The sequence below is a fragment of the Pseudarthrobacter sulfonivorans genome, assembly GCF_014712225.1.
GTDB classification, from domain to species: Bacteria; Actinomycetota; Actinomycetes; order Actinomycetales; family Micrococcaceae; genus Arthrobacter; species Arthrobacter sulfonivorans.
In genome coordinates, this window is the sequence record NZ_JACXBW010000015.1 from 1 (window position 1) to 54,566 (window position 54,566).

The window sequence follows — 54,566 nt, forward strand, 5'->3', positions numbered from 1 at the left end:
GAAAATCCCGAATCCTCTATCACTTTCTTGAGGAGAGTGAGAGAGCGTCTGGAAGAAACCCGCATTAAGTGAGAGAGCGTCTGAAGGGGCTTGGGGCGGGTGAGGGTGAGGGTGGGGGGTTAGGAGCGGGGACCGAAGCCGCCACCACCGCCGCCGGGGCCCTGGGCTGCGGTGTATTCGCCGGCCGTCACGGTGCCCACCTGGTCGGCGCCGTCGAGGGAGCCTTCGCCCAGACCGGCGCTGACCGTTGCCGTGCCGCCGGTGTAGACGGTGTACTCCGCGCCGTCGGTGATTGCGGCCGAGGAGAACACCAGCGACGCCGTCGCCTTGGTGGTCACAAAGGCGCCCACCACAGTGCCGCTCGAGTCAGCGATCTGCACCACCGTGCCGGCCGGGACCGGCGATCCGAGCGTCACCTGCACGCCGGACTGCGTGGATGAGGTGCCCGGGGTGACCACCATTCCCACGCTGCCGCCCGCCGCCACGGTGCCGCCGGTGACGGTCAGCTCGCCGTTGACGTCCAGGGCGCCGTTGCCGGAGTTGGTGGGGCCGTTCACCACCACGGTGCCGCCGGAGATGCTGGCGTTGCCGTTGGAGTCCAGGCCGTCGCCCTGGGCGTTGATGGTCAGGGAGCCGCCGGTGACGTCCACCGTGTAGTCGCCCACGGTTTCGCCGCCGCCGCCCATGCCGCCCCCCATGCCGCCACCGGAAGCGGAGGCGGAGGACCCGCCCGAGGCGTTGACGCCGTCGTCATTGGCGGTGACGTTGGCCGTGCCGCCGGAGACCACGATGTGCTGGGCCTCGAGTCCCTCCTCGGACTTGGCCACCGTTGTTGCGCCTGCGGCAATGGTGAGCGTGTTGAAGGCCTTGACGCCGTCATCGGCCGCGCTGACGTTCAGGGTGCCGCCGTTGATGAGGATCCAGCCGCGGCCTTCGTCCTCGTCGTTGTCGGACTTGAAGCCGTCGTCGCCGGCGGTGACCTGGTAGGCGCCGTCGAGGAGGACCGCGTAGTCCTTGCCGACGATGCCGTCGTCGGTGGCGTCCACAGTCACGTTGCCGGCGGCCAGTACCAGGCCGTCCTTGGAGGAGATGCCGTCGTTGAAGTTGCCCTTCACGCTCAGGGAGCCGGTGCCGGCAACCGTGAGGTCGGCCTTGGAGTACAGCGCCGCGTTCGGGGCGTCCTCGGCGGTGTCCGCATAAGTGGACGCGTCGCTCAGGGAGTTGGACGTGCCGTCCTCCAAGTAGACGATGGCTTCGTTGGCGCTCTGCACCACAAACGGCGAACCGGTGGAACTGGTGACGTCGGCGCCGTCCAAAATGATGCGAACCACGTCTTCCTCGCCGGCGGCCACCACCACCTTGCCGTCTGACAGCGACCCGCTCAGGCGGTAGGTGCCGGCCGCGCTGATGGTGACGGTATCGCCGTCGACCTTGACCGCGTCCGGCGGCGTTCCGGAGGCCACGGAGCTGGCGCCGTCCGCCAGGGTCACGGCTACTTCGGAGGCCGCATCCCAGGTGAGGTCGTCGGCGTCGTAATGCGTATCAGCGGCAAGGGTGTCCAAGGACACGGCGGCCTGGGCGGTGCCGGACGTGGTGGATGAGTTCGAGGAGCCGGCGGAGGTGGTTCCGGTGATGGACGTGCCGGTGCCGGCGGTTCCGGCCGAGGCACAGCCGGCCAGGCCAACCGTGAAGGCGAGGGCGGTGACGGACAGGGCGGTGCGGAAGCGGTTCATGGTGTGTTCCTTGGGTGTGGGGGAGAAATGGGTGGGGAGTGGTCAGGCCGCGCGGCGGAGGTTCATGGTCCGGCGGAGCGTGCGGTTCCAGCGGTTGGCCGGCAGTTCGGGGCAGAGGGCCGCCATGCCGATGGCGAACTTGGAGATCCTGGAGGGCCGCACGCCGTGGGCCCAGAGGTGCCGGTCCAGCGGGCCGGATGCCGAACCGGACTTGGTTTCCAGGATCACCGCACCATCGAGCACCCAGGCCTGCTCGCCGGGACGCTGCCAGGTGACATCGGTATCGATCGTGGCGCGGCTGCCGGATTCCGGCAGGTAGAGCGTGGTCCGGTGGTAGCGGGTCTCGAGGACCGGCCCAAGGGGTCCGGCGGGTGTCCCGCCCACGGCGGCGGCGAGGGTTTCGTGGACGTAGTCCATGCCTGCCGCCGTCAGCCGGGCGCGGTCCCTGAGGTCGTAGGGGATGCGTTCCTTTACGGTGGCTTCGCGGGCGCCTTCAGTCTTCACTTCTAGGAAGCTGGTGGCGCTGTCCACGTAAGTCCGGGTGCGGACCTTGTAGCGGCGCCGCCGGCCGTGGGCGGCCAGCAGGTAGCTGTCCAGCCGGTCGGTGTCGAAGTACACGGAGTCGTAGGCAAAGCAGCGTGAGCCGTCCATCTCCAGGACCCGGACCTCGGCGTCGAATGCGGCCAGGAGCTCCTGGGCCAGGTCCTCGGGAACCACGTATTTGCGGTCCACGCGCGTCTGCATTGCGGCTTCAGTGTTCAGTTCCTCCAGTCCCACGGCCGGCAGTCCGCGGAGGCTGCCGACGACGCCGGCGCCTGCGCGGGCGTTCATGCCGCACCTGCCGAGGCGTGGAGGGTGTCGGACGCACGGTCGGGGGCATGGACCGGTTCGTTCTCGCGGTCGGGGGCGGACGACGCCGGCGCTGTTGCCTCTGTCGGGGGCATCACCGGAGGTGCCGCTACCGCGTGCCGGGGTGCCGCCGTCGTCGTGGCCGGAAGGTAGGTCACAGCGGCAGTGGCAGGGGCGGGGCTGTAGGCGTAGCGGACGTCCACGATGGTTTTGTCGTTGACCAGGTCAAGTTCCTGGACCGTGGCGGAGTGGACCTTGCCGTGGAGGACTTCCTCGAGCCGGGCGAAGAGTTCGCCGTCTTCGGCCAGCGCCCGGTCCAGGATGACGGTCTGGTGCCGGTGGGCGGGCAGCACGCGGGGGTGGTCACCCACGAACATCACCAGCAGGATCAGGCCCATCAGGGAGGCGGTCAGCCAGACGGGTTCGATGCCGAGGCCCGCGATCAGTCCGAGTGCCAGCGCCGAGAAGTAGTAGGCCACCTCATGCTGGGACAGCTCGGTGGAACGGAGCCGGATGATGGACAGGACGCCGAAGAGGCCAAGTCCCAGGCCCAGGCCGGCTGCGGAGCCGGACAGTGCGGTGGCCACTGCCAGGACGCCCACGTTCATGCCCAGGTAGGACACCACCAGGTCGCGGCGCCGGTGGCGGCGAAGGTAGAGGACGAACGTGAGGATACTGATGGCCGCAAGGTCTGCAGCGATGAAAATGAGCGAAGTCATCGGATTCTCCGGAATCTGTTGGTGGGCTGGTCTCTACGATCCGCGGCCAGACTGTGCAGGTGCTGTGACGGAACCTAGGCCCGAATATGAGTGTTGGCAGGGCGTTCACCTGCTGCTACCGGGACGGCCGGCGTTCCGGGCGGTCTTCGCTCGATAGGATCAAACCCGTGCTCCGACTAAAACGCCTCTTCGTTTTCTGCGTGTTCGCGATTTTCGTGATCACCGCGTTGTCCTTCTGGGCACTCCGGCAGCCCGGCGCGGGCACGGCTCTTCCGCCGCCGCCACGGGCGGAGGCGAAACTCGAAACGCTCTCCGCCGGCATCAGCCCCGCCGTGAATGTCACCCGGAACGCGGACGCCGAGTGGCTCATCCAGGCTGCCGCGCAGACCGGTATCCCCGCCCGTGCGCTTCGCGCTTACGTGGCGGCGGCCGGCGCGGCGAACGGCTCGACTCCGGGGTGTGGGATCGGCTGGAATACGGTGGCGGCGATCGGCTTCGCCGAATCCGCCCACGGGGCCTACGGCGGCGGAAGCCTGTCTCCCGCAGGGCAGGCGAGCGGGCCCATTGTCGGCCCGAGCCTGGACGGCAACGGATTTGCCGCCATCGCTGATACCGACGCCGGCGTCCTGGATGGCGACGCCCGCTGGGACCGGGCTGTCGGACCCATGCAGTTCATTCCCACCACGTGGGAGCTTGCGGGACGGGACGGCAACGGTGATGGAAGGGCGGATCCGTTCAACATCGACGACGCCGCCCTCAGCGCTGCAGGCTACTTGTGCGCCCATGGCCGCGACCTCACCACCGCAAACGGGTGGACTGAGGCCATCTACTCCTACAACCAGTCCGATTCCTACGTCCGCCAGGTGCGCGGGCACGCCACTTCCTACGCGGAGACGACGGGCACCATCGGGTAAGACCAGGGTTCTACTGACCCCTCCCGCGGTCCGAGGAATGGAGCTAGTCTGACGCGCATGGTTAAGGCAGCCTCGCCCGCGCGCGCGTGGATCGGGACGATCGTTTTTCTCGCCCTCGCGCCCGGCGTCGTGGCCGGCCTTATCCCGTGGCTCATCTCCGGCTGGCGGTGGCATGACTGGGGCGGCGCGGCCTGGGTGGTCGTGCCGGTCGCCTGGCTCGCGATCGCTGCCGGGGTGGCTTTCCTCCTGCACGCCTTTACACTGTTCGCCCTGCACCGCGGCACGCCCGCTCCCGTCGCGCCGACGGAAACGCTTGTGGTGACGGGGGTCTACCGGCACGTGCGCAATCCGATGTACCTCGCGGTGCTGTCCATCATCTTCGGCCAGGCGCTGGTGTTCGGCAGTTGGGGGCTCGTGATCTACGCCGTGACCGTCCTCGCCGCGGTCGTCGTGTTCGTGAAGGGCTACGAGGAACCGACACTCACCCGTACCTACGGCGGGCAGTACCTCGACTACCGGCGCAACGTCCCGGGATGGTGGCCGCGGCTCAGGTCCAGGGTCTGATTGTCCGCCTCGCCTGCGGCGGTGCCGGCGGTGCGTCGGGAAAAGAGAAACCGCTGCTGCACCACGTAGCTGACGGTCAGGAGCGCGATTTCGGCGAGGATCTTTGCCGGAAGGGCTGCCATGGACAGCGCGTCCAGGATAGAGATGAGACCGCAGTTGGCGGCGAGCAGGACGATCGCCAGGCTGAAGTAGCGCACCCCGGTTGCGGTCGCTGTTTTGTCCCTGCCGTGCTCGAACACCATCCGGCGGTTGACCAGGAAGTTCACGGCCGAGCTCACCGCGCGGGCACCCACCACGGCGACAAGCAGCGAATCGGTGATGAGCGTCAGCAGCAGGAAGACCGCCGTGTCCACGAGAAACGCGGCGAACGAGGACGCCAGGAACTTCAGCAGCGGCCCGTAGATACGGATCGAGTCGGCCAGCGGCCGGAAATGCGATCCGGAGTTGTGGTCCAGGTAGACGGTGGCGATGTCGACACTGCCGATCGCATACCCGGACTGTTTGGCTTCCAGCAGCAGGTTCAGTTCGTACTCGTAGCGCTCGCCGCGGACAGAGCGCAGCCACGGCAGCATGGCGGCCGGGTAGCCGCGGAGGCCGGTCTGTGTGTCGGAGATGCGCTCGCCGGTGGCCAGCGTGAACAGCAGCCTGGTGGCCGTGTTGCCGAGTTTGCTGCGGGCCGGGACGGTGCCGGTAAAGTTCCGGGTTCCCAGCACCATGGCCGGTAAGCCGGGCTGCACCGCGGCCGCCACGCGCAGGATGTCCACGATGGTGTGCTGGCCGTCGCTGTCCGCACAGACCACGTTCCGGCCCGGGAGATGGTCCGCGATGAACCCGAAGCCGGTCTTCAGCGCGAAGCCTTTTCCCCGGTTGCGCGCGTACCCGATGACATGGCACCCAAGCGCATTGACGCCGTCGAACACGTCCTTGTACTCCGGACCGCTCCCGTCATCGACCACCACCACGGTGGCCCACGGCTCGGCGTCGCGGATGGAACGGATCAGGGCGGGCAACTGCTGGTCGGGCTCGTAGGCCGGGATCAGGATGATCATGACCGTCACCTACTCCGCGATGTAGAGGATGTCGGAGGTGCCGCGTTCCTTGTTCTCACCGAGCGGGTTGTTCGCCAGCGAACCGTTGAAGTACATGGTGGAGGAACCGCCGCCGTCGATGTTGTACGCGGTGGTGGCGCCGAGGCCCTGCATGATGCCGGCGAGGCCGGTCATGGTGACGCCGGCACTGTAGCCGGGACTGCGGCCGTCCACCACCACAAACACCAGGTGGTTTTCGTCGATGATGCCGACGGCGGTGCGGGGCTGTTCGCCCTGGATGGAGTGGTTGCCGAAGTTGGTGTCCACCTCCACGTCCTCGATGCCCTGGGCAACCTCGCCGTTGTCCAGCAGGGACGGGCCGAAGGAGAGCGTGTTCCAGACTCCGCCGGCGATCAGCTGCTCGGCGGTGGTGGCGGTTTCGTCGTAAACCTTGACGGTGCCGTCGCGGTAGAAGGCCAGACCCTGCCGGGCGCCCTCGTCGCGGAACACGACGCCGTTGCGGATGACGATGCCGGTGTCCCGGAAGCCGTAGTAGTCGCCGTTGATGGCGAAGACGGCGTTGTTGGCCTCGGCGATGGACGAGGTTGTTTCGGTGATGTTTTCGCCGAAACTGTTGTTGGCAAAGGCGGACTGCAGGGTGGTGGCGTCGTCAAGGACGACGTCGGCGACGTAGTAGGTCACGGTGCTGTCGCCGCTGCCGGTGGTCACCGTGGAAATGGTGATGTTCGAGCTGTCGGACGTGTAGGAGGTATCGGTGGTGACCGCGGCGGTGCCACTGGAATCGGTGGCGGTGTCCGCCGTCGTGCCGGTGGACGTTCCCGCCTGGCTGGCTTCATAGGCGGAGACATCGGAGATTTCCACGTGCTGGACCACGAAGCGGTCCAGTGCCCAGGCCGTGGCACCTCCAGCAGAAAGCGTGAGGGCAACTGCCCCGGCGACGACGGCCCGCCGTATGCGGCTGCCTTTGCGTTGAGTGCTGTTGAGAGGAGTCATTCCCCAGTTCTAGGCAGCCAAGCTGGCGCCGGGGTTTGCCGGAGATGTGTCCCGCCTGTGAAAGCCTGATTCTGGCCAGGCCGCCGGGCCGACTAGTGGGGCTGGCAGGCGGCGGGGTCCTGGCTGGTGCCGTCCCCGCTGGCGGCAGTAACGGGACAGAGCCGCAAGGCCGCGTCCCGCAGTTCCTTGGGGTGGAACGGCTTGGTCAGGTAATCGGCAGCCCCCGAGGCCATGCCGGCCAGGATGTCATCCTGTTCGGACCGGGCCGTCAGGAACAGCAGGGGAGCGGTGCTCAGGGCGCGGATGGCCCGGGCAACCATGTGGCCGTCCATGTCCGGCAGGCCAAGATCCAGGGTGACGAGGGAAATACCGGGGTCCGCTGCGGCCGCGATGCCCTCGGCGCCGGTGGCTGCTTCGCGCACGGCAAAGCCCGCACGGGTCAGTATGACGGTGATCAGCCCGCGGATGTCGAGGTCGTCCTCGATGACGAGGCAGACGTGTTGAGTTTCCATAAAAGCCCCTAGAGCCAGCTTCCCACCAGTGTACGGGCTGCGTCGGGGGACAATCGCTACTATGACGCCTTCCGCACAACACCCGCAGCTTCTGACCGTGGGCCACGGAACCGCCAGCCAGGAGGACTTCAAGGAGCTGCTTGGCACAGCTGGAGTCCAGTCCCTGGTTGATGTCCGCATCGCCCCCGGCAGCCGCAAGTTTCCGCATTTCGGCAAGGACCTGCTCGCGCAGTGGCTGCCCGCGGCCGGGGTGTCCTACCGCTGGGAGAAGAGGCTCGGCGGATTCCGCAAGCTTCTGCCGGACTCCCCGGACGTGGCATTGCGCAACGACTCGTTCAGGGCCTACGCGGCGTACATGCGGTCTCCGGAGTTCTCGCTGGCCCTCGGTGACGTGCTTGGCCTGGCGGCAGAACAGGCGGTGGCCATCATGTGCAGCGAGACCGTGTGGTGGCGGTGCCATCGCCGGCTGATCTCCGACCATGCAGTGCTACTCGACCACGTGAACGTGCTGCACCTGATGCCAGGTGGAAAACTGACGCCCCACCAGCCCACCTCCGGTGTGAGGGTCAACGGGACCGAACTGGTTTACGACGCCGGGGCGTAGCGCTGCAAGCGCCCTCTACTCGTCGTAGTGGGTCTCCGCCGGGCCGTGTCCGAGGGCGTGAACCACGGCCGCGGCCACGGCATGCAGTTTGGAATTGCGGGTGCTGGAGGCGGCCTTGAGCAGACCGAAGGCCTCCTGCTGGCTGCACCGGTTTTGGGCCATGATGATGCCCACTGCCATATCGATGACCGTGCGGCTCTCAAGGGTGGCACGGAGGTGGGCGGCGGTCTCGCTGTAATGGGCGAAACGCACGGCAAGCCGCAGGGCCAGGGACGTTTGGCGGGCAAAGTCCTCGGCCATTTCACGGATGCGGCCCTCAAAGCGGCGGGTGCGGTGCGAATACAGGAGCAGGGTGGCTTTGGTTTCCCCTTCCAGCTGGAACGGAATGGCCAGGACGGACTGGATGCTGTGCCCCAGAACGGCTTCGACATAATCGGGCCAGCGGTCCTCCTGTTCCAGATCGGGGACGTGGACAGTCAGTTGGCTCTCGGCGGCGGTTATGCCGGGACTGTCGCTTGACTCGTATTCGATCTGGCTGATCACCTGGGCAGCATCGCCGCTGCTGGCCACGGTGGCGGCCTTCCTCTGGCGCAGAAGCGTGATGCCGCACAGCACTTCGTCACCGGGCTCGCACAGGTTGCGCGCTGACGCGCGCGCGAGCTCGGCCAAAAACTCCTCAACATCGGAGCTGTTGAGGAGTTCCTCATGCAGGTGATTAGTGATTGATGTAGCTGTATTTGCTGTCGACTCGCCGGCCACGGTTCTTGATGCCATTCGCTCAGGTCAAGTCGATCCGGCAACACCGCCGCTCTTCCTGCCGTGTCGGCCTGAGGGTCGCGGGGGTCGCTGGAACGACGAACTGTCTAACGGCCTGCTGCTAAACCTAACCAGAAGTATATACAGCTCTGGCCACGGCAAACGTCACGGTCGGGCCGTCTGCCGGGCGCTGCAAACTACTTGGTTTTGGTCTTCGGTGGCACCGGTCAAACCTGAGTAGTCCGGCCCCAATCCAAGAAGTGCTTTCCGCGGCGGCGACAGAAAGTCCAGTACTGCTACGCGTTGTTTGGGGATTGAGCACCGGGAAGTATGGGCGTCAGCGATCAGCCGGAACCAAGTTCCCAAGCGGTTCCCGATGGCTGCGCGTCGCAAGCACTCTCTCACCCCCAGCCAAAGGAGTCTCACTCATGCGCCAAATGACGAAGAAGAACAAAGTACTGGCAGCCGCCGGAGCACTCGCCCTGGTAGCCGGCGGCGGCAGCGCTGCCTACGCCTACTGGACCACCACGGGTGCGGGCTCAGGTACGGCCACGAACTCGGCAGGCGGCGGCACCGTCACGCTGCACGCCATCTTCACCGGCGGGCTGGCCCCTGGATCCTCCAAAGCGGTGGCCTACACGGCCGACAACGCCAGCACCACCACGAGCACAAAGGTGGGGGCACTGACTGCCAGCGTGACCACGGATCAAACCGGTTGCCTGCCCGAATGGTTCGACGTCACTGCTAATACCAGCAACACAACCGTCGCGAAGGGTGATGTGGGCACGGTGGTCGGCAGCGGAACCCTGACGTTCAATGACAGCCCGACCGTCAACCAGGACGCCTGCAAGGGTGCCGTCGTCACCATCACCGTCGGCAGCGTCTAAACAGGCTTCGCCGGCGGGAAGGCGTCAGAGTCTTCCCGCCGGCGAATTCCACGTCCTCCCGCTTACCAAGAACCCGGCCAGAAGGGCTGAACGTGCAGAACGAATCTCGGTACTTCCGCACCGTTAAGCGAAGAACCACCACGGCAGCGAAGGTGCTGCTGGTGGGTCTTGTGGTGATGCTGGCTTCGGCGGGCACCATCTTCGCGGCCAGCCAGAGCGGGAGCCAGGGCAACACATCAGGCAGCGTCACGATTCAGGTGAATCCCGCCAGCCGGTCGGTTGACCAGGGCGATTCCGTCACCTACACGCTGTCGCTGACCTCCAGCAACGGGTTCAGCGGCAGTGTCACTCCGACAATTTCGGGCCTCCCGGGCAGCACGACGGCGGCCTTCGCGCCGACGTCGGTGACGCTCGCTTCCGGCAAGGCAGCCACCGTCGCCCTGACGGTGGCAACGTCCGCCACCACCCCGGACGGCAAGGCGGACCTCACCATCGGGGCCACCGTTCCGGCCACGACCGGCGTCAGCCAGCCCGCCGCCGTCGTGGTTCAACTCCAGGTCAAAGCATCCAACAAGACGTTCAGCATTTCCGGAAACCTCGGCACCCAGCTCACACCGGGAGCAACTGTCCCGCTGAATCTTGCCATAGCGAATCCCAACAACAAGGGCCTGGCCCTCAACAGCCTGGCTGTCTCGATCGCAACCATCACCAGGACTCCCGCTGCGGTGGCCGCGGGGCTGCCATGCACGGCCGCAGACTACGTGGTGACGAACTACTCGGGCCAGTATCCCCTCAACGTTCCCGTTGGCTCCAGCTCGCTCCAATCGATCGGCATTGCCCCGGCGCTGTGGCCCCGAATCGCCATGCTGGACACCACAAAAAACCAGGACGGCTGCAAGGGCGCCACCCTCCAGTTCGCTTACTCCGGAGCAGGGCAGGGAAGCTGACATGACGCCCAAGCACAAGAAACCAACGCCCCGACGGCTGGCTGCCAAGACTGCGGCAGCAACCATCACCCTATGCCTGGCAACGGGAGTCGGCGGTGCCTACGCCTACTGGGCCACAGTGGGCGCCGGATCCGGTGCCGCCACGAACGGCACCATGGCCACCGTCACCGTGGAAGCTTTGGTTGCCGGCGACAGCCCGGCAAACACCCTTGTCCCGGGCGGCACCGCCGCCGTTGCCGTCCGGGCGCTCAACCCCAACAGCTTTCCGGTTCAGGTCTACGCCATCCGCGGCAATGGCGCTGCGACGGCCGACGCTAACCACCCAGCCTGCACCACCACCGGCGTCACGTTCGTTGACCCGGCGGCCCCGCTCGCGCCGGCGCTCAGCATTCCGGCGAACTCGTCCATCCTGATCACACTGCCGAACGCTGCCGCCATGTCCACGTCCTCATCGTCGGGCTGCCAGGGCGCCACCTTCAGCCTGCCTGTCACCTTGGAGGCACGCAAATGAGCCGCATCACCCGGACCCGCATTGCAGCCGCCGCCACGGCAGCCCTCGCCATATCGTTCGGAGGTCCCGCGGCCAGCGCTTACTGGCAGACCCTCGGAAGCAACCCGGGCACTGCCAACGCGGATGCCATCCCTGCACTTGCGGCCGCACCCACGGCAACTGCGTCGGCAGGTGGGGCCGCGGTAAGTTGGGCCTCAGGCACAACGGCGGGAGGCCGGGCAGTCTCCGGCTACACCGTTGCCCGCTACTCATCGCCGACAGGGGCTATGGTTGCCGCTGGCGGCGGCTGCGGGGGCACTGTTACCGCGACGAGCTGCACCGAGGCCGCTTTGCCATCCGGGACCTGGTACTACACCGTGACGCCGGTGCTCGCGACGTGGTCGGGCGGGGAGTCCGCCCGCAGCACCGTGGTGACCGCGGGCGATACGACTCCACCAGGCGCGCCGACCATCAGTGCGGCTGGGATCGTGAACAAGGCGAAAGTAACCGGCGCTCCGGTCAGCGGCACAGCTGAGCCGAGCTCAACTGTGGTGGTCACGGCCACCGACAAGGCCGGCCTGCAAAGGTCTTCGCAACCCGCCAGTGTCGATACCGCCGGTCAATGGTCGGTCAGCAGCTTCGATCTCACGGACCTCAGCGACGGTGCTGTCAACTACACCGCGGTGGCGACCGACGCCGCCGGCAACGCCAGCGGACCAAGCACGGCGAAGACAACCACCAAAGACACGGTGGCGCCGACTGCCAGCATCAAGTTCCAAACCGGACCTGCAAATCAGAAAAACGTCACGGGCCGGGCAGATCAGGATGACCAGATCGTCATCACTTTCTCTGAGCCCATGAATCCGGCGTCAATCTGCAATTCATGGAGCGCAGCGTCGCAGGCAACTCTGAAGAACGCCGGCATTCAGGTAAGGATCGACCCGAGTAAGACGATGAGGGTGGTTGTCCCGGCGACGGTGTGCCCGATTTTTACATTAGGGACCGGCATGACGGGCGGAGCGTTCTCCAGCGGCAGCAGTGACCTCGTTTTTGCAGGAGGCGGCAATAACGCGACCGCGATAGCGTGGAGCACCACTGCAACGTCCAGTACGGTGACAATCACGCTTGGCCCGGTCGACACCGGAACGAGGGCGACAGTGTCTGGGACAGTCCAGCCCACCTTCACCGCCGCATCAGGACCTCAAGACGCCAGCGGAAATCCGATCTCACTTGCGGAGACACCGGGAGTGGCCTCCAACTTCTAAAACTCAACTCACAACGCCAGCCTCCCGAAGCACCTCCGGGAGGCTGGCGTTGTGCTGCCGCTTGTGGGCAGAATGTAGCTCACGTTGGCGCTGCCGGCGGGTGGACCCGAAACCAGGCCGGCGTTGGCGCCGCGGAGGGACAGGCTATGACCAGACTGCTCATCATCGGGCCGCCCGGCTCCGGCAAGGGCACCCAGGCGGTTCACATCGCCAAGCATTTCAGCATCCCGACCGTGTCCACGGGAGAAATCTTCAGGACCAATGCCAGCGAGGAAACACCGCTGGGCCTCGAGGCGGCCAAGTACCTGGACGACGGCGCTTTTGTGCCCGACGATCTCACCAACGCGCTGGTCAAGGACCGTCTCCGGGACGTCGATGTCCAGCCCGGGTTTCTGCTGGACGGGTACCCCCGCACCGCGCCCCAGGTAATGGAACTGGACAACATGCTCGCTTCGCTGGGCCACCGGCTCGACGCCGTTGTTGAGCTCCGCGCCCCGGATTCCGAACTCGAACGGCGGATGATCCAGCGGGCCAAGGAACAGGGACGCAAGGATGACACGGTGGAGGTCTTCCGGCGCCGGCTGGATCTCTACCACCGCGAAACGCACGAAGTGGTGGCCGTCTATGCCGGCCGCGGCATCGTGGTCTCGGTGGATGGCAGCGGCGAGCCCCGCGCCATCACCGAACGTGCGATCGCCGCCGTCGAAAAGTTCCTTAAAGCAGGAGTAACACCATGAGAATTGCAGTGACCGGCGGAAGCGGAAAACTGGGGCGGCACGTGGTCCGCAGGCTCAACGCCGACGGCCATCAGGTGCTCAACCTTGACCGCACCGGGGAGAGGAACCCGGGCCTGGCCATCGTGGACCTGCGCAACTACGGCCAGGTCCTGGATGTGCTGCTCGGCCTGGACGACAGGCACACCGGGTTCGACGCCGTCGTCCACCTGGGCGCCATCCCTGCCCCCGGCATCATCCCCGACGCCGCCACGTTCGAGAACAACATGCTCTCCACCTACAACGTGTTCCAGGCGGCCCGGCGGGCCGGGATCAAGAAGGTGGTGTACGCCTCCAGCGAGACGGTGCTGGGACTGCCGTTCGACGCCGACCCGCCCTACATTCCGGTGGATGAGGAATACCCGGCCCGGCCGGAAAGCACCTACTCGCTGGTGAAGCACCTCGAAGAACAGATGGCCATTCAGCTGACGCGTTGGGACCCCGACCTGAGCATCACCGGCCTGCGGTTTTCGAACGTGATGGACATCGAGGACTATGATCGCTTCCCGGCGTTCGACGCCGATGCCACTGCGCGCAAGTGGAACCTGTGGGGTTACATCGACGGCCGCGACGGGGCGCAGGCGGTAGCCCGGGCCCTTGAACACGGAAAGCCGGGGTTCGAGGCGTTCATCGTCGCGAACTCAGACACCGTGATGTCCCGCTCCAGCGCCAGCCTCGCCGCGGAGGTGTTCCCCAACGTCCGGGTGACCAAGGAACTGGGCGAACACGAGACCCTGCTGTCCATCGACAAGGCCAGGCGGCTGCTCGGATTCGAACCCGAACATTCGTGGCGTTCCTACCACTCGAACCGCACCACGCCCACGGAGGACTGAAGGGCGAAAGCGGCGGATCGCAGGGGATACCACGGAATTCCGCAGCCGCCGAAGGGTTGGCGCAGGATCGGCTGAGTTCGCTCCTAGAGCATGTCACGGGCTCCTACTCTGGTGAGGGGGCGGGGATTTTCCGCCCGCCAACCAGTCCGCACCGCCACCCTAGGAATCCATGCGCATTCTCCGTTTTGTGCTGCCCGCCGCCACGATGCTGATCACCGCCGCTTTCCTTGCGGTCCCCGCGCTGCCGGCGACGGCCGCGGACGGGGCCGGAACCGGCAATGGCAACGGCAACGGGGCGAGCGTCCGCTACCTGGTCCGCTACGCTCCGGGAACTGATGTCCCCGCGGAGGCTGCGCGCCTGAAGTCCCAGGGCATCGGCGTCGGACGTTCCTTTTCCCATGCCCTCCGCGGCGCCGTGGTGACCGCAACACCGGCGCAGGCCGCGGCGCTGTCACGCTCTGCAGGCGTCGCCGCCGTGGAGGTGGACGCCCCCGTCACCGTTTCCGAAATTCAGCAGACCCCGCCGTGGGGACTGGACCGCTCCGACCAGCGGGCACTGCCCCTGTCCGGGTCCTACGGCTGGACCGCATCCGGCGCCGGAGTCAGCGCGTACGTGGTGGACACCGGAGTGCTCGCCTCCCACGCCGAGTTTTCGGGGCGCATCGCCGCAGGCTGGAGCGCGGTGGCCGATGGCCGCGGGTCCGGTGACTGCAACGGCCACGGCACACACGTCGCGGGAACAGTGGCCGGGTCAACCTACGGCATGGCAAAGGGCGCAACCATCGTTCCGGTCCGCGTCCTCGACTGCTCCGGCTCCGGCTTCAACTCCGACGTTGTGGCCGGCCTGGATTGGATCGTCGCCAACCACGCCGCCGGGACGCCGGCCGTGGCCAACCTCAGCGTGGGCGGCCCGGCCAGCGCGGCCGTGGACTCCGCGCTCCAGGCTGTCATCAACGACGGCGTCACTGCAGTGGTTGCCGCCGGCAACTCCGCCACGGACGCCTGCGGCAGTTCGCCCGCACGGCTTGCCGCTGCGGTGACCGTGGCGGCGAGCGATTCCGCCGACCGCCAGGCATCCTTCTCCAACTACGGCTCTTGCGTTGACCTCTACGCGCCCGGCGTTGGCATCACCTCCGCCACCTACACGTCCAACACTGCCACCGCGTCCATGTCCGGCACCTCCATGGCCTCGCCCCACACGGCCGGCGCCGCGGCCGTGCTGCTGTCCCAAAACCCCGGCCTCACCCCTGCCCAGGTGGCCTCCGCGCTGGCGTCGAACGCTACCGCCGGGGTCATCACCGGAGCCGGGCCCGGCACGCCGAACCGCCTGCTGTACACCGCGGCCGCCGCTGCGGCTCCCGCTCCTGCCCCGGTTGCCCCGGCGCCCACGGTTACTGCCAAAACACCGGCCGCAGGCACGACGGCGGTGCCACCGGGAAGCAACGTGACGGCGAGGTTCAGCGCAGCCGTCCAAGGCGTAAGTGCCGGGACCTTTGTGCTCCGGAGTGCCGCCGGCACGGTCATCCCGGCAACGGTCACCTACAACGCGACCACCAAAACGGCCACCCTGGACCCTTCAGCAAACCTGGCGGCTGACGGGAAGTTCACGGCAACCCTGACGGGCGGTGCCACCGCGATCCGGGACGCCGCGGGAACGCCCCTGGCCAGCACCAGCTGGACGTTTGTCACCGGTCCGGCGCCGGTGATCACCAGTTACACGCCCGGCAGCAACGCCCTCCTGGTCCGGCGGAGCAGCAACATCACGGTCACTTTCAATGAGGCAGTCCAAGGCGTCAGCGCTGCGACGTTCACCGTGAAGAACGCCGCCACAGGGGCGGTGGTCCCGGCAGCCGTGGTCCGCAACGGCACCAGCAACCAGTGGATCCTTGATCCGCAACTGGCCCTGTCCGGCAAGACAAAATACACCGTCACGGTCACCGGCGGCGGAAGTTCCATCCGCGACCTTGCCGGCAATCAGCTGGCCACGAAGTCCTGGCAGTTCACTACGGGTTCGCTTTAGCGGTTCCCCGCCGGGAACGGGAGTCCGACGGCGGCCGCTGGGGGGCGTCGTCGGGCTTTCCCGGCTGCCGGGATGAGTCCTGTGCAGGGTCAGGGTGGTGCTCCGACCAGATATGGCCCACCTCTTCGGCGAACTGCTGCACGATCCTGCTCATGGCGGCGTGTGCTGCGCCTCCCTCGCCGCGCTGGATGGCACTGGCCACGTCAACGTGCAGCTGCAGTGCTTCATGATCCGGAAGGTGCGGCATCAGGCCGTGCTCGGCCCTGCCGGTGAGGACCTCGGCCACAAGGTTATGCAGTTGGGAAAACATGGCGTTTCCTGAGGCCTTGAGCACAGCGGCGTGGAATTCAACGTCCAGGCGCAGGAATTCCACCTGGTCCCCGCGCTGGCCGGCGGCCCACAGCCGCGCCGCCAGATGGACCAGATCACTGCCGGCGTCCCAGGAGGCGCGTTCGGCCGCCAGCCGGGCGGCCTGCGGCTCAATGGCGCCGCGGAGTTCGTTAAGGGCCTGAAGCTGCTCGAGCCGCCGGGATGAGGCGAGCCGCCAGCGGATCACCTGCGGGTCATAGAGGTTCCACTCGTGTTCGGGCTGCACCACTGTGCCGAACCGCCTGCGCGAGGCCAGCATGCCTTTGGAGGATAGAACCCGGGAGGCCTCCCGGACCACCGAACGGGACACTTTGTGCTGTGCCTCCAACTCGTCCAGCCGCACCACCGAGTTGGGTGCCAGGGACCCCTCCGCAATGGCGAGTCCCAGGCTCTGAACCAACGATGCATGCCGGTCGATAGGAGACTCCGCCTTTGGGGTTTTCATGGCTAAATCATACTGGTTCACCACAGGGCTTGTTTAAGTCTGCCTTATTTACCTATGATCTTCCCCAGAGCAGATGTAAAGATGCATTTGTGACCGGCTGCACACAGACGTCAGCCACAAAGCAAAGGGAGTCGTCATGAAGCGACGTTCAGTAATGAAGTACGCGGCAGTCGCTGCGGCACTTTCCATGGGCCTGACGGCCTGCGGCGGCAGCGGCAGCAGCGACGCCAAGGAATCGGGCGTGGTCCGGGTGACGCTGGCCAACCACGTCTGGACCGAAGGCATCAAGGCAGCCATCCCCGAATTTGAGAAGTCCAGCGGCCTCAAGGTCGAGCTGACCCAGCTCGGCGAAGACCAGCTCTCAGATCAGTACAACGTCAAGCTCAACGCCGGCAGCGACGAGATCGACGTGATGATGTACCGCCCGCTCCAGGAAGGCAAGGCGTTCGCAAAGAACGGCTACCTCGCGGACCTGACCAGCAAGGTGTCCTCGGATTCCGGCTGGGACTGGAAGGACTACCAGGAGGGCCCGGTCAAGGCCACCACCGCTGACGGCAAGGTGGTGGGTGTCCCCATCATCACCGAACGTGAGGTCCTCTACTACCGCAAGGACCTGCTGAAGGCCGCCGGCCTTGAGGTTCCCAAGACCATGGACGAACTGGAAGCCGCTGCCAAGGCCATCAAGGCAGCCAACCCGGACACCGCCGGCTTCGTGGCCCGCACCGGCAAGTCCGCGGCCGTCACCCAGTTCTCCAGCTTCCTCTACAGCTTCGGTGGCGATTTCACCGATTCCAGCGGCAAGTCCACCATCAACTCGGATGCTGCCAAAAAGGCCTACAGCTTCTACGGCGGCCTGATCAAGAACTACGGCCCGGCCAACGTCAGCACCGACATGAGCTGGCCCGAGGCAATGGCCATCTTCACGCAGGGCAAGGCCGCCTTCTACACCGAGGCTGACTCGCTCTACAAGAACGCCACGGACCCGGCCAAGTCCAAGGTTGCCGACACTGTCGGGTTCGCTGCCCTGCCCGCTGGCCCCGCCGGTTCCAAGCCGTACAACATCCCGTCCTGGGGCCTCGCCGTGAACCAGGCGTCGGGCAACCAGGACAACGCCTGGAAGTTCATCCAGTGGGCCACGAGCAAGGAACGCACGCTGGCGGCACAGAAGGCCGGCGTCCCCGGACCCCGCGCCTCCGTCTGGGCCAACTCAGAAGGCACGTCCACGTACCCGAAGGACCTCGCAGAAGCGATCGCGGTCAGCGCCGAGAACGGCATCGGCCACGACCGTCCTGAGGTAGTTACCGTAGGCAAGGCACGCGAAATCGTGGGTGAGCCGATCGTTGCCAGCATCACCGGCGCCGACGCTGCCGCTGCGGCCGACTCGGCCCACGATGCCTTCCAGAAGTTCCTGGACAGCGAAAAGAAATAGCGCACCCCGTGCACCAGGGCCGGCACCCTCAAGCCCGGTGCACCACATAGCAGGGGCGGGAGGGCAGCGACGCTGCCCTCCCGCCCCGGCCACACTTCACCCCCCAACTCTTTAGGTGAACCATGTCTGTAATGACTTCTCCCCGCAGCGCAGCCCGGAAATCAGGGCGTGCCCCCAGCGGCCGCGACAAATTCTCTGACTGGGCCAACAAACTGGGCCAACAAACACCGCAAGTGGCTGTTCGCGGCTCCGGCGATGGCCTTCGTCGGCATCCTGATTATTTTCCCGCTGGCCTGGACCCTGTACCTGAGCCTCACCGATTCGCAGGGCTCCGTCCGGGCCGCCACCGACTTCATCGGCCTCGAAAACTACATGACGGTCCTGTCCGACGTCGAACGCTTCTGGCCTGCGGTGGGCCGCACCCTGACGTTCACCGGCATTGCCCTGGTTTGTGAAGTGGTCCTCGGCATGGGCATCGCGTTGCTGCTCTGGCGTCCGTTCCGCGGCGAAAAGTGGGTGCGCGTGGCCATCCTGCTGCCGCTCGTGGCAACCCCGGTGGCCGTGGGCATGATGTGGCGGCTGATCTTCGACCCCAACATCGGGTTCGCGAACCAGCTCCTCGGCGCTGTGGGCATCCCCGCCCAGCCCTGGCTGTCAGGCCAGGACACCGCGCTCGGCACCACCATCTTCATGGACGTCTGGCAGTGGACCCCCATGGTTGTCCTGATCCTGCTGGCCGGCCTGACGTCCCTTTCCGAGGAGCCCGATGAGGCAGCCCGGATGGACGGCGCCAACGCCTTCCAACGCTTCTTCTTCATTACCCTCCCGCTGATGATGCCCACGGTGATCGTGGCCATCCTGCTCCGGGGCATCGACGCCCTGAAGACCTTCGACATCCTGTACGCCACCAAGGGCAAGGGCGGCGGGTCCTTCCACGAGGTGGAGACGCTGAACGTCTACGCCTACGGCCTGAGCTTCGACTACAACCAGTACGGGCTGTCCTCCGCGGTGCTGATCCTGTTCTTCATGATCATCATCGGCTCCATGTGGCTGCTGACCATGCGCAAGAAAGCGGGAAGCAAATGACCGTACTGACCGAAAACCCATCCTCGGCCGGGCAGCCGCAGCCGCTCCGCCGCCCCAGGAAGCCCCTCGGGACCCGCGCCTACAAGGTCTTCCGCGTGGTAGCCCTGATCGCCGTGGTGCTGTTCCTGATCGCGCCCCTGATCTGGATGCTGCTCGCTTCGCTGAAGACCAATGTGGACATCTACGACACCGCGAAGTCGTTCATCTTCAGCCCGACGTTCGAGAACTACGCGAACGTCCTCCAGCGCAACAACTACTTCGTCTTCATCTTCAACAGCTTCTGGGTGGCGTTCGTCTCCACCGCCCTCTCGCTGGTGCTGGGCGTCCCGGCCGCGTACGCCATGAGCCGGTTCACCATGCACCGTTCAGCCCTGGTGGTCCTGATGGCCCGCGTCATCCCCGGCGTTTCGCTGCTGGTGCCCTGGTACTACGTGTTCTCCAACCTGAAAATGGTGGGCGGCTTCGAGGTGCTGATCCTCAGCCACATGTTCGTCGCGCTGCCGCTGATCGTATACATCATGATGAGCTACTTCGACTCCCTCCCGCTGGAACTGGAGGAATCGGCCCAGGTGGACGGGCTCACCCCTATCGGCGCGTTCCAGCGCATCACGCTGCCGCTTTCGGTAGCGGGCATGGCCACTGCCGGCATCCTGTCGTTCATCTTCTCGTGGAACAACTTCATGTTCGCCCTGGTGCTGTCCGGGTCGAAAACGAAGACGCTGCCCGTGGCGATCTTCGACTTCGTCTCCTACGCCAGCATCGACTGGGGCGGACTCATGGCAGCGGCCACCGTGGTGACCATCCCCATCATGATCATTGCGCTCTTCACGCAGAAATACATCGTGTCCGGCATGACCGCCGGCGCTACTAAGGGCTAGGCCGCATGACAATCATCAGCAGAATCGAAACCTTCCTGGTCGCGCCGCGGTGGCTGTTTGTCCGGATCGAGACCGAGAGCGGCATCGTCGGCTGGGGCGAGGCAACCTGCGAGGGGCGCAGCGAAACGGTGCGCACCGCCGTCGAACAGCTCTCCGAGCTGCTCATCGGCAATGACGCCCTCCGCATCGAGGACCACTGGCAGGTCATGACCAAGGGCTCCTTCTACCGCGGCGGACCCATCCTGGCCAGCGCGGTTTCCGGGCTGGACCAGGCCCTCTGGGACATCGCCGGCAAACACTTCAACACCCCCGTGCACCAGCTCCTGGGCGGCCATGTCCGTGACAGGATCCGGATGTACGGCTGGGTGGGCGGGGACGAGCCCAACGAGGTTGCCGACCAGATCAGCGCCCAGCTGGAAGTGGGCCTCACCGCCGTCAAGATGAACGCCAGCGGCCGGATGAGCCCGGTCGCCTCGGTTGCGGAGATCGACGGCGTGGTGCAGCGTGTTGCCGCAGCCCGCGAAGTGCTGGGTGACCACCGCGACGTCGCCGTGGACTTCCACGGCCGCTTCAGCCTGGCCAACGCCCGGCGGGTGGCACCGCTGCTGGAACCTTACCGGCCATTCTTCCTCGAGGAGCCGGTGGTGCCGGAAAACACGCACCTGCTGCGCGAATTCACATCATCCACCACCACGCCGGTGTCCACCGGCGAGCGGCTCTACAGCCGGCAGGAATTCCTGCCGGCGCTGCAGGCCGGCATCGCTGTGGCCCAGCCGGACCTCTCCCACGCCGGCGGCATCACCGAGGTACGGAAGATCGCCTCGCTGGCGGAAATCTACGACGTCCAGCTCGCCCCGCACTGCCCGCTTGGCCCGCTCGCCCTGGCAGCTTGCCTGCAGGTTGGCTTCGCAACACCCAACTTCCTCATCCAGGAACAGAGCATCGGCATCCACTACAACAAGGGCGCCGAAGTCCTGGACTACGTGGTGGACAAAACCCCGCTCAAGTTCGTGGACGGCCACATTGAACGGCTGACCGGACCCGGCCTCGGCATCGAAATCGACGAAGCGGTGGTCCGTGCCGCCGACAAGCGCGGCCACACCTGGCGCGGGCCCGTCTGGCGCCACGCGGACGGAGCCTTCGCAGAATGGTGAACAACATGACTGACAGCAGCAGCACACCCGAAACCCTGCTGGCCGGCATCAAGGCGGCCAGGCTGGTGGCGATCGTACGCGGTACCGACGGCGGGGCCGCCGCCAAAGCGGCGCTCGCTGCGATGGAGGAGGGCTTCCGGTTCGTCGAAATCGCCCTGACCACTCCCGGTGCCCTCGAAGCGATCCGCGAGGTCCGCGCCGCGGCTCCGGCCGGCTGCTACGTCGGCGGGGGAACCGTGCTGACAGTGCAGGACGTGGACAACGTGGCCGAAGCGGGCGGCCAGTTCATGGTGACGCCGGCCCTGGCCGCATCAATCGCGGAGTCCGCCCGGCAAGGGGTTCCTGTCCTGGCCGGTGCCCTCACCCCGAGTGAGGCGTATGAGGCCATGAACCGCGGCGCCACCGCGGTCAAGCTCTTCCCCGCGTCCATCGGCGGCCCCGGCTACCTCAAGGCGTTGCGCGATCCGTTCCCCGAAATCCCCTTCATCCCGGTGGGCGGAGTGGGGCTTGACGAAGCGGCCGGCTACTGGGAAACCGGGGCGATCGCCGTCGGGCTCGGGGGACCCCTGTTCGGAAACGCCGGTTCCGGCGGCGACCTGGCGCCCATGCGCGAACGGGCCCGGGCGTTTGTGGACCTGGCGGGAGCTTTCACCCGCCGGACCGCCGCAGCGGGCGTGCGGTGAGCGCCGCCGTCGACCTTTTGACGTTCGGCGAGTCCATGGTCTCGCTGCGCTCGGCCGGGCCGCTGTCCGCCGGCGGCGCCCTGGCCATGCACGTGGCCGGTGCTGAATCGAACGTTGCCGTGGGGGTTGCCCGCCTGGGCCACAGCGTCAGCTGGGCCGGTGTTGTTGGTGCGGATCCGCACGGCGAATACATCCTGCGGCAGCTCCGCGCCGAGGGAATCCAGGTCTCGCACCGGGTGGACGCCGGGCGAAGCACCGGCGTGATGTTCCTGGAACAGCGGACAGCCGACTTAACCCGCGCGTTCTACTACCGCGCCGGTTCCGCGGGCTCCACCATCAAACGCGAAGACATTGACCATGCCCTGAACGCGGGCCCGCGCGTCCTGCACCTGACGGGCATCACCGCCGCGCTCAGCGCGGAAGCCCGTGGGGCGCTGGAGTACGCTGCAGAGCGCGCCGCCGCCGAGGGCGTGGTGGTCTCACTCGACGTCAATTACCGCAGCAAGCTCTGGACCCGGGAGGAGGCGCGCGCCGTGCTGGCCCCCCTCGCCCGGCACGCGGACATCCTGATAGCGTCCGACGACGAACTTGACCTTGTCGCGTCCGCCGCCTCGGGTGGTGCCAGGTCCGACAACGCCGAAACGGCTCTCGCTGATGAGCTCCTCGGCCGCGGGGTCACCGAGGTGGTGGTCAAGCGGGGTGCCGCCGGCGCCGGCGTCCACACCGCCGCCGGACGGTTCGAGGCAGCAGCCGTCGCCGTGACCAGCATCGACACTGTCGGCGCCGGGGACGCGTTCACAGCCGGCTACCTCTCCGCACTGCTCGACGGCGGCGACGTACCCGCGCGGCTGGAGCGCGGCACGGTGATGGGGGCTTTCGCCGTCAGCACTGCCGGCGACTGGGAGGGACTTCCCAGCCGGGACGAGCTGCCGATGCTGGCAGCCACCCAGAGCGGCGCCACCGTCCGCTGACTGCCATCCGGGCGTGAGGCCGGGACTCCCTTAGAGGTCGGTGCTGAGGCTGAGGTCCCGCCACGCGTCCAGTTCGGCGCGTTCTGCCTCGGCAACGGCGGCAAACGCGCCGAAAGCGTCGTTGCCGAGCACCAACAGCGACGGCGGGTTCGGGCTTTCAGCGACCGCGAGGATGGCTTCGGCGGCTTTGGCCGGATCGCCCGGCTGGGTGCCGTGCATCGTGTCGTTCTCCTTGCGGCGCTTGCCCGCCGTCTCCGCGTAGTCCTCGATCGGCTTCGCCGACTGGGTCAGGGAGCGGCCGGCGAAGTCGGTTCGGAACGCGCCGGGCTCCACAACGGTGACGCTGATTCCGAGTGGCTGCAGCTCTTTGTGGAGGGAACCGGACAGGCCCTCCAGAGCCGCCTTGGTTGCGGAGTAGTATCCGGATCCGGCCGGTTTGATGCGGGCTCCGATGGACGAGATGTTCACGATGGACCCGGACCTTTGCGCGCGCATGTCCGGCAGGACTGCCTTGATCATGTCCACAGTGCCGAAAACGTTCGTGTCGAACAATTGCCGGATGTCGGCGTCGTCCGCTTCTTCAACCGCGGCACGGTAGCCGTAGCCCGCATTGTTGACCAGAACGTCGATCCCGCCGAAACGGGCCTTGGCCTGGTCCACGGCCAAGGTGATCTGCGCCCGATCGGTGACGTCCAGAGGGAGGGCCAATGCCTTGTCCGGGTGGGCCGCTGTGATGTCTTCCACCGTGGTGACGTCGCGGGCGGTGACGACGGCGTTGTGGCCGCGGGCGAGGACTGCTTGGGCAAGTGCGCGGCCGAGTCCGGTCGAGCAGCCTGTGATGAGCCAGGTAGCCATGGTTGTTTCCTTTCGGGAATGACGCTAGGGGCGGACGAGGACTTTCAGGGCTTCACGGGAATCCATGGCGCGGTAGCCGTCAGGGACCTCGTCCAGGCCGATGGTGCGGTCGAACACCTTGCCCGGGTTCACGGTGCCGTCCAGGACGCCGGGCAGCAGCGTCTCGATGTAGGCACGGACCGGGGCGGGGCCGCCCGTCAGCGTGATGTTCGGGCCGAACATGGAGCCGAATCCGATGGGTGCGTCCTCGTACTGGGGCACACCCACGCGGCTGATGACACCGCCGGGGCGGATAACGCCGAGGGCCTGGTCGTAGGCTGGCCGGTGTCCGACGCACTCGAGGACGGTATGGGTGCCGTCGCCGCCGCTGAGCTCGCGGACCTTCTCGATGCCGGCCTCGCCGCGCTCCGCGACGACGTCGGTGGCGCCGTATTCGATGCCCAGGTCGGTGCGGGCCCCGTGCCGGCCCATCAGGATGATTTGCTCGGCACCGAGTTGCTTGGCGGACAAGACCGCCATCAGCCCGACGGCACCGTCACCGATCACGGTTACGGTGGTCCGGGCGTTGACACCTGCCTTGAGGGCGGCGTGGTAGCCGGTGCCGTAGACATCAGAGAGGGTCAGCAGCGAGGGCAGCAGTTCGCTGTCCTCAGCCACCGGGGCCTTGACCAGGGTGCCATCGGCGAAGGGAACGCGGATGGCCTCTGCCTGAGCGCCGCCGATTCCGTTGCCTGCCCAAAACCCGCCGTGCCGGCAGGAGGTCTGCAGGCCTTCGCGGCAGAAATCGCAGGTCCCGTCGGACCACGCAAACGGGGCGATGACGAAGTCTCCCTTCTTCAGGGTGGCCACGTCCTTTCCGGTTTCCTCCACGACGCCGACGAACTCGTGGCCCATGGGGGATCCCTCGCTGGTGGCTTCCATGCCGTGATAGGGGTGCAGGTCAGAGCCGCAGATGCAGGAGTTGACGATCCGCACGATGGCGTCGGTGGGGTCCTGGAGGACGGGATCGGGCACATTCTCGACGCGCACGTCACCGGCGCCGTACATGATGGTTGCTCGCATGTTGTTTCCTCTCACTTCCTGGGGGCTGGGAGCCGTGAGGTTCCTTCCACCAGCCAACCGCATATTCCCCATCTGGGGGAGTACCTGTTGAGACAGGTACTGGCAGTTCCCCCCACCTGCAGCCTGATCCTGGCCTCGCCCGGTTCAGGTCCGGACTTCGAACTCCGTATGACTGTGCCTGACGCCGTTGACCTGGAGTTCCAGGGCGTGCAGCCCGGAGTGGTGTACCCGGGTTGTCATTGGTTTGAAGGCGTGGCGCTTGGCCAGCTTTCTGGTCTCGCCGGCAGCAAGCGTCAGTGCCGTCAGCTTAAAGATCTTCACGGACTGGCTGCCGTTGGCCTTCTGGTAGTGGACCGCGTAATCCACCGCCAGCCGGGCGTCCGCGGTGCCGGTGTTGGAGATCTCGAATTCGAACCCGAGGTCTTCCGGTATCGCCACCACCTGCCGGTCCAGCCGGAGTGCCGTGACAGCCACCGACGCCGGCGCGAACCCCTGGAGTGCCAGCGCACCCGGATGGCCTTTTTTGATCAGCGTCCGGAGCCCATGCCTTACCACCCAGGCAGTATTGGCATCCGGGGCAGCCAGCCAGCCTGCCGCCGTCGCCACCACCGTCTCCGGTGAATGGCGGGCCAGGTCGTTGAGGTGGTTGGCAACGGACCTGCGCACGTACTCGGAAGGGTTCCGGGCGATAAGTCGCCGGATAGCAAACTCGCCGGTGAGCCGGGGTGTCAGCTCGGCCAGGAGCGCCAGGCAGTCTGTGAAGTCTGCCGGGTCGTCCGATTCCAGGGCCAGGGTCACAGCTGCCTCGGAGACGGGCCACAGGATCCAGCCCGCAAAACCCGGATGGTCCAGGGCGCGGCGGAAGGCGCCGGCCGCCGTCGAATAGTCAGTACCCGGGACCTGCCGAAAAGCGGCCAGGAGTGCGCCGCAGACCTGGTCGGTCCTTCCGCGCAGACTGAGTTCGTCGAGCGTTGTTGCTGCCGCTGCCACACTGGACCAGCGGATGCCAGGTGCCACGCTACCCAGGATGCCGGCGAGCGCTTCAACATTCCGGCGGTTGATCAGTTCGTTCATCGCACCCATCCGGTCAGGCTACAGGGATAGTCTTCATCTCAAGGAAATCCAACGGAGCAGGGACGGAAGTCGGACGTGGCAGAGCAGGCAGGGTCAGGACAAGCAGGAAAAGGCCCGAACTGGTGGCGCATCTTCCACGACAAGTTCGTGGTGGAAGAACGCTTCATGGAGCCGGAGGCGCGCAGGGGGCTTTACCGCGCCGCGGTGATCCTGATGGGAGTGGGCACCCTGGTATTTATCGTCACGCTGGTGGGGGTGGTGCAAAGCGGCACCGGACCGTGGGGACCGGACGAACCGATCCGGGAATGGCTGCTCGGCACCCGTTCAGGGACGCTTACCGGCGTGATGATCTTCCTCGCCGTGATCTTCGGGCCGGTAGCCTTGCCCATCATCGTGCTGGTGGTCACGGTGGCGTGGGGGTTCGCGGCGAAGCACGCCTGGCGGCCCATTGTCCTGGCTGCCGCGATGCTCACGGGCGTGATCGTTTCTCAGATCATCCTGCAGATCGTGGAACGGTCCCGGCCGCCGGTGGAGCTGATGCTTTTTGGCGCCGACCATACGTTCTCGTTTCCTTCCGGCCACGTCCTGGGGGCCTGTGACTTCCTGCTGGTGGGAACGTTCCTGATCTTCTCGCGGCGGGAGAACCCACGGTCTGCCGTTCTGGGCTTTGTGGGCGCGGGAATCGGCATTGTGCTGGCCATCATGAGCCGGCTGTACCTCGGCTACCACTGGTTCAGCGATGCTCTCTCTTCCCTGTCCCTGGCGCTCGTCATCCTGGGCGCCTACATCGCCCTGGACACCTGGCGGACCGCCCGGATCCCCGGCGAACGGATCACGGGCGAGCTCTCCAAAGCCGACGCGCCGGGCGAATAGCTGCCATGGTTACCGAGCAGGACGTCCGCGGCATGTGCCTCGCGCTGCCCGGCGTCACCGAACGCAGCAGCTGGGGGCAGCCTGCCTGGTTCGCCAAGACACTCATGGCGCGCATGTGGGAGGACGGCGTGCTGACCGTCAAGACCGCGGAGCGGGAAGCGCTGGCAGGCACGGAGCCCGGAACGTATTTCTGGACCCCGCACCACGAGCGGTCACCGCAGTTGGTGCTGGTCCGGCTGGCACGGATAAACAGCGATGAACTGGGCGAACTGCTCGAAGATTCCTACCGGCTGGCGGGTGGCCGCGGGGCGTAACGGAACGGCCGACGTCGGGCGGTTCGGCGAAGCGCTACGGCTCGGGGAGTGAGCGCGCGCGTTTGAGCGCCCGGTGCAACTTGGCGTTGGCCGCCTCAAGTTCCAGGACCTTCGAGACCCCCGCCAGATTGAGGCCTTGGGCCAGCAACTCTCCGATGTGCAGGAGGACCGCGATGTCGGCGTCACTGTACTGGCGTGTGCCGCCGGATGTCCGTGCGGGTGTGAGGAGGCCGCGGGTCTCGTAGAGGCGGATGTTCTGCTGGCCTGTGCTGGCCAGCTGGGCCGCCACGGAAATGGCGTAGAGCGCCCGGCCGTCCCGGGGCTGGGGTGCACGTCCGGTGTCCGGCCCGCTCATAGTTGCTCCCAAAAATTCCTGTGAAAAGTGGCTTGCTTCAGTGTCGCACAGGTGCTATAAAAAATCTATATCCACCACCATAGATACGTGGATGGTGGGTAGCACAGAATCATTCAACTGCAAATGCTGAAGGAGTGGGAAATGATGTTGATGCGTACGGACCCGTTCCGTGAGCTGGACCGCCTCACCCAGCAGGTTTTCGGAACCGCGGCCCGGCCGGCGGCCATGCCGATGGACGCCTGGCAGGAAGACGGTCAGTTTGTGGTGGCGTTCGATCTGCCCGGGGTCAAAATCGACTCCGTGGACCTGAACGTGGAGCGGAACGTCCTGACGGTGCGGGCGGAGCGCCTTGATCCGACCCAGCCCAATGTTGAGCTGGTGGCATCGGAGCGTCCGCGCGGCGTGTTCAGCCGCCAGCTGATCCTCGGCGACACGCTGGACACGGACCGCATCAAGGCCAGCTACGACCAGGGCGTGCTGACCCTGCGGATCCCGGTGGCCGAACAGGCAAAGCCGCGCAAGATCGAGATCGAAACAAAGGGCCAGATGCACGAGATCGGGAACTAATTCCTTCCCGGGGCGCCGGCAGCCTGCAGCCGGCGCCCCGGCCCCATGCCCCTGCGAATTCTCCGGAAACCGCCATGACCAGCCAGCCGGACTACTACAACGTCCTGCGGGTGACGCCCGCTGCCAGCCAGCAGGAGATCTCCCGCGCCTACCGCGCCCTGATGCGCACCCACCATCCGGACCTCGACGGCGCCCCCGCGGATGGCGGCGAGCTACGCCGTGGCGAGCTGCTGCAGATCATGCAGGCCTTTGCGGTCCTGCGCGACCCGGAGCGGCGCGCAGCCTACGACAGGAGCCGCGCCGGCACCAGCGCGGAGGCTGCCGCGCCCACCAGCACGCGGGCTGCCGCGCCGGTGGTCATTCCGGTCCGAAAGGTCCACAAACCCGCAGGCGGCTCCGCGCACGGCCCAACCAACCCCATCAGAATCACCCCGGTCCACTGGGAAAGCGGGCCCTGGGCATAAACCGCAAGCACACCCAAGGAGCACACATGAGCGAGTGGCGTCGCTACGATTCCCATCTGATCCCCGCCTTCCATGAGCGCTTCGAAACGCGCTGGGGGAAGGGCACCGCCCCGTTCCTGGATCCCGAGGCGCACGAGGAACCGGTTCCGCGCGCGCAGTGGATCAACCCCGCAACAGGTGCGGCGCTCGCAGTGGTGCCGGTGTGGACCGCGGACGAGCGCCAGCAGCGCTCATTCGGGGTGTTCTATCTCCCGCCCGCCGGCGACATCTGGGTACTCCGGCCCGGCTACACGGGCTACCTCGAACCGGCCGACGGCGACAGCGAACACCTCGTCACCCTCCGGAACGACGCCTACCGCAAGGCCGTGGCCCACGCCAAGGAATTTCTGTTCGGTTCACAATAGGGGCTCACATTTTTCCGGGCGCAGGGAAGCCGGCACCAAGGTAGCCGGGGCCGGGACCATGCCCGGCCGCCGAATCCAAACCGCTTCCCAGCAGGCTGCGGGTGAGGGTTTCGGCGTCGGCCATCAGCTCCTCGACGGCGGCACTGAGGTGGGAGTCGGACACCGGCGCGTCTTCAAGCGCGGCCGCCACCACCGCGCGGCGGACCAGTTCGCGCGCAAAGGACGCAGTGGTTCCTTCGGTCTGTTCCGCGGCGGCAGCGAGTGCCTCAGGGCTGAAAGCCACCCGGCGGCCGTACAGTTCCAGCAGCCGGACCCGCTCGGCGTGGGCCGGCAGCGGAATTTCGACCGCGAGGTCCACCCTTCCCGGCCGCTGCGCCAGCGCCCGCTCCAGCATGTCCGGCCGGTTCGTGGTGAGCACAAACGCCACGTCGGCATCCCTGTCCAGCCCGTCCATGGCATCCAGCACCTCAAACAGCAGCGGCTGCGGCCCGTGGCCGAAGCTGCGGTCCTCGGCGATCAGGTCGCAGTCCTCCAGCACCACAATGGACGGCTGCAGCGCGCGGGCCATGCGGGCAGCCTCCGCGATCCGGGCGAGCGAACCGCCCGAGAGGAGGATCGCCGTCGAGCCTTCACTCAGGCTGAGGAGGTGGCGCACGGTGTGCGTCTTGCCCGTGCCCGGCCGGCCGTAGAGCAGGATGCCGCGTTTGAGATGCTGCCCGTGGTCCCGGAGGGACGCCCGGTGGGTGGCAATGCCTACGGTGTGGTCGGCCACCTTCTGCAGCAGCCCCTCTGGCAGGATGACGTCCGACGCCGGCAGGCCGGGGCGGTGATGGAACGTCACCCCAGCCGTGCTGGGGCCGTACTCGGACATCACCAGGGAAATGACCTGGCCCTTGAGGACGCTGTTGTTGTCCATCCGGCGGCGGAACTCGGCCAGGAACTCCGTGGCCGTGTCCGGGCTGCCGGCCATCACCTCCAGGGAAGCTGCCTGGCGTCCGGAGCGCGGTTCGGCGTTGCGCTGCAGGACTGCCAGCGGGCTCCCGCCAAACGAGAAAAGCCAGAGGCCCAGCGCCACCGCCTGCCGCTGCGTGTCCGGCCCCACCGCCAGGTTGGCGTAGTCGGGCTGGGCGAGCGGAAACTGGGGAAAGAGCTGGGACTGCTGCACCATGTCGCTGAAGGACTGGTGGTGACGCTGGCCGCCGCCGCCAATGCCCACCAGCCGGCTGGCAGGGTCCCGGGCGGCGAGTTCCGCCATCACGATGTCGGCGTCCACAAACCGGTGCGGCGGAATCACCTCCTCCACCACGGACAGCCCCTCAGCGGGCGCCCTGAGGTGCGCAGTCAATGCGGGAAGCAGCTGCAGGCCTTTCTGCTGCCGGTAGCTTCCGGCCTGCGCCAGCTGGACCAATGCGCCAAAGTCGTCGATGAACTTCCCCAGTTTTTCATCCATGCCCAGACCCTAGCAGCCCACCTCGCGAGGGGGTGCCCGGGTATAGCATTCTGAGTTGTATCCGTTCCGCGTATTCTCATCACAAAGGGCTGACGCCATGCATATTTCCGCCAAAGACCTGGCAGCCCTTATCCCCACCGACTTCACGTTGGGCGTGGCCACCGCGGCGTTCCAGATTGAAGGCGCGCTCACGGAAGACGGGCGTGGCCCCGCGGGCTGGGACATGTTTTCCGCCAAGGACGGCGCCATTGTGGAGAACCACAGCCCCGCCGTTGCCTGCGACCACTATCACCGCATGCCGGATGATGTGGCACTGATGAAGCAGCTCGGCGTCGACTCCTACAGGTTCTCGCTGTCCTGGTCCCGGATCCAGCCCAACGGGAGCGGCCCGGTGAACCCTGCCGGCCTGGCCTTCTACGACCGCCTCCTGGACGAGCTGCTGGCCAACGGGATTTCCCCGATGCTGACCCTCTATCACTGGGACACTCCGCTGGCATTGGACGACGCCGGCGGCTGGATGAACCGGGACACCGCCTACCGCCTGGCCGAGTTCGCCGCGATCGCCGCTGCCGCGTACGGTGACCGCGTAGCCCGGTGGTGCACCATCAACGAGCCCGCCACCGTCACTACCAACGGATATACGCTAGGCCTGCATTCGCCGGGCGAAGCCCTCATGCTCAACGCACTGCCCACCGTGCACCACCAGCTTCTTGGCCACGGGCTGGCAATGCAGGCATTGCGGGCGGCAGGGGTCCCTGGCGAGGTCGGGATGACCAACGTGTACTCGCCGATGGTCCCCAACTCGATCAACCCGCTGGACAAGATCAGTGCGGGTCTGATGGACCTCGCCCAGAACCGGCTGTATGCCGATCCGGTCCTCACGGGCAAGTATCCGGACCTCATCCGGGCGGCGAAATTCTTCGGCTCCTTCGACCACCCGGACGAAGACATGGACATCATCTCCCAGCCGCTGGATTTCTACGGGCTGAACTACTACATGCCCACGAAGGTAGCGGTGGGCCCGGGGGAGGGTGCGGTACCGGCGAGCATGGCCGAGGCCATGGGGAGTGACCTGAGTGCTGCGGGCAACGGTGCCACGCCGTTTCACGTCAAACCCTGGCCCGAAGCGGACATCACGTCCTACGGCTGGCCGGTGAAACCCGAATACATGAGGGTCGCGCTGAAAGAGATGGCGGAGCGGTATCCGAATCTTCCGCCGGTGATCATCACCGAAGGCGGAGCCAGCTTCGAGGACATCATCGTCCGGGACAAGTCCACGAACACCACATTCATCCCGGACGAGCGGCGCCTCAAGTACCTCTCGGACCATATACAGTCGGCGCTGCAGGCCACGGCGCCTGGCGGCGAAGCCGAGGCGATTGAGCTGCGCGGCTACTACGTGTGGTCGCTGATGGACAATTTCGAATGGTCCGCGGGGTACAACCAGCCGTTCGGCCTGCTGCATGTCAATCGCGAGACCCTGGAGAGGACTCCCAAGGCATCCTATTTCTGGTTCCAGGAGCTCATCGAGGAGCGGAACCTCGCGGCGGCGGCGGGTGCCGCCGTCGCGCAGGCCGCCAGTGGGGAACCCGACGATGTCGCCGTTCCGAGTGCAGCAGAAGTTCCCGACGACGGCGTGACCACCTCGGGTGCCTCCGCCTGAGTTCGGGTGCCTCCGCCTGAGTTCGGGTGCCTCCGCCTGACTTGAGGGGTCTGGCACAGGTCTCTAGAGCAGGTCAAGGACCTTAAGCTGCTTGGCCATTCCCGCGCCGTCCGTCGAATAGATCCAGGGCACTACCGAGGTGGTGTGGTCGCCGTCCTCAGAGTGCCCGCCGGCAAAGACTGACTCGCTGACAGAGAGTTGCCGGATGGCGATTGCGGCCACCTTGTCGCCGTGGTCCTGGGCGAACCCGGAGTAGATCTCCTCATCGTGCTGGCCGTTGTCGCCGATCAGGAGCCAGCGCATATCCGGGAATTCCTTGGCCAGGCGTTCCAGGTTGCGGTGCTTGTGCTCCCGCCCGCTGCGGAACCAGCGGTCCTGGGTCAGGCCCCAGTCCGTAAGCAACAGGGCGCCGGAGGGGTACATGTTCCGGCTCAGGAACCGCTTCAACGTGGGGGCGGCGTTCCAGGGACCCGTGGACAGGTAGATGACCGGGGCGTCAGGGTGTTCAATGGTGAGCCGATCCAGCAGGACCGCCATCCCCGGGGTGGCCATACGTGCCCTCTCACTGAGCACAAACGTGTTCCACAGTGCCAGGAACGGCCGTGGCAGGGCGGTTACCATCACGGTGTCGTCGATGTCGGAGACGATGCCGAATTTGGCGTTGGCATCGATCACCTGGATGAGCGTCTCCACGGGTTCGGTCCCGTCGGCCTGCAGGATGGCGGTGTGCCACCCGGGGGAAAGCTTCACGTCCACCACCGTGTCGATCAGCCCGCCACGGTCTGCCATGACCCGGGTGGTGACGCCGCCGATGGTTATGGCCACACCAATGTGCTGTACGGGAGCGCTGGTGAAGGCCCGCCAGCCGCGGACGTTCTGGGTGCCGTTGAGCGCTGCGTGTTCAGCCGCGCTGCCGGGCGCGGGCTTCTTGGTCAGCAGGACCCGGCCAAGGACGCGCACCCACCCGGTGGAGGATCCGTAGCCCTGGTACGCGATGGTCTGCGGCGCGAAATTCCAGCGTCCGGCGAGCCTGATGCGCGTGCCGTTGACGGTGTCCGAAATCCGGTGAGCAAGTCGGAACAGCTGCCTGCCGGACAGCGGTGCCGGAGGCGGAGTGTTTTGCGGTGCGTTCTGAGGAGCCCTGTCCATGTCTCCACTCTGCCACAGCGCACCGCCGCGCCGGGCACGTTCGGCGGTACCGCCGTCGCGCGTGACGTCAGCCGGCGCCAACGAACCAGCGCAGTGTTTCGGCGTTCCGCACGGCATTTCCGCCGCCGTCGTTATTGAAATAGGCATATACGTCCAGGCCAGCCCCGGCCCATTCACGGATACGGCCCGCCCACCACTGCAGGTCCTCATCGGAGTAGGAACCGCCGTAGAGGTGCTCATGGTCGGGGCCGTGGAGCCGGATGTAGACGAACGGTGCCGTGGCACGCAGGATGCAGGGGAGCCGGGCGCCGCTCATGATGCAGTAGGCAGCGCCGTGCCGTTCCAGCAGGGCATAGACGTCCGCGTGGTCCCAGCTGGGGTGCCGGAACTCAACCGTCACCCGGACCCACCACGGCACTGCGCCGAGGAAATAATCCAGACGCGCATCATCGCGTTCCATCTGCGGCGGGAGCTGGACCAGCAGGACGGCCCGTTTGTCGCCCAGCTCATGCCAGCACCGGACGATCCGTTCCAGCCATACCTCAGGCGCGTACAGCTTTTTGCCGTGCGTCAGGCCGCGGGGAGCCTTCACCGACATGGCGAACCCGTCCGGGAGCCGGCGCTGCCAGCTGGCGAAGGACGTATCCCGGGGCCAGCGGTAGAAACTGGCGTTCAGTTCAACAGTGCTGAACCGGGCAACATAATGCTGGAGCCTGTCCCGGGCGGGGAGGCCCGGCGGGTACAGCACGCCGTCCCAGTGGTCATAACTCCAGCCGGACGTGCCGATATGAATCGCCATATCTAGCTGATTCCCATAGGTGAGGGGTGCATCATGGTGCCTCCGGTGTTTCTGGGACGGGCCTTGGACTCAGGCTACCGGCTGTGTCCGGCCGGCGGGCCGACGGCTGTGTTCCCGGCTGGTTTCCTCTTTTCCCTATAAGGGGTGTCGTTGTGGCAATGTAAGGTCATGGCGCGCATCGAGGATTATGCAGTTGTTGGCGACCTTCACACCGGCGCGCTGGTCAGCACGGCGGGCTCCATCGATTGGCTCTGCCTGCCCCGCTTTGATTCCCCTGCCTGTTTCAGCGCCCTTGTCGATACGCCCGACGCCGGACGCTGGCTCCTGGCGCCCGAAAGCGGCGGCACGTGCACCAGGCGCAGCTACGTGGACGGCACCCTGGTGCTTGAGACCGAATGGGAAACCCCTGACGGCACTGTCAAGGTCATTGACTTCATGCCGCCACGTGATGAGGTGGCTGACATTGTCCGGATTGTGGAGGGCGTGACTGGCAGCGTCAGGATGCATGGCGAACTGGCCATGAGGTTCGACTACGGACACATCATGCCCTGGGTGCGGAAGGACAAACATGGCCTGCACGCTATCGCCGGCCCGGACGCCGCTTACTTCGTCACCACGGCGCCCGTCCACGGCGAGAACATGCATTCGGTCAGTGACTTCACGGTCCAGGCGGGGGAGCGGGTCCCCTTCGTCCTGACATGGGCGCCGAGCCATGTTCCCCGCCCGCATACGGTCGACGCCGAGCGTGTGCTGGGCACAACGCTGGCTTACTGGCGCGGCTGGGCTGCCCAGTGCACCTACAAAGGCAAGTACCAGGATGCGGTGGTCCGTTCCCTGGTGATCCTGAAAGCCCTGACGTATGCCCCCACCGGCGGCATCGTGGCCGCCGTCACCACGTCCTTGCCGGAACAAATCGGCGGTCCCCGCAACTGGGACTACCGGTACTGCTGGCTGCGGGACGCCACGCTGACGCTGCAGGCGCTGCTGGCTGCCGGTTACACCGCGGAGGCTGCCGCATGGCGCGACTGGCTGCTCCGCGCCGTGGCGGGCGACCCGGCGGACCTGCAGATCATGTACGGCATCCATGGCGAGCGGCGGCTGCCGGAAATGGAACTGCCCTGGCTGGCGGGGTACGAGAATTCGAAGCCGGTGCGTACTGGCAATGGCGCTGCTGCACAGCTCCAGCTGGACGTTTGGGGTGAGGTGCTCGATTGCCTCTCCCTGACGCGGAATTCACTGCTGAAACACACCGATGAATCCTGGGATGTGCAGATTGCCCTGATGCAGCACCTGGAAACCATCTGGGACCAGCCGGACAACGGGCTCTGGGAGATGCGCGGGCCGCGCCGCCACTTCACCCACTCCAAGGTGATGGCATGGGTGGCTGCTGACCGGATGGTCAAGGGCGTCCGCGACTTCGGCCTGCCGGGACCCGTGGAACGCTGGGAGGCTCTCCGGGACACCATCCACCAGGAAGTCATGGCCAACGGCTTCGACCCTGTGCGCAACACCTTCGTGCAGTCCTACGGCCGGCCGGAACTCGATGCCAGCCTGCTGCTGATCCCCCGGGTCGGCTTCCTGCCGCCCGATGATCCCCGGGTGGTGGGAACCATCGACGCGATCCAGAGCGAGCTCACGGAGGACGGCTTCGTGCTGCGGTACCGTCCAGCGGACAGCGACGACGGACTGCCGGGGGACGAGGGCGTGTTCCTTGCCTGCTCCTTCTGGCTGGTGCAGGCGCTTTTGGGGGCAGGGCGGGCCGCCGAAGCCACTGAACTCTTCGAGCGGCTGCTGGAACTGCGCAATGACGTGGGCCTGCTCAGCGAGGAGTGGGCAGTGACGGCCAAGCGCCAACTGGGCAATACGCCCCAGGCCTTCAGTCACTTCGCGCTTGTGACAAGCGCTCTGGAACTGCATCAGGATACGGTTCGCCGGAGCGATACCCCCATTCCGCCGGAGACCGAAAGGGTAGGGCAGTAGCGCCCCTGTTGGGCGGCGCAGGCTTTCAACTCCACGGAGTAGGTAAGTATACTTACTAACACTCGCGGAGAGTTTCCTCAAAGCACACTGCCGCGACTGAATGAGGGGTGGTAGAAATGGCCGGACATTTTGAGTTGGTTGACGCGTCTGACGGCGGCTACAGGGTGAGGATGCTGGACGGCTCAGGGAGCCTGATGGCGATCTCGGTGACCTTTCCCACGAAACGCGCCGCGGTGGCGGGCATCGAGATGGCCCGTGAGATTGCGGGCACGGGCCTGATCAGGGACTGCACCAGCAAAGGTGCCGGGCTAGTGATCCGGGACAAGGCCCGACCGCTGTCCTCTTTGAAGGACGGTCCGGTCTCCAGGGGCAGGAAGGTTTCAAAGACCCCGCGTACTACGGTCGGGTGATGGCGCCGCAGACTAATGGCCCCGCCTCCTGGTGGCGCGGCGCCGTCCTGTTTGATGTTGACGGAACGCTGCTGGACTCCGCCTACGTGCACACCCTGGCGTGGTGGCAGGCGTTCCGGCAGCACCAGCATGATGTCCCCATGTCAGCGATCCACTGGTGCGTCGGCATGGGTGGCGACCGGCTCGTGGACAGCCTCCTTCCAGCGGATCGGGACAAGGAGGCTGATGCGGAAATCATGGCCAGCCATGCTGCGGTTTTCGCCACGAGCTGGCCGTCGCTGCGGGCGTTCGACGGCGCCAAGGACCTGCTTGCCCAGTGCCACGCCGGCGGCCTCGCCGTTGCCCTGGCATCGTCCGCGCGAAGGGAAGACCTGGCAGCCAGCCGCAAGGCACTAGGCGCAGATGCCTTTATCCATGCGGCCACCAGTTCCAACGACGCCAAGGAAAGCAAGCCTGCCCCGGACATCCTGGTGGCGGCCTTGGAAGCCGTCCATGTCCCGGCGGCCGACGCCGTATACGTGGGCGATGCGGTGTGGGACATGAAAGCCGCCGCCGCACTGGGCATTCCGGCCATCGGACTCACCTGCGGCGGCCGCAGCGCGGCTGAGCTGTTCGACGCCGGCGCCGCCGAAGTCTACGCCGGCCCGCGGGACCTGCTGAATAACCTGCAGGCGAGTGCCATCGGCAGGCTGCTCGCGCTGGAGCAGCCAAACCCTGAAGCCAAAACCACTGCCTAGGGCTGCCGGCCTTCACGGTTGTCCGCGTTCTCCGTGAAGCCTGCATCCTCGGCGAGATCTGGCTTAATCCACGAGACGTTGACCTCGACCGAGCCGTCGTCGTTCTTTTCAATCTCCTCCACCACCTCCGAGGCTGACGCACCCATGGCCAGGATCCGGGCCCGGTAGCTGGCCACCAGTGCTGTCAGGGTGGCGTCGGTCCAATCCCCCGGACGCATTCGGGTGGAAATCTCAACGGGCTCCGGCTGGTACAGCGCCATGGCGGCGTCTCCTTGCTGCTGGTGGGACCACAATCTGTCCCTCCCTACGCTAGGGGCCTTCAGTGGCCTTCACAAGGAAGTTAGTCAGTGTGCTTACTTTTTCCTGCCCGACGCGTTAGCGTCGAAGGACAGACACCCGCCGGATCCTACAGAAAGGCAGGCCATGAAGGCACTCACGTGGCAAGGCAAACGCTCGGTCAGGGTAGAAAACGTCCCCGACCCTGTGATCCAGGAACCCACGGATGCGATTGTACGGATCACGTCCACGGCCATCTGCGGCTCGGACCTGCACCTCTACGAAGTACTGGGCCCCTACATGCACAAGGGCGATGTGATCGGGCACGAACCCATGGGCATCGTGGAGGAAGTGGGCAGCGCCGTCACCAACCTGAAAAAAGGCGACCGCGTGGTGGTTCCCTTCAATATCTCCTGCGGCCACTGCTACATGTGTTCGCAGGGCCTGCAGTCCCAGTGCGAGACCACCCAGGTAAAGGAGAAAGGATCCGGCGCCGCCCTCTTTGGATTTTCGGAGTTATACGGATCCGTCCCCGGCGGGCAGGCGGAGTTCCTTCGCGTACCGCACGCAGACTACGGGCCGGTGAAAGTGGGCGTGGACCTGCCGGATGAGCGGTACCTTTTCCTCTCCGACATTCTTCCCACGGCCTGGCAGGGGGTGGAGTACGCCGACGTCGCCCCCGGCGGCACGCTCGCGGTGTTCGGGCTGGGGCCGGTGGGCCAGTTTGCCAGCCGGATCGGCGTCCACCGCGGGCTTCGGGTCATCGGTGTGGATCCCGTCGCCGAGCGCCGCGCCATGGCCGGGCGGCACGGGGTGGAGACGCTCGATTACAGCAAGGATGTGGCGGAGGAACTGCGGGAAATGACAGACGGACGGGGGCCGGATGCGGTGCTGGACGCCGTCGGAATGGAAGCCCACGGTTCCCCTGTGGCTGGCTTCGCGCACCATGCGCTGGGCCTCCTGCCCGACAAGCTGGCGCAAAAGGCCATGGAGACGGCCGGCGTGGACCGGCTGGCTGCGCTGCACACCTCCATCGACGCCGTGCGGCGCGGCGGGACAATCTCGCTCAGCGGTGTGTACGGCGGCGAGGCCAGTCCCATGCCGTTGCTGACCATGTTCGACAAGCAGATCCAGGTGCGGATGGGGCAGTGCAACGTGCGCCGCTGGACGGATGACCTGCTTCCGCTCGTGGAGGACGACGCCGATCCGCTGGGCGTGATGGACCTGGTCACCCACCGCTCGGGCCTGGACGGCGCGCCCGCCCTCTACGAGAAGTTCCAGAAGAAAGAGGACGGCTGCATCAAGGTGGTCCTCAACCCCGGGCAGTAGCTCCGGGCCCTGGCCGCTGCCCGGAAACGGGGCTACAGCGGCAGGAGGGCGGAGAGGTCCGCGCGCAGCCCGGACGCTGCCACCCGGTGCCCGGCCACCGCGTCCGCCCACGTCAACTCGCCGGTCACCAACGACAGCCAGGTGGCGGCGTCGCACTCGATCACGTTCGGCGGGGTGCCGCGGGTGTGCCGCGGCCCCTCGACGCACTGGGTGACGCCGAAGGGCGGCACCCGCACCTCCACCGAGTTGCCCGGCGCCCGCGCGGTCACTTCCTCCAGCGTGTAGCGCACCGCCGTGGCGGTGACGTTGCGGGGGAGCGGGACGTCCGACGGCGTTGTGGCGGCTTCCCGCCACGCGGCCAGTGCCGCCGTGCCTTCTTCGATGCCGATCCGGCGGCGCGCGACGGCCACGGCTAGTCCAGGAGGGCGGACACGGCCGGACCCAGGCGGATCTTGCCGACCGGGTGGCTGCCGCCCATCACGGGGGAAACGACTCTTTCCAGGACGCTGGAGACGCCCGGGATATCCACGGCGCCGGCTGCGGCGAGCAGGGTCAGGCCCACCAGTGAGGTGGCCCGCAGGTTCCCGTCCAGCATCTTGATGGCCACGGAGACGCCCTGGGGCGTGGCCATGGCCAGGACTCCCTCGGCGCCGATCTTGGCGATGATGCCCAGTTCGTCCATCACAACCGTGTTGGCCTCGCCCCGGCCCTGCACAGCCCACGGGTAGTCGAGCATGGACGTGGCGATGGTGGCGGCGCGGGCGTTGGAGTTTTTGTCACCCGGCGCCTTGGCCAGCAGCGAATAGGCGCGGGCCAGCCCGGTCAGCGAAATGGCTGCCACCGGGGCCCCGCAGCCGTCGATGCCCAGGTGGGCGATCTGCTCGCCGCTGTATTCCTCAATCACGCTGCGGACGCGCTGCTGGAGCGGATGGTTCGGCTCAAGATAGCTGTGGGTGTCCCAGCCGTTTTCGGTGCAGGCCCACAGGAACGCGGCGTGCTTCCCGGAGCAGTTGAAGGCCAGCTTGGATCGGCCTTTGTCAGAGCGCAGCAGCCAGTTGCGGGCCGTCTCGTCCTGCGGCCACGCGGTGGGGCACTGCAGCTGGTCTTCTTTCACGCCGGCGGCCTTCAGCATTCCTTCCACCACATCCATGTGGTCAAGGGAACCCACGTGGCTGCCGCAGGCGACGGCCGCCTGCGCGCCGCGCAACGGGACGCCGGACTGCATGGACGCCAGCGCCTGGAACGGTTTGAGCGAGGACCTCGCGTAGAGGGGGGTCCTGATGTCGCCGAGTTCGGTGACAACCGAACCGTCGGCGGACAGCACCACTGCGGAGCCGATGTGCCGGGACTCCACGAAGCCACTGCGTTCAACGACGGCAAGTTCGACGGCGGAGTCCACGGTGAAAGTGGCGTGCGGGTTGTGCGGCATATTGCCAGTCTAGGGGCGGGCCGGCCGATTTCCGGGCTACTCCACGGTGACCATGACCGACTGCCAGCCGGAGGCGCCGTCGGGTACGGGATCGGCCCGCCGGTCCGTCTGCACCTCGCCGGTCCCATCGGTGGCCCGGACCTTGATGTAATGCGGCCCGGGCGTGGCGTCCCAGTCGAAGGACCACTGGCGCCAGGTGATGAGGGACGCTTCGGCGGACAGGACAGCCTCGGCCCACGGGTTGTTGTCTATCTGGACTTCCACCTTGGTGATGCCGCGGGTCTGTGCCCAGGCCGTGCCGCCGATGGCCACGCGGCCGGCCGGCACCTTGGCGAAGGATTTGGGCACCTCCACCCGGGCCATGGTCTTGATGGGGCCGCGTTCCGACCAACCCCGCTGAGTCCAGTAGGCCTTGTTGTCCGCGAAGCGCGTCACCTCCAGGTCAACCACCCACTTGGTGGCGGAGACGAACCCGTACAACCCGGGCACCACCATGCGCACCGGATAACCGTGTTCCAGCGGCAGCGGCTCGCCGTTCATCCCGATCGCCAGCATGGCGTCGCGGTCATCCTGAAGGACTTCCAACGGTGTCGAGGCACTGAAGCCATCAATCGACGTCGAGAGCACCATGTCCGCACCTGCCTGGGGCCGGGCCCGCTTGAGGACCTCGCGGATGGGCAGCCCGAGCCAGCGCGCGTTCCCGGCCAGGTTTCCGCCGACGGGGTTGGACACGCAGGTGAGGGTTACGTGCGATTCGATGAGGTCGGCGTCGAGCAGGTCCTGGAACCTCAACCGGACTTCCTGCTCCACCAGGCCGTGGACCCGGAGCTCCCAGTCCTCCGCATTGATTTCCGGCACGCTCAGGGCGGTGTCAATGCGGTAGAAGTCGGCATTGGGCGTCGACCACGGCGTCACGCCGGCCACCGGGGACTGCACGCCCGCGGGCACGGCCGTGGCCGCCTTCACCGGCGCGGGCAACTGCAGGGCGTCCCGGGCTTTGGCGATGTTGCTGCGGGCGGCACTGAGCAGGCGTCCGCCCGTGGCAGCGATTCCGGCGCCCGCCACGGTGATCCCGGCCGCGGCGAAGAAACGGCGGCGGCTGGACGCGGGCCGGCCAGGTTCCTCGGCGCCCGTGTCCGCAGGTGCCTCCGGCCAGGCCTTCAGCCGCCAGAGCGGGGCCACCAGGAGCCGCAGCGCCGCGAGCCCGGCCACCGTGCCCAACACCGTGGGGATCGCATCCAGGGGCCGGACGCCGGCCCGCGTCACCACGCTGGCCACAATGACGGCTCCCATCAGCAGCACACCGGCCACGCCCAAGGCCCACTTGCGGTAAGCCACCACGCCCAGGATGCAGGCCAGCACGAGGATCGTCAGCCCCATGCCAACAAACAGGGCGGCCTTGTCGTTGGTGCCGAACGTCGCGATCGCAAAATCCTTCATCCACGGCGGGGTGAAGTCGATGAACGTGGACCCGAGGGCAATGATCGGGGTGGCCCGCGCCGTAAAGAACGCGCCGATCAGCTCCGCAACGGAAAGCACGACGGCGGCCGCGGCAACGCCTGCCACGGCAGCGAGGGCAGCGGGCTGCTTGAGCCAGTTCATCAGCTTCTTCATGGTGTGGGTTCGTTGCGGCAGGCCTTTCGGATGGTTGGGGATGGTTGGGCCGGGACACAACGTATGAACATTGCCCTTAGGAAAGGGCAGGGTGCACAAAGTACCCTTGGAGACTGTGAAGGTACTCGTCATTGGCCCTGGAGGCCGCGAACACGCCATTGTCCGCTCCCTGCTCGCCGACCCCAACGTCTCCGAGGTCCACGCAGCGCCCGGCAACGCCGGCATCAGCAAACTGGTACCAACCCATAAAGTGGACGGGAACAACCCCGACGCGGTGGCGGCCCTGGCCACCAAGCTGGGCGTGGACCTGGTGGTGGTGGGCCCCGAAGCTCCGCTGGCCGCCGGCGTGTCCGACGCGGTCCGCGACGCCGGCATTCCCGTCTTCGGGCCCAGCAAGGCCGCGGCCCAGCTGGAGGCCTCCAAAGCGTTCGCCAAGGAAGTCATGGCTGCTGCGGACGTTCCTACGGCCATGGCCATGGTGGCCACCAACGCCGGGGAAGCAGCCTCAGCACTGGACACCTTCGGCGCACCCTACGTGGTGAAGGACGACGGCCTGGCAGCAGGCAAGGGCGTGGTGGTCACCAAAAACCGCGACGAGGCCCTGGCCCACGCGCAGACGTGCTTCGACGCCGGCGGCACCGTGGTGATCGAGGAGTTCCTGGACGGTCCGGAAGTTTCCGTTTTTGTCCTGTGCGACGGCCGCAACACCGTCGCCCTGTCTCCGGCGCAGGACTTCAAGCGCATCTTTGACAACGACGAAGGCCCCAACACCGGCGGCATGGGCGCGTACACTCCGCTGGAATGGGCGCCCGCCGGGCTGGTCGACGAAGTCATTGAGCGCGTGGCCCAGCCCACCGTCAACGAAATGGCCCACCGGGGCACCCCGTTCGTGGGCGTGCTGTTCGTTGGCCTTGCACTGACTTCGCGCGGCACCCGCGTCATCGAGTTCAACGTCCGCTTCGGCGACCCCGAGACCCAGGCGGTGCTGGCCCGGCTGAAGACACCGCTCGGTGCGCTGCTGCTGGCAGCTGCCAAGGGCGAACTGGACAAGGCAGATGAGCTGCGCTGGTCCAGGGAGACCGCGGTCGCCGTCGTCGTCGCGTCCGAAAACTATCCCGACACTCCCCGCACCGGGGACCGTATCCGTGGCCTCAAAAAAGTGGATGAGCTCGAGGGCGTGCACGTGATTCATGCGGGCACCGCGCTTGACGACGACGGCAAGGTTGTTTCCGCCGGCGGCCGGGTGCTCGCCGTGGTGGCCCTCGGCACCGACCTCGTGGAGGCCCGTGAACGGGCATACGACGGCGTGGAGCTGGTTCACTTGGAAGGCTCCCAGTTCCGGACGGATATTGGACGCAAAGCTGCCCGCGGCGAGATCAAGGTTGCGTCCAGCGCAACCGGATCGCTGCCTGTCACGAAGGCGAAGGCATAACATGACTGACACTCCCGCACAGGAACCGCAGCGTGGCCTGAGCACGGCGACCCTTGACCTGCCCGGCTGGAAGCACATCTATTCAGGCAAGGTCCGCGACCTGTACGAACCGGCGGATGATGCGGTCCGCGAGCGGGTCGGCCAGGACTGTGTCCTGGTGGTGGCCAGCGACCGCATCAGCGCCTATGACCATGTCCTGGCGAGCGAGATCCCGGACAAGGGCCGCATCCTGACCCAGCTGAGCCTGTGGTGGTTTGACCAGTTGGACGTTGAGCACCACGTGCTGGCGGCCACGGTGGAAGGCGGAGTTCCCGCGGCCGTGGAAGGCCGGGCAATGATCTGCAAGAACCTGGACATGTTCCCCGTGGAGTGCATCGCCCGCGGCTACCTCACCGGCACCGGCCTGCTGGAATACAAGGCATCCGGCACCGTTTGCGACATCCCCCTGCCGGAGGGCCTGGTGGACGGTTCACGGCTGGAACGGCCCATCTTCACGCCGTCCGCCAAGGCCGAGGTGGGCCACCACGATGAGAACATCACCTACGACGCCGTGGTGGGCATGGTGGGCGACGACATCGCGGGACGGCTGAGCGAACTGACCCTGAAGATTTACTCCACCGCGGAAAAGATTGCCCGCGAACGGGGCATCATCCTCGCCGACACGAAGGTGGAGTTTGGCTACGACGCCGTCTCCGGTGCCATTGTCCTCGGCGATGAGGTCCTCACGCCGGATTCGTCCCGCTTCTGGGACGCCGCCACGTACCAACCCGGGCAGGCACAGCCGTCCTACGACAAACAGTACGTGCGCGACTGGCTGACCTCGGCCGAGTCAGGCTGGGACCGTTCCTCGGATGTGCCACCTCCGGCCCTGCCCGAGGACGTGGTGGCCCGCACGCGCAGCCGTTACGTTGAGGCCTACGAGAAGCTGACCGGCCGGACGTTCGCCTAGCGGCCTCCAGCGTTAGCTGGCCTTGGCCTTCTCAGCGGCGGCTGCTGCCCGCTCCTGGGACAGCCTGATCTCGAGCATGGCGTCCAGCGCCTGTTGGACCCGCTCCTGGGCGCCGGCTGAACTGAAGTCCTTCTGCGCCTCCTTGAGGTACACCAGAGCTTCCTCCGACTCCCCGGCGGCCTTGAGGGACTTGCCCAGCAGGAGGGCAACTTCGCCGGCAGTGTGCTTGGCCAGGGCTTCACGTTCCGCATGGATTTTGCGAAGTTTCTCTATGGCGGCCACAATGTCGCCGTTCAGGTAGAGCCACTGGGCTCTGACGAAGGAAACTTCAAGCTCGTCGCTCTTCGTCCCGTCTACGATGGAAAAGGCCAGCTCCGCGCGTTCAACTGAGGCGAGCGTCTCCGGCTCCACGATGCCGGACTGCAGGCGTACTGCGGCCGATGCTTTATTGAACCGGGCCCACATTGCTATGTCGTTCGCAGGAGAAAGCAGCCTGGCCGCGCGCTCATGTTCTTTGACTCCCTCGACGTAGTCATGCCTCATGAAGGCGACGTTACCCACCACCCAGGCCACCTCGCCGGCGAGCTGCGCCATCGTAGCTTCGTCCACCTGTTTGACAAGATCTTTGCAGTACGTCCAGGCTTCGTCCAGCCGACCGCTCTCCGCCAGGGCTCCGATGAGGACGCGTAAGGTGCCAATCACGACTGTGGAACTCTGAGGCAGCTGCTGGGACAGCTTCGCGGCTTCCATTGCCTGGTCTACGGCCGCCGGTAACTGCCCACGCCATTGCAGCACGGCAGCAAGCATCTGGCGGGCCCGCACCTCAAGTCCCACGGACTCCATGGCCATCGGGTGCTCTATGAGGCGCTCCGTGATTCGCTGGCACTCCTCCAGATTGTCTTCCCGCATCAGGCACTCCGCCTGCATATAGGTCATGTTCCACCACCCGCTGGTGTTCTTGCCCTCAAGCGCAAACTGTGCAGCCGCAGCCGCGTGGGTGGCTGCCAGTGCGTAGTCCCGGAGGTCCCAGGCCTGCCGCGCGTAAAGACCCGCGAGGACATACTCTCCGTCGCTGACGGAAACGGGCTGGCTCCAGGCCTCAAGTGCCTTGGGTGCCAGGTCGAGCCGACGGGCAAGTTCTTCGACGACCTCGGCTGTGGGCTCCCGGCGACCCGTCTCCAGGAGTGAAATGTAGCTGGGGGAGTACAAGTCCTTGCCGAGTTCAGCCTGGGTGAGTCCACGTTCGAGCCGCTCCGCCCGGAGCTTCTCCCCGAATCCATTGCCCATGGGATTCCTCCTTCATTCCGGGCTGTCTTTATACGCAAAGCTTGACAGACCCTGTGGCATCCATTTTACAATAAGTGTCAACAAGGACGTGCTGACTTTGTAACGAATCCGACTCGCATTGAGGAACTCAAATGTTCAAGAAGATAGCGGCAGCTGCCGTACTAGCCGGCGCCCTGGCATTCTCCGCAGCGGCACCAGCCGTCCTGTCCGCAGGTTCCGTTTCCGACAGCACGAGTGTAGCTGTGGCCGGCGGTAAAGGGCAGCCCGCCCCGTCCGGAAAAGCTACCAAGGACACAACCAGCGGCACAATCACCCCGATGAGCGGCAACTGGCCCTACCCGGTGTAAGAAATCCTCTCAGGAGGCGGTAGCCCCGAAGCATGGTCTCCATGCATCGGGGCTATTTCTTTGCCCTCAGGTTATTTGCCTTCCGGCCAATAAGTCTTGAGATGCAAAAAGAGGGTCTCCCGGGGGAGACCCTCTTTCATTTGGTCGGGATGACAGGATTTGAACCTGCGACCTCGTCGTCCCGAACGACGCGCGCTACCAAGCTGCGCCACATCCCGATCCGCTGCGAAAGCAACTTTACAAGAATAACGGATGCCTGCCCGGATGCGAAATCGGCCTCCGCCGGGAGCGCCGGACCTCAGACCAGGGAATCTTTCCAAGCGCCGTGGAGGTCGGCGAAGCGGCCCCCGCCGCCGATGAGATCCGCCGGCGTACCGTCTTCCACAATGCGGCCGTCATGGACCACCAGGACCCGGTCCGCGGTCTCCACGGTGGAGAGCCGGTGCGCGATGATCAGCGCCGTCCGGCCGGTACCCGGGGCACCCGCCGGAGTGCCGGCGTCGGACGTTCCACGCAGGAGCCGGGCCAGGCCGTGCTGGACCAGCCGCTCGGAGGGGATATCCAGCGACGACGTGGCCTCGTCCAGGATCAGCACCGCGGGCCGGGCCAGGAAGGCCCGCGCGAAACTGATCAGCTGCCGCTGCCCGGACGAGACACGGCCGCCACGTTTGTTGACGTCGGTGTCGTAGCCCTCGGGGAGTTGGGTGATGAATTCGTGGGCACCCACGGCGCGGGCGGCATCCTCAATCTCTTCCCGGGATGCCTCGGGCCGGCCCAGGGCAATGTTCTCTGCCACGGAGCCGCTGAACAGGAAGGCCTCCTGCGTGACCATGACGATGTTCCGCCGGAGGTCTGTGGTGCTGAGGCTGCGGAGGTCCACGGCGTCCAGGGTCACGGAGCCGGAGGAGACGTCGTAGAAGCGGGCGATCAGCTTCGCCAAGGTGGATTTCCCGGCACCGGTCTGGCCAACCAGGGCCACGGTCTGCCCGGCGGGGATGTGCAGGTCCATCGTGGGGATGACCACCGGGCCGTCACCGTAGCGGAACTCCACGCCCTTGAAGTCCACCGTTCCCCTGGCATCGCGAAGCTCCACGGCATTTTTGGGCGGGCGGACCGTCGGGATTTCCTCCAGCAGCCCGGACACCTTCTCCAAGGCTGCCTGCGCGCTTTGGAACGAGTTGTAGAACATCGCCATCTGGTCCACGGGCTGGAAGAAGCGCTTGGTGGACAGGATCAACGCCAGCAGCACGCCGACCGCCAGATCCCCGCCCAGCACCCGGAAGCCGCCGAACAGCAGCACCACGGCCACGCAGACGTTGCCGATCAGCACCAGGCCGGGCTGGAAAATGCCGTTGAGGTTGATGGAACGCACCGTAACGCGCCGGTAGTCCTCGGACAGCCGGCTGTACTGCTCAGCGTTCTCCTGTTCCTTGCGGAACGCCTTCACGGCCCGGATCCCGGTCATGGTTTCCACAAAGTGCACAATGAGCCGGGCGGACACCACACGCGATTCACGGAACGCGATCTGGGAGTGCTTTTGGTACCAGCGCGCCAGGAAGAACATAGGCACACCGGCAGCCAGGACAATCAGCCCACTGCGCCAGTCCAGGGCGAACAGCGTGATGGCGGTGAACACCATAAACAGCAGGCCCGAGGCGAGCGAGCTGACACCGGAATCCAAGAGTTCGCGCAGGGCCTCCAGGTCCGAGGTCTGCCGGGCAATGATCCTGCCCGACGTGTATTTCTCGTGGAATTCCAGGCTCAGCCGCTGGGTGTGCCGGAAGACCCGGACGCGCAGGTCCAGCAGCATGGCCTGGCTGAGCCGCGCCGTGGAGGTGACGTACAGGGAGGTGAGTCCCGCCGTCGCGACCGCCGCGAGCAGGTACGCGACGCCGGTGAGCACCAGCGGGAGGTTGTCACCTGCCTGCAGGGCAGGGAGGGCGTGGTCGATGCCGAACGCGATCAGCGCCGGCCCTGCCACGCGGGCGGCCTGGGAGAGGACCACCGTGGCGATGGTCAGCCAGAACCTGAGCCGCACCGGACGGATCAGCCTGGCAAGCAGGGCGAGCGACCGCCGTCGTACGGTTTTGCTGTCCGCCTTGCTGAGGTGCGCGTTGTCCTCGTTGGCGGTGCCGAAGGTTGCGTTGCTCATCGGGTGATTTCCTCTGCATCTGCCGCTTCCTCAAGCTCCGACAGCTCCGAATCCAGGTCCCGCGGTTCCTGGTCGAGGCTGGCGATGACGTAGCGGTAATGGGGATTGTGCGCCAGCAGGTCCGTGTGGGTTCCGACGGCGGCGATCCGGCCTCCCTCGAGCAGCGCCACCCGGTCTGCCAGCGCGACCGTGGACGGGCGGTGCGCGACGATCAGCGTGGTGGTGTCCTTCAGGACCGCGCGGAGCCGGTTTTCCACCAGCTCCTCGGTATGCACGTCGAGGGCGGAGAGGGGGTCATCCAGCACCAGCACGCGTGGGCGCGCCGCGATGGCCCGGGCGAGGGCGATCCGCTGGCGCTGCCCGCCGGACAGGCTCAGGCCCTCCTCGCCGATGAGCGTGTCCACACCTGCCGGCAGCGAGTACGCGAAATGCGCCTGCGCTACGTCCAGCGCCTCGTCCAAGGCTTCTTCGGACCGGTCCGTTGCCCCGAGGAGGACGTTGTCCCGGACAGAGCTGGAGAAAAGCGTGGTGTCCTCGAACGCGACAGCCACCACGCGCCGGAGCTCCCCGACGTCGAACTCGCGCACGTCCACGCCGTCGATGGTGATGGAACCGGCCGTGACGTCGTACAGGCGCGGGACCAGCTGGATCAGTGCGCTCTTGCCGCTGCCGGTGATGCCCACCAACGCCATGGTTTCGCCCGGCCGTACCGCCAGGTTGATGTCAGAGAGGATGGGCTTGTCCGGCGCGTCCTCGAATGCGAAGGTGGCGTTGTTGAAGCTGAGTGTGCCCTTGAGCTCCGCGGGCTTGCGCGGGGCCGGGGGACTGGTGATGGTGTTCACTGAATCCATCACTTCAAAGTGGCGGTCAAGGGCGGCCTTGGCGGTCAGTGCCATGGCCAGCAGCATCCCGGAGAACTCCACCGGCGTGGCCACCACCGCGGCAGTGGCGAAGAAGGCCACCAGGGCGCCGATGCTCAGCTGGCCGCTCGCGCAAAGCATCACACCCACCACCAACCCGGCGCCCAGGGCGAGTTCCGGGAGCAGGGTGACCACCAAGGTGAAGGTTGCCTGGTGTTTGGCCTTGGCAATTTCGGTCTGGCGCAGCTCCTCGGCCTGTTCGTTGAAGTTCTCCAGGGCCTCGCGGCTGCGGCCGAATGCCTTCAGTACGCGGATGCCGTGGACGGACTCCTCCACAGTGGTGGCGAGGTCGCCGGCCTGGTCCTGGCTGCGGCGCGCCACTTTGCTGAACCGGGTCCGGAAACGGAAGCTGTAGGCCATGATGGGCACCGCGGCGGCCATAAAGATCAGCGCCAGCTGCCAGCTCATGGAGAACATCACCACGATGCCGATCACCACGGTGAGGGTGGTGACCACCAGCATGATGGCACCGAAGGCCATCCAGCGCCGCAGGAAGTTCAGGTCCGTCATGGCGCGGGAGAGCAGTTGGCCGGAGCCCCACCTGTCATGGAAGGAGACGGTCAGGTCCTGCAGGTGCCCGTAGAGGGAAACGCGCATCCGGGTTTCCACGGTGGTTGCCGGGTTGATCACGAACTGCCGGCGAAGGGCCACGAGGACGGCCTCGGCGACGCCCAGGAGCAGGATCACGACGGCGGCAGTCCAGACAGCGTCGTGGGCGCCGCCGGGTTGCAGCGACTCATTGATCAGGACGCGCAGCACCTGGGGGATGGTCAGCGCAACGAGGCTGGCCAGCAGGGCGCTGAGAAGTCCCAGTACCAGCCGGAGGAGGATCGGCCTGACGTGGGGATAAAGACGGCTGATGGATCTGAAAAATGAGGTCTGCTTGGCCATGCCCGCTTCTCAAGCTATACAACAAAATGTAGTTTCCCTTAGCAACTACCCTATGTCATGGCGTGAGCGCCGAACCTCCGTCACAGCCCTATCACTTCGTTGCGACGCTCTATCACTTAATGCGGGTTTTGTGGTGACGCTCTATCACTTAACGCAGGCTTTTGTGGCTCTGTTGGCGACCAAAAGTGAGGGAGCAACGGGTCTCTATGCGGGGGAAGTCAGCGTCAGCAGCACGGCCTCTGGCTTGCAGGCGATGCGGATGGGGGCGAAACGGGAGGTGCCGATGCCGCCCGAGACGTTTACCGGCGTCGTGCGTCCATCACTTTCCCAGTTGTTGAGACCCTTGGCCCGCCACGTGGGGATGTCGCAGTTGGCCACGAGCGCGCCGTAACCGGGGATGCAGAGCTGGCCGCCGTGGGTGTGGCCCGCGAGTAGAAGGTCCGCGCCGTCCTCGGTGAAGTGGTCCAGCACGCGCTGGTAGGGGGCATGGATGACCGCCACGCGGAGGTGCGGGTCCTGGTCCTGGTGACGGGTGCCGCGGGGCCAGCCGGCGTAGCGCTCCCGGTTCAGGTGCGGATCGTCCACGCCGGAGAAGTCGAAGCGGATCCCTTTCAGCACCACCGACTGGTGCCGGTTGGTGAGGTCCACCCAGCCGGCCATGCCAAACCCGGAGCGAAGCCGTGGCCAGTCCAGTTCGACTGGCTCCGGCTGGCTCTTCGAAGGCCCCAGCAAGTAGGACGCGGGGTTCTTGAGCGTGGGGGCGTAGTAGTCGTTGGACCCGGGCACAAACACGCCGGGAAATTCCAGGAGCGGGCGCAGTGCCTTGAGGAGGGGATCCACCGCTTTGACGTGGCTCAGGTTGTCGCCGGTGTTGACCACCAGATCAGGCTTCAGCGAGGCCAGCGACTCCAGCCACTGGGCCTTGGTGTCCTGGCCGGGGACGAAGTGGATATCGCTCAGGTGCAGGACCCGGAAGGGCGCCTGGCCCGGCGGCAGGATGGGCAGTGTTTCCTCGCGCAGGACAAACTGGTTCTTCTCCCACATCCCGTAGCCGAAGGCGGCCAGACCAGCTGTGGTTCCGGCGGCCGCAGTTACGGCGAAGCCGCGCCCGATGTTCCGGACGCGGCTGGCCAAGTCAGGACTGACAGCCATGGGCCGCTAGTCCTTCTTCTCGTTGTTGCCAGGGCTGTTAGTGGCCGGCGCTGAAGGAGCCGGCTGGGCGGGGGCCTGTGTAGGCGTGGTTCCCTGTGTTGACGGCGTAGTCCTGGCCGGTGTTCCGTTCACCATGTTGGAGGGCGGCGCAGGGAACGGGTTGGTGCCGTAGCCCGGCGCGATCTGGGCCATGAACTTGGAGAACATGGGCCCCGCAATCATGTAGCCGTCGATGCCTTGGTAGAACTTGCCGTTGATGGTCACGTTCTGGCCGGACCGGCTCTGGTTGCCCAGCGGATCACCGTACCACGCGGCGGTGGCCAGGCCCGTGGTGTGTCCCACCACCCAGGTGGATCCGTTGTTGTTGGACGTACCGGTCTTGGCGCCGATCGGGAAGCTGGTCTTGGTGGAGATCCGTGGCTGGATCAAGGAGCCTGATCCCTTGTTTAGGACTTCCTGCAAGGCGTAGTTCACGCCGCGTGCTACCTCAGGCTTGATGGCGTCGCGGCAGGTGGTGGACTGAGCGGGCAACTGCTTGCCGGTGGCATCCGTAACGGACGAGATGGCAATCGCCTCGCAGTACTTGCCGTCGTTCGCGAACGTGGCGAAGGCGCTGGCCATGGTCAGCGGCGAAGTCTGGGTTGAGCCAAGCAAGTTGCCCAGGGTGAACATGTCGACCTTGGGATTCGGTGTGCCGTCCGCAGCAGGGAGGCCGCTGTGAAGCCCCACGGCGTCCACGACTTTTTGGATTCCGCAGAAGTCCAGCTGGGCAGCGGAGGCAAACGTGACGGTGTTGATCGAGTTGTAGAGACCTTCAAGGACGGTCAGGGGCCGGTACCACTGGGGCTCGGCGTTCTGCAGGTCGTCCGCCGCGCCAAGGGCCTTCTGCGCGGTGTTGTAGGCGCCGTTCATCGTGCCGCAGGTGTTCTTCCATGGGAAGTTCAGCGGGTAGCGGCGCTGCGCGGCGTTGACAACGGTATTCATTGTTTTGCCCTCATTCAGCCACTCTGCGAACGTAAAGGGCTTCATGGTGGACCCCGGCTGGGCGCCGCCCATGCCGTTGAGGTCGTTGCCGTCCTTATCCAACTGGTCCACGTTGAAATTTACCTGGGAGTCAAAGCCGCCCTCGGTCGGCAGGAACGTGGTGTTCTGCGCCATGGTGATGATCTTGCCTGTGTTCGGCTGCACGGCGATCATTGCGGCCCCCCACTTGTCCGGATTGGCGCCCGCTGAAGCGTTGACCTGTTCCTGGGCGGACGCCTGGGCTGCGGGATCCAGCGTGGTGGTGATGGTCAGGCCGCCACCATAGATGAGCCGTTGGCGCTCTTTGATGTCGGCACCGTAGGCCGGGTTGTTCTCGAGCAGGTGGAGCACGTAGTCGCAGAAGTACGGGGCGGTGGACGCGTAGGCGCAGCCCTGGCGCGCAGGCGTAACCTTGGTCTCCACCGGGGTTGCCACGGCGGCGTCGTGATCGGCTTGGCTGATCTTATGCTGGTTCAGCATCAGGCCCAGAACCAGGTCCCGGCGGACCTTGGAGCTCTCAGGGTTGGTGATCGGGTCAAAGGCCGACGGGCTGTTGACGAGGCCCGCAAGGAGTGCAGACTGCGGGAGCGTGAGGTCTTTGGCGGTGGTGCTGAAGAAGAACTTGGACGCGGCCTCAATGCCGTAGGCGTCACGGTTGAAGAAGACGATGTTCAGGTAGCCCTCAAGGATCTGCTCCTTGGAGAATTCCTTTTCAAGGGCAATGGCCAGCTTCATCTCCCGAAGCTTGTCCCCGACGCCCTTGTTAACGCCGTTGAGCTTGATGGCCTCTTCATTTCCCTCGGCTGCGAGGTTGGCGTTGAGGACGTTGTTGACGTACTGCTGGGTGATGGTGGAGGCGCCCTGCTTGTTACCCCGGGCGGTGGCCACGAGCGCCCGCATGATGCCGGTGGTGTCCACGCCGCCGTGCTCGAAGAACCGGCTGTCCTCCACCGCGATGACGGCTTCCTTCATAAACGGCGAAATCTGGTCCAGGCTGACCTTGGTGCGGTTCTCTGAGTAGACGCTGGCGATCTGGCTACCGTCCGCTGCCAGGATCCGGGTGGTCTGGTTGGGCGGGTCCACCTTCAGCTCCGCGGGGAGGGTGTCGAAGAACTCGATCGAACCGCTCGCCGCGCTGCCGGAGACAGCCGCGGCGGGAACCAACAGGCCCGCCACCAGGACACCACAAATAGCGCTCACGCCAAGGAAGCCAAAAATCTTTCCGAGGGTAGTGGCCGTGTCGAAAATGGGGTTCTTACGAGTCACCATGTTTTCCACTTTACCGGCAAGGACTAGTCTTTCTTTCATGACCAAATGGGAGTACGCGACGATTCCGCTCATTATTCACGCCACGAAGCAGATTTTGGACCAGTGGGGAGAGGACGGCTGGGAGCTCGTCCAGGTAGTCACCGGACCTGACGGCAACGGCCTGGTTGCCTACCTCAAGAGGGAGAAGCAGTAGCGATGAGCTCCACCGCAGAAACCACCTCCGGCGCGGCAGAGGCGCCGATTTCCGCCGTCGAGCAGCGCCTCGCCGAGCTTGGCCTGACCCTTCCGGAGGTGGCCGTGCCAGTGGCCGCCTACGTTCCGGCAGTCATCACCGGCAGCCACGTCTACACGTCCGGGCAGTTGCCGTTTATTAACGGAAAACTCGAAGCAACCGGCAAGGTCTCCACCGGCACTGAGGGCACTTCCGACGAGCCCACAGTGTCCCCGGACGCCGCCAAAGCCTACGCCGCCGTCTGCGCCGTCAATGCGCTGGCGGCCGTGAAGAGCGTCATAGGTGATCTTGACCGCATCACCCGGATCGTCAAAGTGGTGGGATTCGTTGCCTCAGACCCGTCCTTCACCGGCCAGCCGGGTGTCATCAACGGCGCGTCCGAGCTCCTGGGCAAGGTGTTTGGCGACGCCGGCCAGCACGCCCGCTCGGCCGTCGGCGTCTCAGTCCTTCCGCTCGACTCTCCGGTAGAAGTCGAACTGATCGCTGAATTCAGCTAAGGAACCGGTTCACTCAATTGCCTCAGCTTGCCAGACGCTTGTTCGCCCTCCCTCCGGAGCTTGAAGGGGCGGCCCGAAGCTGGTTCGAACATGGTGAGCGGACACCTCGTGCCGCCCGCCTGGCATCCTCCGTGGTGCTTCTGCGCGATTCGCCCACCGGCCTGGAGACGTGGCTGGGATACCGGCCCGGATCCTCGCCGCTGGGCGTGCTCGCCTTCCCCGGGGGTTCCTTGGAAGCAACCGACGACGACTCCGTCGCCTGGCTGGGCCCCTCGCCACAGCATTGGGCCGAGCAGTTGGGGACGGACGACGTCGGACTGGCCCGCCGCCACGTTGTGGGCGCCATTCGCGAACTGTTTGAGGAAACAGGGGTGCTGCTTGCCGGACCGGACATGTCCAACACCGTGGAAGGCACGTCGAGCCACGAATGGATGCGCATCCGGGTGGCGGTGGCGGAGCAGGAGAAAACCTTCACCGAGTTGCTTACCAAGCGTGGCCTCGCGTTGCGGACAGACCTGCTCAAACCACTGGTCAACTGGCGGAGTCCGGACTTCGCGCACCGCCGTTTCGACACCCGCTACTTCGCCGCCACCGTGCCGATGAACCAGCAGCCCAGCCTGCTCGAAAGCAAGGGAATCTGGGGTCGCTGGGTGTGCGCCACCAAGGCCGTCGCCGAACGCAACACCAC

At 66.1% G+C, this 54,566-nt stretch carries 56 protein-coding genes and 1 tRNA gene (1 of these 57 running past the window's edge); 32 read left to right on the forward strand and 25 right to left on the reverse strand.

The window, feature by feature from the left end; translation table 11 throughout:
- Positions 1-119: 119 nt before the first annotated feature.
- From IAQ70_RS17365 to IAQ70_RS17375, 3 genes are read right to left on the reverse strand one after another with little or no spacing between them, the layout of a single operon-like run.
- Positions 120-1,733 carry a carbohydrate-binding domain-containing protein gene (locus IAQ70_RS17365; RefSeq protein ID WP_190990577.1) on the reverse strand — a complete coding sequence of 538 codons (1,614 nt, stop codon included), beginning with the start codon at positions 1,731-1,733 and terminating at the stop codon, positions 120-122.
- Between the two features lie 42 nt (positions 1,734-1,775).
- Positions 1,776-2,564, reverse strand: coding sequence for a polyphosphate polymerase domain-containing protein (locus tag IAQ70_RS17370; RefSeq protein ID WP_190990578.1), 789 nt, complete (start codon positions 2,562-2,564; stop codon positions 1,776-1,778).
- Positions 2,561-3,301, reverse strand: coding sequence for a DUF4956 domain-containing protein (locus tag IAQ70_RS17375; RefSeq protein ID WP_223860269.1), 741 nt, complete (start codon positions 3,299-3,301; stop codon positions 2,561-2,563). The genes IAQ70_RS17370 and IAQ70_RS17375 overlap by 4 nt, the downstream gene beginning before the upstream one ends.
- A 167-nt stretch (positions 3,302-3,468) precedes the next feature.
- On the opposite strand from IAQ70_RS17375, the gene IAQ70_RS17380 reads away from it, so the two are divergent.
- Together IAQ70_RS17380 and IAQ70_RS17385 are read left to right on the forward strand one after the other, a co-directional pair.
- Complete coding sequence (locus tag IAQ70_RS17380; protein WP_190990579.1) at positions 3,469-4,215, forward strand: lytic transglycosylase domain-containing protein; 747 nt, start codon at positions 3,469-3,471, stop codon at positions 4,213-4,215.
- 57 nt (positions 4,216-4,272) lie between these two features.
- Positions 4,273-4,779 (forward strand): methyltransferase family protein, encoded by a 507-nt coding sequence (locus tag IAQ70_RS17385; RefSeq protein ID WP_190990580.1) that lies wholly within the window; start codon positions 4,273-4,275, stop codon positions 4,777-4,779.
- Here IAQ70_RS17385 and IAQ70_RS17390 read toward each other — a convergent pair.
- The 3 genes from IAQ70_RS17390 to IAQ70_RS17400 form a co-directional block, all read right to left on the reverse strand.
- A complete protein-coding gene (locus IAQ70_RS17390) occupies positions 4,728-5,828 on the reverse strand; it encodes a bifunctional glycosyltransferase family 2/GtrA family protein (protein WP_190990581.1) in 1,101 nt (366 codons plus the stop codon). The two genes, IAQ70_RS17385 and IAQ70_RS17390, sit on opposite strands and share 52 nt — an antisense overlap.
- Positions 5,829-5,837: 9 nt before the next feature.
- Entirely contained in the window at positions 5,838-6,821 is a 984-nt protein-coding gene (locus tag IAQ70_RS17395) for a phosphodiester glycosidase family protein (RefSeq protein WP_190990582.1), read from the reverse strand.
- A gap of 92 nt (positions 6,822-6,913) precedes the next feature.
- Complete coding sequence (locus IAQ70_RS17400) at positions 6,914-7,333, reverse strand: response regulator transcription factor (RefSeq protein ID WP_190990583.1); 420 nt, start codon at positions 7,331-7,333, stop codon at positions 6,914-6,916.
- 61 nt (positions 7,334-7,394) lie between these two features.
- On the opposite strand from IAQ70_RS17400, the gene IAQ70_RS17405 reads away from it, so the two are divergent.
- A complete protein-coding gene (locus IAQ70_RS17405) occupies positions 7,395-7,937 on the forward strand; it encodes a DUF488 domain-containing protein (protein ID WP_190990584.1) in 543 nt (180 codons plus the stop codon).
- A 15-nt stretch (positions 7,938-7,952) separates the two neighbouring features.
- Here the strand turns inward: IAQ70_RS17405 and IAQ70_RS17410 are convergent, their stop codons facing one another.
- Positions 7,953-8,696, reverse strand: a complete 744-nt coding sequence (locus IAQ70_RS17410; protein ID WP_190990721.1) for a GAF and ANTAR domain-containing protein — start codon at positions 8,694-8,696, stop codon at positions 7,953-7,955.
- 425 nt (positions 8,697-9,121) lie between these two features.
- Here IAQ70_RS17410 and IAQ70_RS17415 point away from each other — a divergent pair, with 425 nt between their 5' ends.
- From IAQ70_RS17415 to IAQ70_RS17445, 7 genes are all read left to right on the forward strand, one after another.
- The gene (locus IAQ70_RS17415) at positions 9,122-9,580 is read left to right on the forward strand and encodes a hypothetical protein (protein WP_190990585.1); all 459 of its coding nucleotides are present in this window, start codon (positions 9,122-9,124) and stop codon (positions 9,578-9,580) included.
- 92 nt (positions 9,581-9,672) lie between these two features.
- Positions 9,673-10,527, forward strand: a complete 855-nt coding sequence (locus IAQ70_RS17420; protein WP_317983697.1) for a COG1470 family protein — start codon at positions 9,673-9,675, stop codon at positions 10,525-10,527.
- A 1-nt stretch (position 10,528) separates the two neighbouring features.
- Positions 10,529-11,038, forward strand: coding sequence for a hypothetical protein (locus IAQ70_RS17425; RefSeq protein ID WP_190990586.1), 510 nt, complete (start codon positions 10,529-10,531; stop codon positions 11,036-11,038).
- Entirely contained in the window at positions 11,035-12,282 is a 1,248-nt protein-coding gene (locus tag IAQ70_RS17430) for an Ig-like domain-containing protein (RefSeq protein ID WP_190990587.1), read from the forward strand. Before IAQ70_RS17425 ends, IAQ70_RS17430 begins: the two co-directional genes overlap by 4 nt.
- A gap of 146 nt (positions 12,283-12,428) precedes the next feature.
- On the forward strand, positions 12,429-13,019 hold the full coding sequence (locus IAQ70_RS17435; RefSeq protein ID WP_190990588.1) for an adenylate kinase: 591 nt from the start codon (positions 12,429-12,431) through the stop codon (positions 13,017-13,019).
- Positions 13,016-13,888, forward strand: a complete 873-nt coding sequence (locus tag IAQ70_RS17440; RefSeq protein ID WP_190990589.1) for an NAD-dependent epimerase/dehydratase family protein — start codon at positions 13,016-13,018, stop codon at positions 13,886-13,888. The genes IAQ70_RS17435 and IAQ70_RS17440 overlap by 4 nt, the downstream gene beginning before the upstream one ends.
- A gap of 169 nt (positions 13,889-14,057) precedes the next feature.
- On the forward strand, positions 14,058-15,908 hold the full coding sequence (locus tag IAQ70_RS17445) for a S8 family serine peptidase (protein ID WP_223860271.1): 1,851 nt from the start codon (positions 14,058-14,060) through the stop codon (positions 15,906-15,908).
- On the opposite strand, the gene IAQ70_RS17450 is transcribed toward IAQ70_RS17445, so the two are convergent.
- On the reverse strand, positions 15,892-16,722 hold the full coding sequence (locus IAQ70_RS17450; protein WP_190990590.1) for a FadR/GntR family transcriptional regulator: 831 nt from the start codon (positions 16,720-16,722) through the stop codon (positions 15,892-15,894). The genes IAQ70_RS17445 and IAQ70_RS17450 overlap by 17 nt on opposite strands.
- A gap of 136 nt (positions 16,723-16,858) precedes the next feature.
- On the opposite strand from IAQ70_RS17450, the gene IAQ70_RS17455 reads away from it, so the two are divergent.
- From IAQ70_RS17455 to IAQ70_RS17480, 6 genes are all read left to right on the forward strand, one after another.
- A complete protein-coding gene (locus tag IAQ70_RS17455; RefSeq protein WP_190990591.1) occupies positions 16,859-18,151 on the forward strand; it encodes an ABC transporter substrate-binding protein in 1,293 nt (430 codons plus the stop codon).
- A gap of 255 nt (positions 18,152-18,406) precedes the next feature.
- The gene (locus IAQ70_RS17460) at positions 18,407-19,237 is read left to right on the forward strand and encodes a carbohydrate ABC transporter permease (RefSeq protein WP_190990592.1); all 831 of its coding nucleotides are present in this window, start codon (positions 18,407-18,409) and stop codon (positions 19,235-19,237) included.
- Complete coding sequence (locus tag IAQ70_RS17465) at positions 19,234-20,115, forward strand: carbohydrate ABC transporter permease (RefSeq protein ID WP_190990593.1); 882 nt, start codon at positions 19,234-19,236, stop codon at positions 20,113-20,115. Before IAQ70_RS17460 ends, IAQ70_RS17465 begins: the two co-directional genes overlap by 4 nt.
- A gap of 5 nt (positions 20,116-20,120) precedes the next feature.
- A complete protein-coding gene (gene dgoD, locus IAQ70_RS17470; RefSeq protein ID WP_190990594.1) occupies positions 20,121-21,269 on the forward strand; it encodes a galactonate dehydratase in 1,149 nt (382 codons plus the stop codon).
- 5 nt (positions 21,270-21,274) lie between these two features.
- Positions 21,275-21,952, forward strand: a complete 678-nt coding sequence (locus tag IAQ70_RS17475; RefSeq protein WP_190990595.1) for a bifunctional 4-hydroxy-2-oxoglutarate aldolase/2-dehydro-3-deoxy-phosphogluconate aldolase — start codon at positions 21,275-21,277, stop codon at positions 21,950-21,952.
- Positions 21,949-22,923, forward strand: a complete 975-nt coding sequence (locus tag IAQ70_RS17480; RefSeq protein ID WP_317983698.1) for a sugar kinase — start codon at positions 21,949-21,951, stop codon at positions 22,921-22,923. Before IAQ70_RS17475 ends, IAQ70_RS17480 begins: the two co-directional genes overlap by 4 nt.
- A 30-nt stretch (positions 22,924-22,953) precedes the next feature.
- Here IAQ70_RS17480 and IAQ70_RS17485 read toward each other — a convergent pair whose 3' ends face one another.
- The 3 genes from IAQ70_RS17485 to IAQ70_RS17495 form a co-directional block, all read right to left on the reverse strand.
- Positions 22,954-23,778, reverse strand: a complete 825-nt coding sequence (locus IAQ70_RS17485) for an oxidoreductase (RefSeq protein ID WP_190990596.1) — start codon at positions 23,776-23,778, stop codon at positions 22,954-22,956.
- 24 nt (positions 23,779-23,802) lie between these two features.
- A complete protein-coding gene (locus tag IAQ70_RS17490) occupies positions 23,803-24,840 on the reverse strand; it encodes a zinc-dependent alcohol dehydrogenase family protein (protein WP_190990597.1) in 1,038 nt (345 codons plus the stop codon).
- A gap of 144 nt (positions 24,841-24,984) precedes the next feature.
- Positions 24,985-25,914, reverse strand: coding sequence for a DNA alkylation repair protein (locus IAQ70_RS17495; RefSeq protein WP_223860273.1), 930 nt, complete (start codon positions 25,912-25,914; stop codon positions 24,985-24,987).
- Between the two features lie 75 nt (positions 25,915-25,989).
- On the opposite strand from IAQ70_RS17495, the gene IAQ70_RS17500 reads away from it, so the two are divergent.
- Both IAQ70_RS17500 and IAQ70_RS17505 read left to right on the forward strand, forming a co-directional pair.
- A complete protein-coding gene (locus IAQ70_RS17500) occupies positions 25,990-26,787 on the forward strand; it encodes a phosphatase PAP2 family protein (RefSeq protein WP_317983699.1) in 798 nt (265 codons plus the stop codon).
- 5 nt (positions 26,788-26,792) lie between these two features.
- Complete coding sequence (locus IAQ70_RS17505) at positions 26,793-27,101, forward strand: MmcQ/YjbR family DNA-binding protein (protein ID WP_190990599.1); 309 nt, start codon at positions 26,793-26,795, stop codon at positions 27,099-27,101.
- A 34-nt stretch (positions 27,102-27,135) separates the two neighbouring features.
- Here the strand turns inward: IAQ70_RS17505 and IAQ70_RS17510 are convergent, their stop codons facing one another.
- A complete protein-coding gene (locus IAQ70_RS17510) occupies positions 27,136-27,456 on the reverse strand; it encodes a MerR family transcriptional regulator (protein WP_190990600.1) in 321 nt (106 codons plus the stop codon).
- Between the two features lie 144 nt (positions 27,457-27,600).
- Between IAQ70_RS17510 and IAQ70_RS17515 the strand changes: the two genes are divergently transcribed.
- The 3 genes from IAQ70_RS17515 to IAQ70_RS17525 all read left to right on the forward strand — a co-directional run bounded on the left by IAQ70_RS17515 (position 27,601) and on the right by IAQ70_RS17525 (position 28,891).
- Entirely contained in the window at positions 27,601-28,023 is a 423-nt protein-coding gene (locus tag IAQ70_RS17515) for an Hsp20/alpha crystallin family protein (protein WP_190990732.1), read from the forward strand.
- A gap of 74 nt (positions 28,024-28,097) precedes the next feature.
- Entirely contained in the window at positions 28,098-28,487 is a 390-nt protein-coding gene (locus tag IAQ70_RS17520; protein WP_190990601.1) for a J domain-containing protein, read from the forward strand.
- Positions 28,488-28,513: 26 nt separating this feature from the next.
- Positions 28,514-28,891: a hypothetical protein gene (locus IAQ70_RS17525; protein WP_190990602.1), complete on the forward strand. Its 378-nt coding sequence runs from the start codon at positions 28,514-28,516 to the stop codon at positions 28,889-28,891.
- A 4-nt stretch (positions 28,892-28,895) separates the two neighbouring features.
- Here the strand turns inward: IAQ70_RS17525 and IAQ70_RS17530 are convergent, their stop codons facing one another.
- Positions 28,896-30,341: an AAA family ATPase gene (locus IAQ70_RS17530; RefSeq protein ID WP_190990603.1), complete on the reverse strand. Its 1,446-nt coding sequence runs from the start codon at positions 30,339-30,341 to the stop codon at positions 28,896-28,898.
- A 97-nt stretch (positions 30,342-30,438) separates the two neighbouring features.
- Between IAQ70_RS17530 and IAQ70_RS17535 the strand changes: the two genes are divergently transcribed.
- Positions 30,439-32,004, forward strand: a complete 1,566-nt coding sequence (locus IAQ70_RS17535) for a glycoside hydrolase family 1 protein (RefSeq protein ID WP_190990604.1) — start codon at positions 30,439-30,441, stop codon at positions 32,002-32,004.
- Between the two features lie 63 nt (positions 32,005-32,067).
- Here the strand turns inward: IAQ70_RS17535 and IAQ70_RS17540 are convergent, their stop codons facing one another.
- Together IAQ70_RS17540 and IAQ70_RS17545 are read right to left on the reverse strand one after the other, a co-directional pair.
- Complete coding sequence (locus IAQ70_RS17540; protein ID WP_190990605.1) at positions 32,068-33,153, reverse strand: App1 family protein; 1,086 nt, start codon at positions 33,151-33,153, stop codon at positions 32,068-32,070.
- A gap of 67 nt (positions 33,154-33,220) precedes the next feature.
- Positions 33,221-33,952: a DUF72 domain-containing protein gene (locus IAQ70_RS17545; RefSeq protein WP_190990606.1), complete on the reverse strand. Its 732-nt coding sequence runs from the start codon at positions 33,950-33,952 to the stop codon at positions 33,221-33,223.
- Positions 33,953-34,120: 168 nt separating this feature from the next.
- Here IAQ70_RS17545 and IAQ70_RS17550 point away from each other — a divergent pair, with 168 nt between their 5' ends.
- From IAQ70_RS17550 to IAQ70_RS17560, 3 genes are all read left to right on the forward strand, one after another.
- Entirely contained in the window at positions 34,121-35,932 is a 1,812-nt protein-coding gene (locus IAQ70_RS17550) for a glycoside hydrolase family 15 protein (RefSeq protein ID WP_190990607.1), read from the forward strand.
- A 194-nt stretch (positions 35,933-36,126) separates the two neighbouring features.
- Positions 36,127-36,342 (forward strand): hypothetical protein, encoded by a 216-nt coding sequence (locus IAQ70_RS17555; RefSeq protein WP_407682602.1) that lies wholly within the window; start codon positions 36,127-36,129, stop codon positions 36,340-36,342.
- Positions 36,342-37,079 carry an HAD family hydrolase gene (locus IAQ70_RS17560; protein WP_190990610.1) on the forward strand — a complete coding sequence of 246 codons (738 nt, stop codon included), beginning with the start codon at positions 36,342-36,344 and terminating at the stop codon, positions 37,077-37,079. The genes IAQ70_RS17555 and IAQ70_RS17560 overlap by 1 nt, the downstream gene beginning before the upstream one ends.
- On the opposite strand, the gene IAQ70_RS17565 is transcribed toward IAQ70_RS17560, so the two are convergent.
- Positions 37,076-37,339 (reverse strand): hypothetical protein, encoded by a 264-nt coding sequence (locus IAQ70_RS17565; protein WP_190990612.1) that lies wholly within the window; start codon positions 37,337-37,339, stop codon positions 37,076-37,078. The genes IAQ70_RS17560 and IAQ70_RS17565 overlap by 4 nt on opposite strands.
- A 163-nt stretch (positions 37,340-37,502) precedes the next feature.
- Here IAQ70_RS17565 and IAQ70_RS17570 point away from each other — a divergent pair, with 163 nt between their 5' ends.
- Positions 37,503-38,684, forward strand: coding sequence for a zinc-dependent alcohol dehydrogenase (locus tag IAQ70_RS17570; protein WP_190990614.1), 1,182 nt, complete (start codon positions 37,503-37,505; stop codon positions 38,682-38,684).
- Positions 38,685-38,716: 32 nt separating this feature from the next.
- Here IAQ70_RS17570 and IAQ70_RS17575 read toward each other — a convergent pair whose 3' ends face one another.
- The 3 genes from IAQ70_RS17575 to IAQ70_RS17585 are packed head-to-tail and all read right to left on the reverse strand — an operon-like array spanning position 38,717 to position 41,727.
- Entirely contained in the window at positions 38,717-39,094 is a 378-nt protein-coding gene (locus IAQ70_RS17575; RefSeq protein WP_190990615.1) for a sterol carrier family protein, read from the reverse strand.
- Between the two features lie 2 nt (positions 39,095-39,096).
- The gene (locus IAQ70_RS17580) at positions 39,097-40,113 is read right to left on the reverse strand and encodes an asparaginase (protein ID WP_190990617.1); all 1,017 of its coding nucleotides are present in this window, start codon (positions 40,111-40,113) and stop codon (positions 39,097-39,099) included.
- A 36-nt stretch (positions 40,114-40,149) separates the two neighbouring features.
- Positions 40,150-41,727 carry a molybdopterin-dependent oxidoreductase gene (locus IAQ70_RS17585; RefSeq protein WP_190990619.1) on the reverse strand — a complete coding sequence of 526 codons (1,578 nt, stop codon included), beginning with the start codon at positions 41,725-41,727 and terminating at the stop codon, positions 40,150-40,152.
- A 115-nt stretch (positions 41,728-41,842) separates the two neighbouring features.
- Between IAQ70_RS17585 and purD the strand changes: the two genes are divergently transcribed.
- Positions 41,843-43,159: a phosphoribosylamine--glycine ligase gene (purD, locus tag IAQ70_RS17590; RefSeq protein WP_190990734.1), complete on the forward strand. Its 1,317-nt coding sequence runs from the start codon at positions 41,843-41,845 to the stop codon at positions 43,157-43,159.
- A 1-nt stretch (position 43,160) separates the two neighbouring features.
- Entirely contained in the window at positions 43,161-44,108 is a 948-nt protein-coding gene (locus IAQ70_RS17595; protein WP_190990621.1) for a phosphoribosylaminoimidazolesuccinocarboxamide synthase, read from the forward strand.
- 12 nt (positions 44,109-44,120) lie between these two features.
- Here the strand turns inward: IAQ70_RS17595 and IAQ70_RS17600 are convergent, their stop codons facing one another.
- Positions 44,121-45,395, reverse strand: a complete 1,275-nt coding sequence (locus tag IAQ70_RS17600) for a helix-turn-helix domain-containing protein (RefSeq protein WP_190990623.1) — start codon at positions 45,393-45,395, stop codon at positions 44,121-44,123.
- Between the two features lie 131 nt (positions 45,396-45,526).
- Here IAQ70_RS17600 and IAQ70_RS17605 point away from each other — a divergent pair, with 131 nt between their 5' ends.
- Positions 45,527-45,742, forward strand: a complete 216-nt coding sequence (locus IAQ70_RS17605) for a hypothetical protein (protein WP_190990625.1) — start codon at positions 45,527-45,529, stop codon at positions 45,740-45,742.
- A 141-nt stretch (positions 45,743-45,883) separates the two neighbouring features.
- Here the strand turns inward: IAQ70_RS17605 and IAQ70_RS17610 are convergent.
- The 5 genes from IAQ70_RS17610 to IAQ70_RS17630 all read right to left on the reverse strand — a co-directional run bounded on the left by IAQ70_RS17610 (position 45,884) and on the right by IAQ70_RS17630 (position 53,149).
- Positions 45,884-45,960, reverse strand: a tRNA-Pro gene (locus IAQ70_RS17610).
- An 80-nt stretch (positions 45,961-46,040) separates the two neighbouring features.
- Complete coding sequence (locus IAQ70_RS17615) at positions 46,041-47,894, reverse strand: ABC transporter ATP-binding protein (RefSeq protein ID WP_190990627.1); 1,854 nt, start codon at positions 47,892-47,894, stop codon at positions 46,041-46,043.
- The gene (locus IAQ70_RS17620; protein WP_190990629.1) at positions 47,891-49,705 is read right to left on the reverse strand and encodes an ABC transporter ATP-binding protein; all 1,815 of its coding nucleotides are present in this window, start codon (positions 49,703-49,705) and stop codon (positions 47,891-47,893) included. The genes IAQ70_RS17615 and IAQ70_RS17620 overlap by 4 nt, the downstream gene beginning before the upstream one ends.
- Positions 49,706-49,909: 204 nt before the next feature.
- Positions 49,910-50,857: a metallophosphoesterase gene (locus IAQ70_RS17625; RefSeq protein WP_190990631.1), complete on the reverse strand. Its 948-nt coding sequence runs from the start codon at positions 50,855-50,857 to the stop codon at positions 49,910-49,912.
- 6 nt (positions 50,858-50,863) lie between these two features.
- Entirely contained in the window at positions 50,864-53,149 is a 2,286-nt protein-coding gene (locus tag IAQ70_RS17630) for a transglycosylase domain-containing protein (protein ID WP_190990633.1), read from the reverse strand.
- Between the two features lie 37 nt (positions 53,150-53,186).
- On the opposite strand from IAQ70_RS17630, the gene IAQ70_RS17635 reads away from it, so the two are divergent.
- The 3 genes in view from IAQ70_RS17635 to IAQ70_RS17645 are tightly spaced (at most 17 nt apart) and all read left to right on the forward strand, a layout consistent with a single transcriptional unit that may run on beyond the window.
- Complete coding sequence (locus tag IAQ70_RS17635) at positions 53,187-53,342, forward strand: DUF4177 domain-containing protein (RefSeq protein ID WP_011693223.1); 156 nt, start codon at positions 53,187-53,189, stop codon at positions 53,340-53,342.
- Positions 53,343-53,344: 2 nt separating this feature from the next.
- Complete coding sequence (locus IAQ70_RS17640) at positions 53,345-53,878, forward strand: RidA family protein (protein WP_190990634.1); 534 nt, start codon at positions 53,345-53,347, stop codon at positions 53,876-53,878.
- Between the two features lie 17 nt (positions 53,879-53,895).
- Positions 53,896-54,566 carry the 5' portion of an NUDIX hydrolase gene (locus tag IAQ70_RS17645; protein WP_190990636.1) on the forward strand. It continues 241 nt past the right edge of the window, so the window shows 671 of its 912 coding nt (coding positions 1-671); its start codon is at positions 53,896-53,898; the stop codon falls past the right edge of the window.

Coding starts and splice junctions, on each gene's coding strand:
- IAQ70_RS17460 (WP_190990592.1), top strand. CDS start 18,407: ATGGCCTTCGTCGGCATCCTGATTATTTTCCCGCTGGCCTGGACCCTG.
- IAQ70_RS17505 (WP_190990599.1), top strand. CDS start 26,793: ATGGTTACCGAGCAGGACGTCCGCGGCATGTGCCTCGCGCTGCCCGGC.
- IAQ70_RS17630 (WP_190990633.1), bottom strand. CDS start 53,149: ATGGTGACTCGTAAGAACCCCATTTTCGACACGGCCACTACCCTCGGA.
- IAQ70_RS17475 (WP_190990595.1), top strand. CDS start 21,275: ATGACTGACAGCAGCAGCACACCCGAAACCCTGCTGGCCGGCATCAAG.
- IAQ70_RS17515 (WP_190990732.1), top strand. CDS start 27,601: ATGTTGATGCGTACGGACCCGTTCCGTGAGCTGGACCGCCTCACCCAG.
- IAQ70_RS17440 (WP_190990589.1), top strand. CDS start 13,016: ATGAGAATTGCAGTGACCGGCGGAAGCGGAAAACTGGGGCGGCACGTG.
- IAQ70_RS17525 (WP_190990602.1), top strand. CDS start 28,514: ATGAGCGAGTGGCGTCGCTACGATTCCCATCTGATCCCCGCCTTCCAT.
- IAQ70_RS17455 (WP_190990591.1), top strand. CDS start 16,859: ATGAAGCGACGTTCAGTAATGAAGTACGCGGCAGTCGCTGCGGCACTT.
- IAQ70_RS17390 (WP_190990581.1), bottom strand. CDS start 5,828: ATGATCATCCTGATCCCGGCCTACGAGCCCGACCAGCAGTTGCCCGCC.
- IAQ70_RS17400 (WP_190990583.1), bottom strand. CDS start 7,333: ATGGAAACTCAACACGTCTGCCTCGTCATCGAGGACGACCTCGACATC.
- IAQ70_RS17510 (WP_190990600.1), bottom strand. CDS start 27,456: ATGAGCGGGCCGGACACCGGACGTGCACCCCAGCCCCGGGACGGCCGG.
- IAQ70_RS17550 (WP_190990607.1), top strand. CDS start 34,121: ATGGCGCGCATCGAGGATTATGCAGTTGTTGGCGACCTTCACACCGGC.
- IAQ70_RS17555 (WP_407682602.1), top strand. CDS start 36,127: ATGGCGATCTCGGTGACCTTTCCCACGAAACGCGCCGCGGTGGCGGGC.
- IAQ70_RS17485 (WP_190990596.1), bottom strand. CDS start 23,778: ATGGCTACCTGGCTCATCACAGGCTGCTCGACCGGACTCGGCCGCGCA.
- IAQ70_RS17640 (WP_190990634.1), top strand. CDS start 53,345: ATGAGCTCCACCGCAGAAACCACCTCCGGCGCGGCAGAGGCGCCGATT.
- IAQ70_RS17530 (WP_190990603.1), bottom strand. CDS start 30,341: ATGGATGAAAAACTGGGGAAGTTCATCGACGACTTTGGCGCATTGGTC.
- IAQ70_RS17365 (WP_190990577.1), bottom strand. CDS start 1,733: ATGAACCGCTTCCGCACCGCCCTGTCCGTCACCGCCCTCGCCTTCACG.
- IAQ70_RS17425 (WP_190990586.1), top strand. CDS start 10,529: ATGACGCCCAAGCACAAGAAACCAACGCCCCGACGGCTGGCTGCCAAG.
- IAQ70_RS17450 (WP_190990590.1), bottom strand. CDS start 16,722: ATGAAAACCCCAAAGGCGGAGTCTCCTATCGACCGGCATGCATCGTTG.
- IAQ70_RS17595 (WP_190990621.1), top strand. CDS start 43,161: ATGACTGACACTCCCGCACAGGAACCGCAGCGTGGCCTGAGCACGGCG.
- IAQ70_RS17620 (WP_190990629.1), bottom strand. CDS start 49,705: ATGGCCAAGCAGACCTCATTTTTCAGATCCATCAGCCGTCTTTATCCC.
- IAQ70_RS17375 (WP_223860269.1), bottom strand. CDS start 3,301: ATGACTTCGCTCATTTTCATCGCTGCAGACCTTGCGGCCATCAGTATC.
- IAQ70_RS17535 (WP_190990604.1), top strand. CDS start 30,439: ATGCATATTTCCGCCAAAGACCTGGCAGCCCTTATCCCCACCGACTTC.
- IAQ70_RS17560 (WP_190990610.1), top strand. CDS start 36,342: ATGGCGCCGCAGACTAATGGCCCCGCCTCCTGGTGGCGCGGCGCCGTC.
- IAQ70_RS17540 (WP_190990605.1), bottom strand. CDS start 33,153: ATGGACAGGGCTCCTCAGAACGCACCGCAAAACACTCCGCCTCCGGCA.
- IAQ70_RS17635 (WP_011693223.1), top strand. CDS start 53,187: ATGACCAAATGGGAGTACGCGACGATTCCGCTCATTATTCACGCCACG.
- IAQ70_RS17545 (WP_190990606.1), bottom strand. CDS start 33,952: ATGGCGATTCATATCGGCACGTCCGGCTGGAGTTATGACCACTGGGAC.
- IAQ70_RS17385 (WP_190990580.1), top strand. CDS start 4,273: ATGGTTAAGGCAGCCTCGCCCGCGCGCGCGTGGATCGGGACGATCGTT.
- IAQ70_RS17615 (WP_190990627.1), bottom strand. CDS start 47,894: ATGAGCAACGCAACCTTCGGCACCGCCAACGAGGACAACGCGCACCTC.
- IAQ70_RS17465 (WP_190990593.1), top strand. CDS start 19,234: ATGACCGTACTGACCGAAAACCCATCCTCGGCCGGGCAGCCGCAGCCG.
- IAQ70_RS17445 (WP_223860271.1), top strand. CDS start 14,058: ATGCGCATTCTCCGTTTTGTGCTGCCCGCCGCCACGATGCTGATCACC.
- IAQ70_RS17430 (WP_190990587.1), top strand. CDS start 11,035: ATGAGCCGCATCACCCGGACCCGCATTGCAGCCGCCGCCACGGCAGCC.
- IAQ70_RS17580 (WP_190990617.1), bottom strand. CDS start 40,113: ATGCCGCACAACCCGCACGCCACTTTCACCGTGGACTCCGCCGTCGAA.
- IAQ70_RS17625 (WP_190990631.1), bottom strand. CDS start 50,857: ATGGCTGTCAGTCCTGACTTGGCCAGCCGCGTCCGGAACATCGGGCGC.
- IAQ70_RS17405 (WP_190990584.1), top strand. CDS start 7,395: ATGACGCCTTCCGCACAACACCCGCAGCTTCTGACCGTGGGCCACGGA.
- IAQ70_RS17490 (WP_190990597.1), bottom strand. CDS start 24,840: ATGCGAGCAACCATCATGTACGGCGCCGGTGACGTGCGCGTCGAGAAT.
- IAQ70_RS17415 (WP_190990585.1), top strand. CDS start 9,122: ATGCGCCAAATGACGAAGAAGAACAAAGTACTGGCAGCCGCCGGAGCA.
- IAQ70_RS17600 (WP_190990623.1), bottom strand. CDS start 45,395: ATGGGCAATGGATTCGGGGAGAAGCTCCGGGCGGAGCGGCTCGAACGT.
- IAQ70_RS17435 (WP_190990588.1), top strand. CDS start 12,429: ATGACCAGACTGCTCATCATCGGGCCGCCCGGCTCCGGCAAGGGCACC.
- IAQ70_RS17565 (WP_190990612.1), bottom strand. CDS start 37,339: ATGGCGCTGTACCAGCCGGAGCCCGTTGAGATTTCCACCCGAATGCGT.
- IAQ70_RS17495 (WP_223860273.1), bottom strand. CDS start 25,914: ATGAACGAACTGATCAACCGCCGGAATGTTGAAGCGCTCGCCGGCATC.
- IAQ70_RS17520 (WP_190990601.1), top strand. CDS start 28,098: ATGACCAGCCAGCCGGACTACTACAACGTCCTGCGGGTGACGCCCGCT.
- IAQ70_RS17585 (WP_190990619.1), bottom strand. CDS start 41,727: ATGAAGAAGCTGATGAACTGGCTCAAGCAGCCCGCTGCCCTCGCTGCC.
- IAQ70_RS17395 (WP_190990582.1), bottom strand. CDS start 6,821: ATGACTCCTCTCAACAGCACTCAACGCAAAGGCAGCCGCATACGGCGG.
- IAQ70_RS17570 (WP_190990614.1), top strand. CDS start 37,503: ATGAAGGCACTCACGTGGCAAGGCAAACGCTCGGTCAGGGTAGAAAAC.
- dgoD (WP_190990594.1), top strand. CDS start 20,121: ATGACAATCATCAGCAGAATCGAAACCTTCCTGGTCGCGCCGCGGTGG.
- IAQ70_RS17370 (WP_190990578.1), bottom strand. CDS start 2,564: ATGAACGCCCGCGCAGGCGCCGGCGTCGTCGGCAGCCTCCGCGGACTG.
- IAQ70_RS17605 (WP_190990625.1), top strand. CDS start 45,527: ATGTTCAAGAAGATAGCGGCAGCTGCCGTACTAGCCGGCGCCCTGGCA.